Origin of the sequence: Streptomyces pseudovenezuelae (assembly GCF_001513955.1) — a bacterium.
Lineage (GTDB): Bacteria > Actinomycetota > Actinomycetes > Streptomycetales > Streptomycetaceae > Streptomyces > Streptomyces pseudovenezuelae.
Genome location: NZ_KQ948144.1, coordinates 1423220 through 1480542, shown reverse-complemented (window position 1 = coordinate 1480542; position 57323 = coordinate 1423220). Strand labels below are relative to the sequence as shown.

Sequence of the window (57323 nt, the reverse complement as noted above, 5' to 3'; positions counted from 1 at the left end):
GACCACGCACTCGTCGCCGAGCGCGATGCCGACGCCCGCCTCGGCGCCGATCAGGCAGCGCTCGCCGATGGTGATCCGGACATTGCCGCCGCCGGAGAGGGTGCCCATGGTGGAGGCGCCGCCGCCGATGTCCGAGCCGTCGCCGACCACGACACCGGCGGAGATGCGGCCCTCGACCATCGAGGTGCCGAGCGTGCCCGCGTTGAAGTTGACGAAGCCCTCGTGCATCACGGTGGTGCCCGCGGCGAGGTGCGCGCCGAGGCGGACCCGGTCGGCGTCGGCGATGCGGACGCCCTTGGGGGCCACGTAGTCCGTCATGCGCGGGAACTTGTCGACGCTCGTCACGGCGAGGTGCAGGCCCTCGGCGCGGGCGTTGAGGCGCACCTTCTCGATGTCGTCGACGGCGACCGGGCCGAGCGAGGTCCAGGCGACGTTGGGCAGGAAGCCGAAGATGCCGTCCAGGCTCTGGCCGTGCGGCTGGACCAGCCGGTGCGAGAGCAGGTGCAGCCGTAGGTAGGTGTCATGCGTGTCGAGCGGCTTGTCGTCGAGGGAGGCGATGACCGTGCGGACCGCGATCACCTCGACGCCACGGCGGGCGTCCGGGCCGATCGCCTTGGCGGCGCCTTCGCCGAGCAGTGCCACGGCCCGCTCGGCGGAGAGCCGCTCGGTGCCGGCCGGACCGGGTTCGGCGGAGAGCTCGGGAGCGGGGAACCAGGTGTCGAGAACGGTGCCGTCGGCAGCGACGGTGGCGAGGCCTGCGGCGATGGCGCCGGTGGTGCGCGGAGCAGTCGTGTCGGTCATGAGGGAAACCTAACCGGCGCGGGGCGCGGGACGCGAACCCGTGCGCGGGGCGTCTCGGGTGCTGGGCGGCCCCCCTGCGCTGCGGGCCGCCTGTCCGTGTCCTCGACCCAGGACTCGCTCCAGGACGCGGCGACCGGATCCTGACGAGGTGCGGGCAAGGGCCCTCAGTGCCCGCACCTCGGAGCGGCGCTGCCTGCCGATGAGGTTGCCCGCGATGCCGTACAGCCAGGAGCGGGCAAGGTCGTATCGGGGGCGGATGCGGAACGCGATGAGGAAGGTGCCCGCGTGGCGGTCGTAGAGCCGCGCGAACAGCTCGGTGTGTGCGTGACACCCCCTGTTGCCCGCTGGACGGCAAAGAGTTCACGGACGGCGCGAGGACCTCAGCACCTCACCTGCTCCCCGGCGGGATCACCCGCGCCAGCACCTCCCGCGCATACCCCTCGTCGTAGGGCGCCCCCGTCAGCAGCACCTGGAGGCAGATCCCGTCCATCAGCGCGACCAGTGCCCGTGCAGTGACCGGGTCCGTGCGGCGGGCGAGGCGTTCGGCGAGGTCGTCGGCCCATTCGGCGGCGACGGGGCGCAGGGCGGGGCGGCGCAGCGCGGCGAGGTAGAGCTCGTACTCCAGCTCGACGCCGGTGCGGTCGCCGCCGAGCCAGTCGCCGAGGACGCGGGCGAGGCCGGCGGCCAGGTCGCCGCCGGCCTCGTCCAGGGCGCCGTGCGCGGCGACCGCCTTGGCGAAGCCCTCGCTGGCCTGGCGCAGCGCGGCGACCATCAGCTCGTCGAGGCTCTTGAAGTGGTACGTCGTCGATCCGAGCGGTACGTCGGCCTCGGCGGCGGCGCTGCGGTGGCTGAGTCCCGCGAGCCCCTTGCGCCCCACCACCCGGATGGCCGCGTCGATGATCCGCTGCCGGCGTTCGGGGTCGTGGCGCCGGGGCATCAGTGCGTCCCGCCCAGGTTCAGGACCACGACGCCCACGATGATCAGCGCGATCCCGGCGGCCTTGGTGACCGTCATCCCCTCTCCGAGGAAGACCATCCCGATGGTGGCGATGGCCGCGGTGCCCGCGCCGGCCCAGATCGCGTAGGCGGTGCCGACCGACACCGTCTTCAGCGTCTGGGCGAGCAGCACGAAGGAGAGGACGTAGCCGAGCACGGTCAGCGACGAGGGCCCCAACCGGCTGAAGCCCTCGGTGTACTTCATGGCCGTGGTCGCTCCGACCTCGGCGGCGATGGCTGCGGCGAGCAGCAGGTATCCCATGTGTACGAGCGTACATAACGATGGGCCCCGACAGCCGCCACCGGCGCCGGATCCCGTAGCCGCGTCAGGCGGTCGAGGGCGCGCCGCTCGGCGTCGGCGGCGACCTTGCGGATAGCGAGTTCGGCGGGATCGGGCCGCACGGCGCCGCTGAGTTCGTAGCCGTGGCCCAGCAGCCGTTCTCCCAGCACGGCCTCGCACAGCCGTATCCGGTGTCGGTGGTCAGCCAACGCTGCCGGCTGCCCGCGCGGGTGGCGTCCAGGGCGCCGCGGGTCCGCAGGTGCCGGCTCTTGCGGGCGGGGACGGCCCGCCCGGCCTCACGGCGGGGCTCGGTCATCGCGGGCGCGTACTCCTCCCCCAAGCAGGCGCAGAGTTCCCGGGGTCGGGGTTCGGGGCGACGGCCTCGTGGAAGCCGCGGTGCCACCAGGGCATCTCCAGCAGCGAGGCCTACGCCGGCCGCTTGTCGCCCCAGCGGACCTTGCCGTGCCGTTCGGCGTACGCCCCGAGCGAGATCCCGAGGGCCGAGCCGAGCGTGGGCGGACCGCCCTCGACGCGCTCGGCGACCAGGCCCGCGTCCGGGCCGAGTTCATGGAACCGGGTCTCCGGCGGCAGGGCGATTCCCGGGGGCGCGTGCGGCGTCAACTGGAGCAGCGTGGTGCCCGAGCGGGGGCAGCCGAGGACGAAGACGGGCCGTACGGGACAAGGGGGTGCAGAGGTGACCACGCCGCCACGCCGCCGTCCCCCGCTGAGGCGCGGCTGGGAGCCCGCTGAGCGGGGAATGTGGAAACCGGCCGGTTCAAAGGGCTGCTCGGGACCGCCGGTAACCACTAGTGTTCCCCCGGAACCACTTGTGTTTCACCATTCACATACCGCGCCACCACAGCAGCGGCACGTCGCCTCGCGCCGCGCCGGAGGAACAGCGCATGCCCGTAGACAAGTCCCGGCCGCCCCAGGACCGCCCCTGGGAGAACGGCTGGACGTTGGACACCTCCCGCACGCCCGGCACCCGACGGCTCTATCTCGCCGGGGCGTTGGCGGTGGCCACGATCATCGCCTGTGTGGCGGCGATAGCCGCCACGGACAACAAAGCTGACGATCCGTCAAAGACCGCTCGGGACGAGGGGGGCCTGATCTCCTTCTCCTCCCAGCCCGCGACGACCGAGGCCCCTCCGGGCGACAGCGGCCTCTCGTCGGTGTCCCCCACTCCCCGGGGCCCCCGGCAGCAGGGCATCGAGCCCACCGTCACGGTCACGGAGACCCCGAAGCCGCCCAAGCCCACGGCTTCCAAGGGCAGTTCGCCCAAGCCGAAGCCCTCCGTGACCTACCGTTCGGTGCGTTCGGTCAACTTCCCCGACCGCTTCTGGCACGTGGACGACGGCTATGTGGGCGTGGACCCGGTCAGCGGTGCGCAGTCCCGCGAGGACGCCACCTTCAAGCAGGTCAAGGGCCTGGCGAATGCCTCCTGTTACTCCTTCGCCACCCAGGACGGAAAGTACCTGCGGCACCGCTCCTTCGTCCTGCGCGCCGACCGCGACGACGGCTCGTCCCTGTTCGAGCAGGACGCCACGTTCTGTCCCCGGGAAGCCGCCTACACCAGCGCGACGATGCTGGAGTCGGTGAACTACCCCGGCTACTTCCTCCGCCACAAGAACTTCGTGGTCCGTCTGGAACGCTTCGAGTACAGCTCGCAGTATCTGTCGGACTCGTCGTTCCAGCTGGTGGGCGGCCTGGCCTGACCCGCACCCTGGCACACGGAAGCGGCGGCACCTTGAAGGTGCCGCCGCTTTCCGATGGACGCGTCCGTCAGACGTTGAATCAGACGTTGAACCCGAGCGCCCGGAGCTGCTCGCGTCCGTCGTCCGTGATCTTGTCCGGCCCCCACGGCGGCATCCACACCCAGTTGATGCGGAGTTCGCTCACGAGGCCGTCCGTGGCGGACTTGGCCTGGTCCTCGATGACGTCCGTCAGCGGACAGGCCGCCGAGGTCAGGGTCATGTCGAGGGTCGCGATGTTCGCGTCGTCGATGTGGATGCCGTAGATCAGGCCGAGGTTGACGACGTCGATGCCCAGCTCGGGGTCGACGACGTCGTACAGCGCCTCGCGGACCTCTTCCTCCGAGGCCGGCTTCATTTCAACGGTCTCGCTCATGCCGTCTTCCTTTCGGCGTCGGCTCCGGCGTCCAGCGCCTGGGCCGTCGCGTCCTTCCACGCCATCCAGCTGAGGAGGGCGCACTTGACCCGGGCCGGGTACTTGGAGACACCGGCGAACGCGACCGCGTCCTCCAGCACCTCCTCCATCGCGTCGTCGGGCTCGATCCTGCCCTTCGACTGCATCAGCTCCAGGAAGGTCTCCTGGATCCGCTGCGCGTCCGCCAGGTCCTTGCCCACCAGCAGATCGTTCAGCACGGACGCGCTGGCCTGGCTGATCGAGCAGCCCTGGCCCTCGTAGGAGACGTCCTCGATCCTCGTGCCGTCGTACTTCACGCGGAGGGTGATCTCGTCCCCGCACGTCGGGTTCACGTGGTGCACCTCGGCGTCGCCATCCCTGAGACCACGCCCGTGCGGGTGCTTGTAGTGGTCCAGGATGACTTCCTGGTACATCGAGTCCAGCTTCATGCGATAGCCCGTTCCCGTCAGCCGAAGAAGTTCCGTACGTGCTCCAGGCCCTCGACCAGTGCGTCGATCTCGGCCGGAGTGGAGTACAGATAGAACGACGCTCGCGTGGTCGCGGGAATTCCGTACCGCAGGCAGACCGGCCGCGCGCAGTGGTGGCCGACCCGGACCGCGATGCCCTGCTCGTCGAGGACCTGGCCCACGTCGTGCGGGTGGATGTCACCGAGCGTGAAGGAGATGGCCGCGCCCCGGTCCTCGGCCGTGGTCGGGCCGATGATCCTCAGGTCCGGTACCTCCGCCAGGCGCTGGACCGCGTACTCGGTCAGCGCGTGCTCGTGGGCGAGGATCTTGTCCATGCCGATCGACTGCAGATAGTCGATGGCCGCGCCCAGACCGACCGCCTGCGCGATCGGGGGGGTGCCCGCCTCGAACTTGTGCGGCGCCGGGGCGTACGTCGACGAGTGCATCGACACGGTCTCGATCATCTCGCCGCCGCCGAGGAACGGGGGCAGGTCCTCCAGGAGCTCCTGGCGGCCCCACAGCACGCCGATACCGGTCGGACCGCACATCTTGTGGCCGGTGAAGGCCACGAAGTCGGCCTGGAGCGCCTGCACGTCCACCGGCATGTGCGGGGCGGCCTGGGAGGCGTCGATGCAGACCAGCGCGCCGACCTCCTGCGCGCGGCGGACGATCGCCTCGACCGGGTTGACCGTGCCCAGGATGTTGGAGACCAGCACGAAGGAGACGATCTTCGTCTTCTCGGTGATGACCTCGTCGATGTTGGACAGGTCGAGACGGCCGTCGTCGGTCAGCCCGAACCACTTCAGCTTCGCGCCGGTGCGCTGCGCGAGCAGCTGCCACGGCACGATGTTGGAGTGGTGCTCCATCTCCGTGATGACGATCTCGGTCTCGGAGTCCACGCGGTAGGGCTCGTCGGCCCAGCCCAGCATGTTCGCCACGAGGTTGAGCGACTCGGAGGCGTTCTTGGTGAAGATCACCTCGTTGCGCGAGGGGGCGTTGATGAACTCGGCGACCTTGTCGCGCGCGCCCTCGTACAGCGCCGTGGCCTCCTCCGCGAGCACATGCACACCGCGGTGGACGTTGGCGTTGTAGCGCTCGTAGTACTCGCTCAGGGCGTCCAGTACCTGGCGCGGCTTCTGCGAGGTCGCCGCGTTGTCCAGGTAGACGAGCTTCCGGTCGTCGTGGACCAGGCGGTCCAGGATCGGGAAGTCCTTGCGGATCGCCTCGCCAAGAAGATTGGACTCAGTGAGGAGGCCCGGCAGCTGTGTCACGCGGATACGCCACCCTTCGTGTATGCCTCGTAGCCCTCGTTCTCCAGCTTGTCGGCGAGCTCGGCGCCGCCGGACTCGACGATCCGGCCGCCGGAGAAGACGTGGACGAAGTCGGGCTTGATGTAGCGCAGGATGCGCGTGTAGTGCGTGATCAGCAGGGTGCCGACCTCGCCGGTCTCGCGGACACGGTTGACGCCCTCGGAGACGATGCGAAGGGCGTCGACGTCGAGACCGGAGTCGGTCTCGTCGAGGATCGCGACCTTCGGCTTCAGCAGTTCGAGCTGGAGGATCTCGTGGCGCTTCTTCTCACCGCCGGAGAAGCCCTCGTTGACGTTGCGCTCGGCGAAGGAGGAGTCCATGTTGAGGCGCTCCATGGCCTCCTTGACCTCCTTGACCCAGGTGCGCAGCTTGGGGGCCTCGCCGCGGATGGCGGTGGCGGAGGTGCGGAGGAAGTTCGACACGGAGACACCGGGGACCTCGACCGGGTACTGCATCGCGAGGAACAGGCCGGCGCGGGCGCGCTCGTCGACCGCCATATCCAGGACGTCCTCGCCGTCGAGGGTGACGGTGCCGCCGGTGATCGTGTACTTCGGGTGACCCGCGAGGGAGTAGGCGAGCGTCGACTTGCCGGAGCCGTTGGGGCCCATGATGGCGTGCGTCTCGCCCTGCTTCACGGTCAGGTCGACACCCTTGAGGATCTCCTTCGTGGCGTTGTCGGCCTCGACGGTGACGTGCAGGTCTCGGATTTCAAGCGTTGCCATGGGTGCCTCAGGACTCCTGGGTGAGGGAGACGAGCACGTCGTCCCCTTCGATCTTTACGGGGTATACGGGGACGGGGCGCGTCGCGGGAAGGCCGGACGGTTTACCGGTGCGCAGGTCGAAGCTGGAGCCGTGCAGCCAGCACTCGATCTGGCAGTCCTCCACCTCGCCCTCGGAGAGCGAGACGTTGGCGTGGGAGCAGATGTCGTGGATGGCGAACACCTCTCCCTCGGTCTGCACGACCGAGACCGGCGTGCCGTCGAGTTCCACCCGCTTCGGGGTGTCCTCCTCCAGCTCGCTCAGCCCGCAGGCGCGTACGAAAGCCATCAGACGGTGGCCTCCAGCTCCTCGTCGATCTTCGCGAGCAGGCGCTCCTCGATGTCGTCGACACCGATCTGCTGGACCAGCTCGGCGAAGAAGCCGCGGACGACCAGGCGCCGGGCCTCGTCGGCCGGGATGCCTCGGGCCATCAGGTAGAAGAGCTGCTCGTCGTCGAAGCGGCCGGTGGCCGAGGCGTGACCGGCTCCGACGATCTCGCCGGTCTCGATCTCCAGGTTCGGCACCGAGTCGACCCGCGCGCCGTCGGTGAGGACGAGGTTGCGGTTCATCTCGTAGGTGTCGGTGCCCTCGGCCTTGGCCTCGATGAGCACGTCACCGATCCACACCGCGTGGGCGCCCTCGCCCTGGAGCGCGCCCTTGTAGGCGACGTTCGACTTGCAGTGCGGGGTGTTGTGGTCGACGAGGAGGCGGTGCTCCTGGTGCTGGCCGGCGTCGGTGAAGTACAGACCGAACAGCTCGGCCTCGCCGCCGGGACCGGCGTAGGCGACGCGCGGGTGCAGCCGGACGAGGTCGCCGCCGAAGGTGACCACGAACGACTTGAAGGTGGCGTCCCGGCCGATCAGCGCGTTGTGCTGGGCCACGTGCACGGCCTTGTCGTCCCAGTCCTGGACGGAGACGACGGTCAGCTTGGCGCCGTCGCCCAGGACGTAGTCGACGTTGGAGGCGAGCACGGCGTCACCGGTGTGGTCGATGACGACGACGGCCTCGGCGAAGGCGCCCAGCTCGATCACCTGGTGGCCGAAGCGGGTGCCGCCCTCGCCGTGCACGGCGATCCGGATCGGCTCGGTGAGGACCGTCTCCTTGGGGACGGTGATCACGCCGGCCTTCTCGAACGCGGAGTACGCCTGGGCGGCGATGCGGTCCACCGGGGTGCCGGCCCTGCCGATCCGGGCGTCGTCGCGGCCGACGGTCTCGACGGAGACGCCCTCGGGGGCCTGCACGTCGACCTTCACGCCGGCGCCGGTGGCGACCGCGGTGCCGTCGTGCAGCCCGCGCAGGCGCTCCAGCGGGGTGAACCGCCACTCCTCCTCGCGGCCGTGCGGGACCGGGAAGTCCGCGACGTCGAAGGACGGGGGCGCGCTCATGCGCGTGGCGACGGTCGACTCGGCGGCCACCGCGATCTGGCCGGCGGTGGTGGATCCCACCGGAATGTTCTGAGCCTCAGCCATGGCTGTCGGTCTGCTCTCTTCCTACGTCAGGTTCGCTAGCTGCTTCTCGGGAGGCGGTCTTAACCGACCGCGCCTTCCATCTGCAGCTCGATCAGCCGGTTGAGCTCAAGGGCGTACTCCATGGGCAGCTCCTTCGCGATCGGCTCGACGAAGCCGCGCACGATCATCGCCATCGCCTCGAACTCGGAGAGGCCACGGCTCATCAGGTAGAAGAGCTGGTCCTCGGAGACCTTGGAGACGGTCGCCTCGTGGCCCATGGACACGTCGTCCTCGCGGACGTCCACGTACGGGTACGTGTCGGAGCGGGAGATGGTGTCGACGAGCAGCGCGTCGCACAGCACGTTGGACTTGGAGCCGTGGGCGCCCTCGCCGATCTCGACGAGACCGCGGTAGGACGTACGACCGCCACCGCGCGCCACCGACTTGGAGACGATGTTGGAGGAGGTGTTCGGCGCCATGTGGACCATCTTGGAGCCGGCGTCCTGGTGCTGGCCCTCGCCCGCGAAGGCGATGGACAGGGTCTCGCCCTTGGCGTGCTCGCCCATCAGGTAGACGGCCGGGTACTTCATCGTCACCTTGGAACCGATGTTGCCGTCGATCCACTCCATGGTCGCGCCCTCGTACGCCACGGCGCGCTTGGTGACCAGGTTGTAGACGTTGTTCGACCAGTTCTGGATGGTCGTGTAACGGCAGCGGGCGTTCTTCTTGACGATGATCTCGACGACCGCGGAGTGCAGCGAGTCGCTCTTGTAGATCGGGGCCGTACAACCCTCGACGTAGTGCACGTAGGCACCCTCGTCGACGATGATCAGGGTCCGCTCGAACTGGCCCATGTTCTCCGTGTTGATACGGAAGTAGGCCTGGAGCGGGATCTCCACGTGCACGCCCTTCGGCACGTAGATGAAGGAACCGCCGGACCACACCGCGGTGTTCAGCGACGCGAACTTGTTGTCGCCGACCGGGATGACGGTGCCGAAGTACTCCTTGAAGAGCTCCGGGTGCTCCTTCAGCGCGGTGTCGGTGTCCAGGAAGATGACGCCCTGCTCCTCCAGGTCCTCACGGATCTGGTGGTAGACGACCTCGGACTCGTACTGCGCCGCGACACCGGCGACGAGGCGCTGCTTCTCCGCCTCGGGGATGCCGAGCTTGTCGTACGTGTTCTTGATGTCCTCGGGCAGGTCCTCCCAGGACTCCGCCTGCTTCTCCGTGGAGCGCACGAAGTACTTGATGTTGTCGAAGTCGATGCCGGAGAGGTCCGAGCCCCAGTTCGGCATGGGCTTCTTGTCGAAGAGGCGCAACCCCTTGAGGCGGAGCTTGGTCATCCACTCCGGCTCGCTCTTCTTCGCGGAGATGTCGCGGACGACGTCCTCGTTGATGCCGCGCTTCGCAGAGGCGCCGGCCGTGTCGGAGTCGGCCCAGCCGTATTCGTACTTACCCAGGCCCTCGAGTTCGGGGTGGGCAGTCTCCGTGGGGAGAGTCATGCGGGGTTCCTCCCGGCCGTGCTTGCAGATGCGATATCGGTGGTGTGGGAAATCTTGGGGATGAACGTCGTGCAGACGCCGTCGCCGTGCGCGATGGTCGCCAGTCGCTGGACATGGGTTCCCAGCAGCTGGGAGAAGATCTCGGTCTCCGCCTCACAGAGCTGGGGGAACTTCTCCGCGACATGGGCCACCGGGCAGTGGTGCTGGCAGAGCTGCTCGCCGACCGGTGCGCTGCGCGCCGTAGCAGCGTACCCGTCCGCGCTCAGGGCCTTGGCCAGGGCTTCGGTGCGCTCCTCGGGGGCGGCGGCCTCGACGACCTTGCGGTATTCCTCGGCCTGCGCGGCGATCCTCGCGCGTGCGAAGGCGACGACCGCCTCGTCCCCGCCGAACCGCTCCTGGATCCAGCGCAGGGCGTCCGCGGCGAGCTTGTCGTACGACTGGTCGAAGGCGTCCCGGCCGCAGTCGGTGAGCGCGAAGACCTTGGCGGGACGGCCACGCGTCCGCGCGCCGTACACCCGCTGCTCCCGCGCCTCCACGACGTCGTCGGCCACCAGCGCGTCCAGATGACGCCGTACGGCCGCGGGGGTGAGCCCCAGTCGTCCGGCCAGCTCGGTGACGGTCGACGGGCCGTGGTCCAGGATGGATCGCGCGACGCGGTTGCGGGTGGACCGCTCACCGGTCGCGAGCTCCTCCTGAGGGGCCCCCGTGGGGGTCTCCCGAACCTCGCCGACGTTTTTCACAACGCCATTGTTGCGTAATTCCTCAGGACCGGGCAAGCCGCGTCCGCTCCACGGACGGTGCCCTGCATCACTTAGGCATCCCTAACCTGACCTGGGGAAACGATCACTGATCGATCAAACCGGTGGCGTCCGGCGGCCCCGTCGGGGAAACTCCCGAACCATGCCGATACCACCTCCCACCGGCCCACTTGTCACTCGCGACACCCTCGCGGGACAGCTGCGCGAGCTCGGTGTCAGAAGCGGCGAGATCCTGCTCGTGCACTCCTCGCTCAGCTCCCTCGGCTGGGTCTGCGGAGGCCCGGTCGCGGTGGTACAGGGACTTCTGGACGCCCTCGGCCCGGGCGGCACCCTGGTGGTCCCCACCCAGACCGGCGACCTCTCGGACCCGGCGGTGTGGAGCAACCCCCCGGTGCCCGAGGAGTGGTGGGACACGATCCGGGCGACCATGCCCGCCTACGACCCCGTCGTGACGCCCTCGCGCGGGGTCGGCGTGATCCCGGAGACCGTGCGCACCTGGCCCGGCGCCCTGCGCAGCGCCCACCCGCAGACCTCCTTCGCGGCGATCGGCCCCCGCGCGCGGGACGTCCTGGACGGCCACGCCCCCGACTGCCGCCTGGGCGAGCGCAGCCCGCTGGCGCGCCTGGAGGACCTCCACGCGCGCGTGCTGCTCCTCGGCGCGGGCTACGACACCTGCACGAGCTTCCACCTCGCCGAGTACCGCGTCCCGACCCCGCTGGTGAAGGTCGGCCGCCCGGGACCGGACGGGTGGGAGGTGGTCACAGAGGTCTCGATCACCTCGGACCGCTTCGACGAACTGGGCCACGACTTCGAGCGGGACACCGGCGTCGTCGTCCGGGGAAGGACGGGCGCGGCCGACACCCGGCTGTTCCCCGTCGCGGCCGCGGTGGCGTACGCCGAACGCTGGCTCCCCCTGCACCGCTCACGCGAGGAGGAAGTACCACTCACGGCGCGCGAGACACCCGGGCACCCCCGGACCGACCTCGGCACCCACCGATCCGCACTCGACGCCCCCGGCCCGGTTCGAAAGACCCCAGAGCCGATCCCGAAGACCCCCGGGGCGGTTCGGAGGCCCCCCGGAACCGGTCTGGAAGAGTCCTGAGCCGGGCACGAATCCCGGCCCGGTTCGGAGGACCCCCGGGCCGATCCCGAAAACCCCCGAGCTGTCACGAAGCCCCCTCCCCCAGGCCAGTCCTGAAGCCCCCCGAGCCGGTTCGAAAGACCCCCCGGGCCGACCCGAAGACGCCTGGCCCGGCTCGGAGGGCCCTCGGAACCGATCCAGAAGACTCCTGAGCCGGCACGAAAGACCTCCCAGGCCGACCCCGAAAATCCCCGGCCCGGCTCGGAGGACCCCCGGGAGCGATCCCGAAAACTCCCCAGCCGGCACGAAGACCCCCGGCCCAGTCCCGAAGCCCCAGGCCCGACCCCGAAAACCCCGGCCCGGCCCGGAGGGCACCCAGGCCGACCCCGAGAACTCCCCAGCCGGCACGAAGACCCCCGGGCCGGTCCCGAAGCCCCAGGCCGACCCCGAAAACCCCGGCCCGGCTCGGAGGGCACCCAGGCCGACCCCGAGAACTCCCCAGCCGGCACGAAGACCCCCGGGCCGGTCCCGAAGCCCCGGCCCGACTCGAAAGACCCCCGGGCCGACCCCGAAAACCCCCGGCCCGGCTCGGAGGACCCCCAGGCCAGTCCCTTAAGACCCGCGAGCCGGTTCGAAAGATCCCCGGGCCAGCGTCCAGCCCCCCGACCCAGCCGCTGAAACCCCCTGACGACCCCGCTGAAATCCCACGGCGGCACGGGAAATCCTCCCGGCGGTGGAGATCTCGTACCCGAGCGACCGCGGTGCGGGCCGCGAACCTAGACTCGGGCCCATGCGAAGTGAGCCCGTGGTCCAGGTCCACGCCCTGGTGAAGCGGTACGGCACGAAGACCGCCGTGGACGGCCTCGACCTGGTGACCCGGGCGGGCGTGACCGCCGTACTCGGGCCCAACGGCGCGGGCAAGACGACGACGGTGGAGACCTGCGAGGGCTACCGGAAGCCGGACTCCGGCACGGTACGGGTCCTGGGCCTCGACCCGGTGCGGCAGGCCCGTGAGCTGCACCCGAGGATCGGCGTGATGCTCCAGTCCGGCGGCGTGTACTCGGGCGCCCGGGCCGACGAGATGCTGCGGCACATGGCGAGACTGCACGCGCACCCGCTCGACGTGGACGCGCTGATCGAGCGGCTGGGCCTGGAGAGCTGCGGCAGGACGACGTACCGCAGGCTGTCGGGCGGCCAGCAGCAGCGCCTGGCGCTCGCCATGGCGGTCGTGGGCCGTCCGGAACTGGTGTTCCTGGACGAGCCGACCGCCGGACTCGACCCGCAGGCCCGCCGCGCGACCTGGGACCTGGTCCGCGACCTGCGCGCGGACGGCGTGTCGGTCGTCCTCACCACGCACTACATGGACGAGGCCGAGCAGCTCGCCGACGACGTGGCGATCATCGACGGCGGCAAGGTCATCGCCCAGGGCACCCCGGAGGAGCTGTGCCGGGGCGGCGCCGAGAACACCCTGCGCTTCACCGGCCGCCCCGGGCTCGACGTGGGGTCCCTCCTGAAGGCCCTGCCCGCCGACTGCTCGGCGGCGGAGCTGACCCCGGGCTCCTACCGGGTGATCGGCAAGGTCAACCCCCAGCTGCTGGCGACGGTGACGTCCTGGTGCGCCCAGCACGGCGTGATGCCGGAGAAGATCTCGGTGGAACGGCACACTCTGGAAGACGTCTTCCTGGAACTGACGGGCAAGGAGCTCCGCGCGTGACGGCCACCGGCATGTACACCCCGAAGCCGGGTGCGGCACCCCTGGGACGCATGATCGCGACCCAGGCGGTCCTGGAGACGAAGATGCTCCTGCGCAACGGCGAGCAGCTCCTGCTGACGGTGGTGATCCCGACCCTCGTGCTGGTCCTGTTCAGCTCGGTGGACATCATCGACACCGGCGAGGGCAAGGCGGTGGACTTCCTCGCCCCCGGCGTCCTGGCCCTCGCGGTCATGTCGACGGCCTTCACCGGCCAGGCGATCGCGACCGGCTTCGAGCGCCGCTACGGCGTCCTGAAGCGCCTGGCCTCCTCCCCGCTCCCCCGCTGGGGCCTGATGACGGCGAAGACGGCGTCGGTCCTGGTGACGGAGATCCTCCAGGTGATCCTTCTGACGGTGATCGCCTTCGCCCTGGGCTGGTCCCCGCACGGCAACCCCTTCGCCGTGCTCCTGCTCCTGCTCCTCGGCACGGCGGCCTTCTCGGGGCTGGGCCTCCTCATGGCCGGCACTCTCAAGGCGGAAGCCACCCTGGCCGCGGCCAACCTGGTCTTCCTGCTCCTCCTGGTCGGCGGCGGAGTCATCGTCCCCCTGGACCGGTTCTCCCAGAGCACTCAGGACGTCCTGAGCCTGCTCCCGATCACGGCCCTGTCGGACGGGCTGCGGGACGTACTGCAGCACGGGGCCGCGATGCCCTGGGGCGACCTGGGCGTCCTGGCGGTGTGGGCCGTCGCGGGCCTGGCCCTGGCGGGGCGCTTCTTCCGCTGGGAGTAGGGGCCCTCGTGAACGCGTGCACAAGCGGCCCCCTACGATGGAACGCGTGCCGAACCTGACCCGCGCCGACGCCGTAGAGGCCGTCCGCAACCCGCTCGCCTTCATCGCCGCACGCTGGACCCCGACCCCCCGGACGGTTCAGCGGGCGGCTCTGTCCGCTCTCGTCATGGCGGTGGTCATCGTGGTCACCGGCGGGGCGGTGCGGCTGACCGGGTCGGGACTCGGGTGCCCGACCTGGCCCAAGTGCACGGACGACTCGCTGACGGCGACCAGCGCGATGGGCTTCCACGGTGCCATCGAGTTCGGCAACCGGATGCTCACCTACGTGCTGTGCGCCGCCGTCGGCTGGGCCATCATCGCCGCGCGCTCCGAGAAGCCGTACCGGCGCAGCCTGACCCGGCTGGGCTGGGCGCAGTTCTGGATCGTGATGAGCAACGCGATCCTCGGCGGCATCGTCGTCCTCGTGGGGCTGAACCCGTACACCGTCGCGGCCCACTTCGTGGCGACGACGGCCCTGATCACGGTCGCCGCGGTGATGTGGCAGCGCACCCGCGAGGGGGACACGGCACCCCGCCCGCTGGTCGGCAAGCCGGTGCAGCAGCTGGTGTGGTTCATGGTCGCGGCCGCCGCCCTGCTGATCCTCGTCGGCACGGTGGTGACCGGGGCCGGACCGCACGCCGGTGACTCCAGCGAGGTCGAGCGGATGCCGCTGGACTGGGAGACCGTGAGCAAGGTGCACGCGGTCCTGGCCTGGATCGTGGTGTCGCTGACCTTCGCCCTGTGGTTCATCCTCAAGGCGGTCGACGCCCCCGCGGGCCCCCTGCACCGCACCCGCGACCTCTTCCTGGTCCTCCTGTCCCAGGGCGTCATCGGCTACGTCCAGTACTTCACCGACCTGCCCGAGTTCCTGGTCGGCCTGCACATGCTCGGCTCGGCCCTGGTGTGGATCGGGGTCCTGCGCGTCCTGCTGGCCCTGCGGGAGCGGTCCGAGGGCGAGTCGCCCGGGGTGCCCGCCCAGTCGTACGCCGCCACCGGCTCGTCGGTCACCGGGCCCAGCTAGCCGCGGGTCGGCGCCGCCCCGCTCCCGACGGCGCGTCCCCCGAAGAGTCGGCCTCGCGCAGGCTCACTCCAGCCCGTACACCCGGCGCGCGTTCCCCGACGCGATCAGCCCCGCCACCCGCTGTGCGTCCGCCAGCGACCACGCCCCCTCGGTGACCCAGCCGCCCAGCACCCGGGTCAGCGCCTCGCGGAACAGACGGGCGCCCACCACATGCAGTTCGGGCAGGCTGTGGGCCCCGCTGGAGAAGACGATCTTGCCGAAGGGGGCCAGTTCGAGGATCTCCGCGAGGACGGTCGCCGCGCGGGCCCCGGTGCGGACGAGGGCGGCGCCGGAGTCGGCGTAGACGTGCGGGAAGACACCGGCCAGATGGGCGGCGTGCCGGTGGTAGGGGTAGCTGTGCAGCAGGACGAGGTCGGTGCCCAGGCCCGCGGTGGCCCGGACGAAGTCGGTGAGCAGGACGGGGTCCGTGCGGTCGATGCGCAGGCCCGGCTCGCCGAGCCCGGCGTGCAGTTGGAGCGGCAGGCCGGAGGCGGCCGCGATCCACAGCAGGTGCCGCAGGAGCACCGGATCGGACAGTTCGCCGCCCACCCGGCGGCCCGCCAGCCAGCGGCCGGCCGCGCCCCGCACCTCTCCGGGCCCGGGTGGCTCGGGCGCGAGCGCGAGTCCGTGCCGTACGCCCGCCACCGAGGTGAAGGCGACCGCGGTCGCGGCGGCGCCGTGCACCGACTCGGCGAGGTTGGCGAGGAAGGACTCCACGGTGCCCGAGGTGTCGGCGACCTGTTCGGCGAGGAGTTCCAGGCGCACGATCTCGCGGGCCTCGGCGGCCGCGGCGGAGGCCAGCTCGGGGGGCCCGGTCAGGTCGCCGGGCAGCCCGGTGTCGACCAGATAGGTCGTGATCCCGCTGCCCCGCAGCAGCCTGCGGCCCGCTTCCAGTACGCCCAGTTCACGGCGCCTGGCCAGATAGCGGGCGGGCGGACAGTGCGCTTCCAGGCCGAGCAGGGGCGGGCACCATCGCCGTACGGCGAAACCCGTCTGGGTGTCGAACAGCGTCGTCCCGGGGGCGGGCGGGCCCTCGGTGCGGGCCAGCTGGGCCTCGAAGGTGCCGAGGCCCAGCTCCGTTCTCAGTACGCCGTGGCAGTACTGGTCCACGAGGGACGGCGTTTCGATCATCCGGGCTCCCCGTGCTTGGACCGTGTCGCTGCTCACAGGTCCTAACGGGTGAACCGGGCATCAGGTGTTGGTGTCGCACACCCCATGTGAATGGGCCGCGGATCTCAGCCGTTCGAGGGACCGCCGACCTGGATGCCCGCCATCCGGCTCCACTCGTACGGCCCCGTCCGCACCTTCGCGGCGAACTCGCCGTCGAACTCCTCGTGCACGGTGATGCCGGACTTCTCGACGGCCTTGCGGGCCGTCTCGTGCGAGGGGGCCACCAGGTCGCCCCAACCGCCGTCCTCGCCGACGAGGACGATCCGGGTGCCGCGCTCGCCGATGTTGGCCAGCTGGCCCTCGGCGCCGCCGTGCTTGCTGGAGAAGGCGCTGATCTGCTTGGCGAGCCGGGCGACCGTGCGCTCGGCCTTCGCGTCAACCTGCTGCGTGTCTGCCATGACCAGGATGCTACCGACGAGTAGAGGGGGCGGCGACGTGACCCTTGCCTCAGGCCCTACCTCAGGAAGGGGTCCACCGCCACCGCGAGGAAGAGGATCGACACATAGGTGATCGACCAGTGGAACAGCCGCATCTCCTTGAGCTTCGCGCCCGTCACCTCGGCCTTGGCGCGGTTCTGCAGGCCGTGCGCCTCCCAGAGCCAGAAGCCGCCCGCGAGCAGCGCGACCGCCGTGTAGAACCAGCCGGTGTAGCCGAGCGGGGTGAGCAGCAGCGAGACGCCGACCATCACCCAGCTGTAGATGACGATCTGCTTGGCGACCACCTTGTTGGAGGCGACCACGGGCAGCATCGGGACGCCCACGCGCGCGTAGTCCTCGCGCACCTTCATGGACAGCGGCCAGTAGTGCGGCGGCGTCCAGAAGAACATGACGAGGAAGAGGACGACCGGCGCCCACGACATGGAGTTCGTGACCGCCGACCAGCCGATCAGGACCGGCAGGCAGCCCGCGATGCCGCCCCACACGATGTTCTGCGAGGTACGGCGCTTGAGGATCATCGTGTAGACGACGACGTAGAAGAGGAGCGCGCCGAGGGAGAGCCAGGCGCTCAGCCAGTTGACGGTGAGGCCGAACAGCAGCGTCGAGACGACCGCCAGCGTGATGCCGAAGGCCAGGCACTCGCGCGGCGACACCATGCCGGTGACCAGGGGCCGCTGCGAGGTGCGGTCCATGAGCGCGTCGATGTCGCGGTCGATGTACATGTTGAGCGCGTTGGCCCCGCCCGCGGACAGGTATCCGCCGAGGCAGGTGAGCAGCACCAGCTTCAGGTCGGGCACGCCCTGCTGCGCCAGGAACATCACCGGAACGGTGGTGATGAGCAGCAGCTCGATGATCCGGGGCTTGGTCAGCGCCACGAATGCCTTGACACGGGCCCCGAACGGCCGGTGACTCGAGCTCTTGCTCTCCCCCAGCACTCCGGCTGGACGGGATTCGACGGCCGTCACGCACACCCCTACAGAGACATCCCAGCAAGCCCAGCCGTGTGAAGTCCCGGTAAAGGCTCGCGCGTACCACGCCACTGTAGACGTTGCCCATACCCCGACATTCGCGGGGGTCGGGTCGTGTCCGGGGACGCCCCCGCAAGAGCTCGGTCCCACTCGGTTGAGCACTCGGACGAGCGGCTGCGTATTCAGTTGCCAAGTGCGGTCCGGGCCAGTCGGGAGGCGGATCCCCGCGTGGCCCGGCAGTCTGGAATGACTCGAAAAAACGCACGTACTTGCGGGGGTAGGCTCGACAACGGCCGGGCGTCCCGTGCACCGGCATTTCGACATGCGTGACATGTGGAGAGGAGCCCTGACCCAGGGTGAGCACCAAGCCGACCACCACAGACCTCGAGTGGACCGAGTTGGACCAGCGGGCCGTCGACACCGCCCGCGTCCTGGCCGCCGACGCCGTACAGAAGGTCGGCAACGGCCATCCCGGTACGGCGATGAGCCTGGCTCCCGCCGCCTACACCCTCTTCCAGAAGGTGATGCGGCACGACCCGGCCGACCCCGACTGGGTCGGGCGCGACCGCTTCGTGCTGTCCGCCGGCCACTCGTCCCTGACCCTCTACACCCAGCTGTACCTGGCCGGTTTCGGCCTGGAGCTGGACGACCTCAAGTCGTTCCGCACCTGGGGCTCCAAGACCCCGGGTCACCCGGAGTACGGCCACACCAAGGGCGTGGAGACCACCACCGGCCCGCTCGGCCAGGGTGTCGCCAACGCGGTCGGCATGGCGATGGCCGCCCGCTACGAGCGCGGTCTGTTCGACCCGGAGGCCCCCGAGGGCACCTCCCCCTTCGACCACTTCGTCTTCGCCATCGCCGGTGACGGCTGCCTCCAGGAGGGCATCTCCGCCGAGGCGTCCTCGATGGCCGGCCACCAGCAGCTCGGCAACCTGATCCTGCTGTGGGACGACAACCACATCTCGATCGAGGGCGACACCGAGACGGCCGTGTCCGAGGACACCGTCAAGCGGTACGAGGCGTACGGCTGGCACGTCCAGCGGGTCGAGCCGCAGGCCAACGGCGACCTCGACCCGGTCGCGATCTTCGAGGCGATCCAGAAGGCCAAGGCGGTCACCGACAAGCCGTCCTTCATCGCGATGCGCTCGATCATCGCCTGGCCCGCCCCGAACGCCCAGAACACCGAGGCCGCGCACGGCTCGGCGCTCGGCGACGACGAGGTCGCGGCCACCAAGCGGGTGCTGGGCTTCGACCCGGAGCAGTCCTTCGAGGTCTCCGACGAGGTCATCGGCCACACCCGCGGCGCGCTGGAGCGCGGCCGGCAGGCCCGCGCCGAGTGGGAGAAGTCCTTCCAGGAGTGGCGCAACAACAACCCCGAGCGCGCGGCCGAGTTCGAGCGGATCGCCGCGGGTGAGCTGCCCAAGGACTGGGAGTCGGCGATCCCGGTCTTCGAGCCCGGCAAGGGCGTCGCCACGCGTGCCGCGTCCGGCAAGGTCCTCCAGGCTCTCGGCGCCGTGATCCCCGAGCTGTGGGGCGGCTCCGCCGACCTCGCGGGCTCGAACAACACGACGATCGACAAGAACAGCTCCTTCCTCCCGGCGGACAACCCGCTCCCGGAGGCGGACCCGTACGGCCGCACGATCCACTTCGGTATCCGCGAGCACTCCATGGCCGCGGAGATGAACGGCATCGCGCTGCACGGAAACACGCGTATCTACGGCGGTACGTTCCTCGTCTTCTCCGACTACATGCGCAACGCCGTCCGGCTCTCGGCGTTGATGCACCTGCCGGTGACGTACGTGTGGACGCACGACTCCATCGGTCTGGGCGAGGACGGCCCGACGCACCAGCCGGTCGAGCACATCGCCTCGCTGCGCGCGATCCCCGGTCTGAACGTGGTCCGCCCGGCGGACGCCAACGAGACCGCGATCGCCTGGCGCGAGATCCTGGGTCGCTGGACCAAGGAGTTCGGCAAGGGTGCCCCGCACGGTCTGGCGCTGACCCGTCAGGGCGTGCCGACGTACGAGGGCAACGAGGACGCGGTCAAGGGCGGTTACGTCCTGTTCGAGGCCGAAGGGCCCGAAGGGCAGAGCGCCGCGCCGCAGGTCATCCTGATCGCCACCGGTTCCGAGGTGCACGTGGCCGTCGAGGCGCGTGAGCAGCTCCAGGCCGACGGGGTGCCGACCCGCGTCGTCTCCATGCCGTGCGTGGAGTGGTTCGAGGAGCAGGACCAGGGGTACCGGGACAGCGTCCTGCCCCCGTCCGTGAGGGCCCGGGTCGCGGTCGAGGCGGGTATCGGTCTCACCTGGCACAAGTACGTGGGGGACGCCGGTCGCATCGTTTCCCTGGAGCACTTCGGTGCTTCCGCGGACGGCAAGGTCCTCTTCCAGGAGTTCGGCTTCACTGGCGAGAACGTGGCCGCCAAGGCACGGGAATCTCTCGCCGCCGCCCAGCGCTGACGCTCACATACGACACGTAGGAGATGTAATTCCATGACAGACGCACTCAAGCGCCTCTCCGAGGAAGGCGTGGCGATCTGGCTGGACGACCTGTCGCGCAAGCGGATCACGTCCGGCAACCTCGCCGAGCTGATCGACCAGCAGCACGTCGTGGGCGTCACCACCAACCCCTCGATCTTCCAGAAGGCGATCTCCGAGGGCGACGGCTACGACCAGCAGCTGTCCGACCTCGCCGCCCGCAAGGTCACGGTCGAAGAGGCCATCCGCATGATCACCACGGCGGACGTCCGCGACGCCGCCGACATCCTGCGCCCGGTCTTCGACGCCACCGGCGGTCAGGACGGCCGCGTGTCGATCGAGGTCGACCCGCGCCTGGCGCACAACGAGAAGGCGACCGTCGCCGAGGCCAAGCAGCTCGCCTGGCTCGTCGACCGTCCCAACACCCTCATCAAGATCCCGGCCACCCGCGCGGGCATCCCGGCGATCACCGACGTCATCGGCCTCGGGATCAGCGTCAACGTCACGCTGATCTTCTCGCTGGAGCGCTACCGCGAGGTCATGGACGCCTACCTGGCCGGCCTGGAGAAGGCCAAGGAGCGGGGTCTGGACCTGTCGAAGATCCACTCCGTGGCGTCCTTCTTCGTGTCCCGCGTGGACACCGAGATCGACAAGCGCATCGACGCGCTCGGCACCGACGAGGCCAAGGCCGCCCGCGGCAAGGCCGGCGTCGCCAACGCCCGCCTCGCCTACCAGGCGTACGAGGAGGTCTTCTCGGGCGAGCGCTGGTCGAAGCTGGAGAACGCCGGCGCGAACAAGCAGCGTCCGCTGTGGGCCTCGACCGGCGTCAAGGACAAGGCCTACAAGGCGACCCTGTACGTCGACGAACTGGTGGCGCCCAACACGGTGAACACCATGCCGGAGGCCACGCTCCAGGCGACCGAGGAGAGCGGCCAGATCCGCGGTAACGCGATCGCCGGCACGTACGAGCAGGCCCGCGCGGAACTCGACGCCGTCGAGAAGCTCGGGATCTCCTACGACGAGGTCGTGCAGCTCCTTGAGGACGAGGGCGTCGAGAAGTTCGAGGCCTCCTGGAACGACCTGCTCAAGTCGACCGAGGCGGAGCTCCAGCGCCTCGCCCCCTCGGAGGGCTGAAATCTTGTCGAGCAGCAATCCGCTGCGTGACCCTGCCGACCGACGGCTCCCGCGTATCGCGGGGCCGTCGGGCCTGGTCATCTTCGGCGTCACGGGCGATTTGTCACGAAAGAAGCTCATGCCCGCCGTGTACGACCTCGCGAACCGGGGTCTGTTGCCGCCGGGCTTCTCGCTGGTCGGCTTCGCACGGCGGGACTGGGAGAACGAGGACTTCGCGGAGGTCGTCCACGACGCCGTCAAGGAGCACGCCAGGACACCGTTCCGCGAGGAGGTCTGGCAGCAGCTCATCCAGGGGATGCGCTTCGTCCAGGGCACCTTCGACGACGACGACTCGTTCGAGCGGCTGCGCGACACCATCGACGAACTCGACAAGGCACAGGGCACCGGCGGCAACTTCGCCTTCTACCTGTCCGTGCCGCCGTCCGCCTTCCCCGTGGTCATCCAGCAGCTGAAGAAGCACCGGCTGGCCGACCAGTCGAGCGGCTCCTGGCGCCGCGCGGTCATCGAGAAGCCCTTCGGCCACAACCTCAAGTCGGCCGAGGAGCTCAACGCGACCGTCGAGGAGGTCTTCGCCCCGGACCAGGTCTTCCGCATCGACCACTACCTGGGCAAGGAGACCGTCCAGAACATCCTGGCGCTGCGCTTCGCCAACACGATGTTCGAACCGATCTGGAACCGGTCCTTCGTGGACCACGTGCAGATCACCATGGCCGAGGACATCGGCATCGGCGGCCGGGCCGGCTACTACGACGGCATCGGCGCCGCCCGTGACGTCATCCAGAACCACCTGCTCCAGCTCATGGCCCTCACCGCCATGGAGGAGCCGGCCTCCTTCGACGCGGACGCGCTGGCCGCGGAGAAGACCAAGGTGCTCGGCGCGGTGAAGCTGCCGAAGGACCTGGGCCGGAACACCGTGCGCGGACAGTACGCGGCGGGCTGGCAGGGCGGCGAGAAGGCGGTCGGCTACCTCCAGGAAGACGGCATCGACCCGCAGTCCAAGACCGACACCTACGCGGCCATCAAGGTGGAGATCGACAACCGCCGCTGGGCCGGGGTGCCGTTCTATCTGCGCACCGGCAAACGCCTCGGCCGCCGGGTCACCGAGATCGCGGTGGTCTTCCAGCGGGCGCCGCACTCCCCCTTCGACACGACGGCCACCGAGGAGCTCGGCTCCAACGCGATCGTCATCCGCGTCCAGCCCGACGAGGGCGTCACCGTCCGCTTCGGCTCCAAGGTGCCGGGCACCTCGATGGAGATCCGGGACGTGTCCATGGACTTCGCCTACGGCGAGTCGTTCACGGAGTCCTCGCCCGAGGCGTACGAGCGCCTGATCCTCGACGTGCTGCTCGGCGACTCCAACCTCTTCCCCCGCACGGAGGAGGTCGAGCTGTCCTGGAAGATCCTCGACCCGATCGAGGAGTACTGGGACACGCACGGCAAGCCCGCCCAGTACCCCTCCGGTACCTGGGGCCCGGTCGAGGCCGACGAAATGCTCGCACGAGAGGGACGGAGCTGGCGCCGGCCATGAAGACAGACCTCACCGACACCACCGCCAGCAAGATCAACAAGGCGCTGGTCAAGGCGCGCCGGGCCATCGGCACACCGGCCGTCGGCATGGTGCTCACGCTGGTCATCGTCACGGACGAGGAGAACGCCTACGACGCCCTCAAGGCCGCCAACGACGCGTCCCGCGAGCACCCCTCGCGCACGCTGGTGGTCATCAAGCGGGTGTCGCGCAGTGCCCGTGACCGCACCCAGTCCCGCCTCGACGCCGAGGTGCGGGTGGGCGCGGAGGCGGGCACCGGTGAGACGGTGGTGCTGCGGCTGTACGGCGAGATCGTGGACCACGCCCAGTCGGTGGTCCTTCCGCTGCTGCTGCCGGACGCGCCCGTCGTCGTCTGGTGGCCGGTGGACGCGCCGCTCGACCCGGCCGGGGACCCGCTCGGGGCGCTCGCCCAGCGTCGGGTCACCGACACGTACTCCTCCGAGCAGCCGGTGCGCGAGCTGACGGCGCGCGCGGACACCTACACGCCGGGCGACACCGACCTGTCCTGGACCCGCATCACGCCCTGGCGCTCGATGCTGGCCGCCGCGCTCGACCAGGTCACCTGCGAGGTGGCGGCCGTCGAGGTGGAGGGCGAGGAGTTCAACCCGAGCTGTGAGCTGCTGGCGATGTGGCTGGCGGACCGGCTGGACGTGCCGGTGAAGCGGTCGCTGTCGAGCGGTCCCGGCCTCACGGCGGTGCGGATGCACACGGACAGCGGTCCGATCGTGCTGGACCGTGCGGACGGCTCGCTCGCCACGCTCTCCATCCAGGGGCAGCCGGACCGTGCGGTGGCGCTCAAGCGCCGGGACACGGCCGAGCTGATCGCGGAGGAGCTGCGCAGGCTGGACCCCGACGACACGTACGCCTCAGCGCTGCGGTTCGGGGTGCACCGGCTGAACGTGTCGAACGGGCCCGCGGAGGCTGCGGAGAAGCAGGAGCAGCCGGTCGCGCCTCCCGTGGAAGCTGCCCCGGAGGGACCGGCGGCCAAAGGAGAACCGGCCGTCGGCGAGGCTCCTGCGAAAGCTTCCGCACCGGAGGCGGCGAAGCCGCCGGCACTGAAGCCGGTCCCCTCCGGCCTGTCCGGTGGCGGGAAGGCGGCGAAGTGAGCACCCCGCAACTGGTCGTGCACCACGACAAGGAACTGATGGCCCAGGCCGCCGCGGCCCGTCTGATCACCAAGATCGTGGACGCCCAGGCCTCCCGGGGCTCGGCGTCGGTGGTCCTCACGGGCGGCCGCAACGGCAACGGCCTGCTGGCCGCCCTGGCCGCGGCGCCCGCCCGGGACGCCGTCGACTGGGGCCGCCTGGAGCTGTGGTGGGGCGACGAGCGCTACCTGCCCGAGGGCGACCCGGAACGCAATGACACACAGGCCCGCGAGGCCCTGCTCGACGCCGTCCCCCTGGACCCGAAGCGCGTGCACACCATGCCCGTGTCGGACGGCCCCCACGGGGACGACGTCGAGGCCGCGGCGGCGGCCTACGCCGAGGAGCTGGCCCGTGCGGCCGCTCCCGAGAACCACGGCGCGGTCCCGACCTTCGACGTCCTGATGCTGGGCGTCGGCCCGGACACCCACGTGGCGTCCCTGTTCCCGGAACACCCCGCGGTACGGGAGACCGAGCGCACGGTCGTCGGTGTGCACGGGGCCCCGAAGCCCCCGCCCACCCGGGTGTCGTTGACCCTGCCCGCGATCCGCGCGGCTCGCGAGGTCTGGCTCCTCGCGGCCGGTGAGGACAAGGCGGAGGCCGCGGCGATCGCCCTGTCCGGGGCGGGCGAGATCCAGGCCCCGGCGGCGGGGGCCCGTGGCCGGGCCCGCACCCTGTGGCTGCTGGACTCGGCGGCGGCCTCCCAGCTGCCACGCTCGCTGTACCCGCCGGCCTCGTCGTAACGCCGGTCCCCTGCACCGCAGTCGATGCCGGGTCTCTCTCAGGAGAGGCCCGGCATCCCTGTGACGTCTGGGAAGACGTACGCTCCCCACTCCCCCGGCGCCTCGCGGATCTGCCGGAGCAGGTTCGCGAACACCGGAGCGTCGAAGAGCACCCCGTTGTAGTCGGCCGGGATCCGCACGGTGTTGATCACCACGGTCGGAGTACCCGGACCCCCCGGTGCCGCACTGCCGCCGGCCTCCTCATAGGCCTTCTCGGACGCCTGCACGAAGACCCTGTACTTCATGTCCTTCACCGCCGAGTCGAAGGCCGGCCCCCGCAACCCATCGACCTGCTCGGCCAGTTCGAGCAGGCGCTCGTCGGTGAAGCCGTCCTCTGACTCCTCGGGCTGGTGGCGGTAGAGCACCTGGTGGTACTCCGCGAACCGGCCCTCAGCCAGCGCCGCCCGCAGGGCGTTGACCGCCTTCTTCGAGCCGCTGCCGCCGAGCCTGTCGTCCAGGAAGGACGCCAGGGTGTACTCGGTCTTCGCCTCGCCCCGCACGGTCGCGTCCTTCAGCTCCGGGCCGCCGCCGGTGGACTCGAACTCCTCGCACACCGGGCACCTCGGATCCTCGTAGAGGTGCACCGTCACCGTGGCGTGCGGGTTCCCGACGGTGATCGTCGTGCCGTCGGGGTCGAGCTTCTCCGGAACGCTCCCCAGAGCGCTGTACGCGCCCTCGGGAGGCGCGCCCCGCTGCCCGCATCCCGCGAGCACCGCCCCCACCAGGGCCGCCGTGAGTGCCACGGCGACCCGTCCCCCCTGCTTCATCCGTACCTCGCGTCTCCCCAGGTTCAGCGTGACCCTAGGGCATGGGCACAGAAAACGCACAGGAGTTCCCGCCGGGGGTGTTCTACTGCCTGCCGCGCAGCTCCCGGTACGTCGCCACCAGCGCCTTCGTGGACGCGTCCAGGCCCGGTACCTCGGCGCCCTCGGTGAGCGCCGGTTCGACGCGCCGGGCGAGGACCTTGCCGAGTTCGACGCCCCACTGGTCGAAGGAGTCGATGTTCCAGACGGCGCCCTGGACGAACACCTTGTGCTCGTAGAGGGCGATGAGCTGGCCGAGGACGGACGGGGTGAGTTCCTTCGCGAGGATCGTCGTCGTCGGGTGGTTGCCCCGGAACGTCTTGTGCGGGACCAGCTCCTCGGCCACCCCCTCCGCACGCACCTCGTCCGGGGTCTTGCCGAAGGCCAGCGCCTGGGTCTGGGCGAAGAAGTTCGCCATGAGCAGGTCGTGCTGGGCCTTGAGCCCGTCGGAGAGCTCGGCGACCGGCTCGGCGAAGCCGATGAAGTCCGCCGGGATCAGCTTGGTGCCCTGGTGGATCAACTGGTAGTAGGCGTGCTGCCCGTTGGTGCCGGGGGTTCCCCACACCACCGGGCCGGTCTGCCACTCCACCGGGTTGCCGTCCCGGTCCACCGACTTGCCGTTGGACTCCATGTCCAGCTGCTGCAGGTAGGCGGCGAACCTGGACAGGTAGTGGCTGTACGGCAGCACGGCGTGGGACTGGGCGTCGTGGAAGTTGCCGTACCAGACGCCCAACAGGCCCAGCAGCAAAGGCACGTTGGAATCGGCCGGGGCGGTGCGGAAGTGCTCGTCGACGAGGTGGAAGCCGTCGAGCATCTCCCGGAAGCGGTCGGGGCCGATGGCGATCATCAGGGAGAGGCCGATTGCCGAGTCGTAGGAGTAGCGGCCGCCGACCCAGTCCCAGAACTCGAACATGTTGTCCGGGTCGATACCGAAGTCCGACACCTTCCCGGCGTTGGTCGACAGGGCCACGAAGTGCCGGGCGACGGCTTCCTGGCCGGCCTTCAGCTCGCTGAGCAGCCACGCGCGGGCCGAGGTGGCGTTGGTGATCGTCTCGATGGTGGTGAAGGTCTTGGAGGCGATGACGAACAGCGTCTCGGCGGCGTCCAGGTCGCGGACGGCCTCGTGCAGGTCGGCGCCGTCGACGTTGGACACGAAGCGGACGGTGAGGTCGCGGTCGGTGAAGCCGCGCAGCACCTCGTACGCCATCGCGGGGCCCAGGTCGGAGCCGCCGATGCCGATGTTGACGACGTTCTTGATCCGCCTGCCGGTGTGGCCGGTCCGCTCGCCGGAGCGGACCCGGTTCGCGAAGTCGCTCATCTTGTCGAGGACGGCGTGCACGCCCGGGACGACGTTCTCCCCGTCCACCTCGATCACGGCGTCGCGCGGGGCGCGCAGCGCGGTGTGCAGCACCGCCCGGTCCTCGGTCGTGTTGATTCTCTCGCCGCGGAACATGGCGTCCCGCAGCCCGAAGACGTCGGTCGCGGCGGCGAGTTCACGCAGGAGTCGCAGTGTCTCGTCGGTGACCAGGTGCTTGGAGTAGTCGACGTACAGGTCGCCGACCCGCAGGGTGTATCCGGTACCGCGCCCGGGATCGGCGGCGAACAGCTCCCTGAGCCGCACCTCGCCGAGCTCCTCGCGGTGCTCGGCCAGCGCGGTCCACTCGGGCGTCCGGTTGAGCCTGGTACGGCCGTCTGCGTTCATGTCCGACTTCAGCCTTCTCTCGTGCCTGTCCCAGCTGTGCCCATCCAGTTGATCATCGCGGGACGTCCGCCGCGGTGGCGTGGGCGTCCGGCGCAACCACAGGTACGTGCGCGTGGGGCACGGGTATCAGCGAAACGACGGGCAGCACGAAGAAGGCGGCCGCGAACCCGGCCGGGGTATGGAGGTCCGGGCGCTCGGGACTGGTTGCCGGCGCACACCCGCCCGCGGTCTCGACCGACGTCACGGCTCCCCCTCCCGGTCCTCGCATCACTCACCGATGCGTCAACCGTAGAGGCCGCCACTGACAATCGGCCGGGTACCGAGGGGGTACCTGGCCGGCGGTCGGAACTAGATCTCGCCCCGCAGTTTGGCGAGCGCCTCGGCGAGGATCGCCTCGCCGTCCGCGTCGCTGCGCCGCTCCCGTACGTACGCGAGGTGCGTCTTGTACGGCTCGGTGCGCGGCGGGTCCGGCGGGTTGTCCCGGTCCTGTCCGGCGGGGAAGCCGCAGCGCGGACAGTCCCAGGTGTCGGGGACCTGCGCGTCGCTGGCGAAGCTGGGCTGCGTCTCATGCCCGTTGGAGCACCAGAAGGAGATGCGCAGCCGGGGCGCGGACTCGCCCCGCTCGGCCTCGCCCATCGGCCCCGCCCCGACCCGGCTACCACGGATCGCGTTGCCACTTGCCACGGTCGTAACTCCCTGCGTGATGGTGCCGCGAAGCGAGTCGGCGTTGTCGCTTCGTTGCGAGCGCCTCAGTCTACGTAAGGCCCAACGCGCGTCCAGTGATGGGAGTTACAGCCCCCACATCCAGACGCAAGCCCCATGATAGGCCGCGCTCAGGTGCGCGTACCGAACATGGGGCCTTACGTGCGGAATGTAGTGCTGTGCGGGGCGTGGCCGGTCAGCTGTTCGTCTTCATGAGGAGACCGAGCACGATGATGCACGCGAACCACAGCAGACCGACCACGATGGTGATCCGGTCGAGGTTGCGCTCGGCGACCGAAGAGCCGCCGACGGAGGACTGCATACCGCCACCGAACATGTCGGAGAGGCCGCCGCCCTTGCCCTTGTGCATGAGCACCAGCAGCATCATCAGGCCGCTGAAGATGATCAGGGCGATCGAGAACCCCATAACCACGGCTGGACCAACTCTCTCGGATTCGGATGAACGACGGGGGCACGGCCTTCAGGGCCATGCCCCCGCAAGGGTACGACGGATCGCCGCCAGGGCCTACTTACTGGTCCCGGAAGCGCACGATCTTGACGAACTCGTCGGCGTCCAGCGAGGCACCGCCGACCAGGGCGCCGTCGATGTCGGCCTGCGCCATGATCTCGGCGACATTGCCGGCCTTGACGGAGCCGCCGTACTGGATGCGGACCTGGTCGGCCAGCTCCTGCGAGTACAGCTCGGCGATCTTGCCGCGGATGGCGGCGCAGACCTCCTGGGCGTCCTCGGCGCCGCAGACCTTGCCGGTGCCGATGGCCCACACGGGCTCGTAGGCGATGACGACGGACTCGGCCTGCTCGGCCGGGAGGTCCTTGAGGCCGCCCTCGACCTGGGTGAGGGTGTGGGTGACGTGGTTGCCCGCCTCGCGGACGTCCAGCTCCTCGCCGACGCACAGGATCGGGGTCAGGCCGTGCTTGTAGGCGGCCTTGACCTTGGCGTTGACGATCTCGTCGGTCTCCGCGTGGTACTGGCGGCGCTCGGAGTGGCCGATGGCCACGTACGTGCACTTCAGCTTGGCCAGCATGGCGCCGGAGATCTCGCCGGTGTAGGCGCCGGAGTCGTGCGCCGAGAGGTCCTGGGCGCCGTACTTGATCTTGAGCTTGTCGCCGTCGACCAGGGTCTGCACGGAGCGCAGGTCGGTGAAGGGCGGCAGGACGGCGACCTCGACGGCCTCGTAGTCCTTGTCGGCGAGGGCGAAGGCGAGCTTCTGGACGTGCGCGATGGCCTCAAGGTGGTTGAGGTTCATCTTCCAGTTGCCCGCCATGATCGGCGTGCGAGTGGTCATGCGGGGTCAGTCCTCCAGTGCGGCGAGGCCGGGGAGCGTCTTGCCCTCAAGGTATTCGAGGGAGGCGCCGCCACCGGTCGAGATGTGTCCGAACGCGTTCTCGTCGAAGCCCAGGATGCGGACGGCCGCGGCGGAGTCGCCACCGCCGACCACGGTGAAGGCCTGGGAGTCGAGGAGAGACTGGGCGACCGCCTTGGTGCCCTCGGCGAACTCGGGGTGCTCGAAGACGCCCATCGGGCCGTTCCAGAAGACGGTGGCGGCGTCGGTGATCTTCGAGGCGTACAGCTTGCCGGACGCCGGGCCGATGTCCAGGCCCATCCGGTCGGCCGGGATGGCGTCGGCGGCGACGGTGGTGGCGTCGGCCGGGGCCTTGGTCTTCAGGTCCGGGAACGCGGGGGCGACCACCGCGTCGACCGGCAGGACCAGCTCGACGCCGGTCTTCTCGGCGCGCTCGATGTACTCCAGGACCGCCGGGATCTGGTCCTCCTGGAGGAGGGAGGCGCCGACCTCGTGGCCCTTGGCCTTGAGGAAGGTGAAGGCCATGCCGCCGCCGATGAGGATGCGGTCGGCCTTGCCGAGCAGCTCGTCGATGACGGCGAGCTTGTCGGAGACCTTGGCGCCGCCGAGCACGACCACGTAGGGGCGCTTGACGTCGTCGGTGAGCTTCTTCAGGACGCCGACCTCGGTGGCGATGAGGTAGCCGGCGTAGTGCGGCAGCCGGGCCGGCAGGTCGAAGACCGAGGCGTGCTTGCGGTGCACCGCGCCGAAGCCGTCACCGACGTAGACGTCGGCGAGGGCGGCCAGCTGGTCCGCGAACTCGCCGCGCTCGGTGTCGTCCTTGGAGGTCTCGCCGGCGTTGAAGCGCAGGTTCTCGATGACCGCGACCTGGCCGGGCTGCAGGCCGTTCACCGCGTCGTGCGCGGCGGGGCCGACCGTGTCCTGGGCGAAGGCCACGGAGCCACCCAGGAGTTCGCCGAGCCGCTCGGCGGCCGGAAGCAGGGAGAAGGCAGGGTCCGGGGCGCCCTTGGGGCGGCCCAGGTGCGAGGCCACGACCACCTTGGCGCCCGCGTCCGCGAGGGCCTTGACGGTGGGCAGCACGGCGCGGATGCGGCCGTCGTCGGTGATGCGGCCGTCGGCGAGCGGCACGTTGAGGTCGGCGCGGACGAAGACCCGCTTGCCGTCCACGCCTTCGGCGAGAAGTTCGTCGATCGTCTTCATGAAAGAACTCCTGGTGAGGGTGCTCTGATCGTACGAGAGCTGATCTGCACGTGAGTCAGGGCCCGGACGGCGCGTCCCTGCGCCGCCCGGGCCCTGCTCTCATGACAAGGTGCCTGCTCTGTGGATCAGAGCTGGTTGCCGACGAAGACCGTGAGGTCGACGAGGCGGTTGGAGTAGCCCCACTCGTTGTCGTACCAGCCGAGGATCTTCACCGACTTGCCCTCCTGGACCATGGTCAGGGAGGAGTCGAAGGTGCAGGACGACGGGTCGCCGACGATGTCGGAGGACACGATCGGGTCCTCCGTGTAGGACAGGTAGCCCTGGAGCTCGCCCTCGGAGGCCTTCTTGAACGCGGCGTTGACCTCGTCCTTGGTGACCTCGCGCTCCAGCTCCACGACCAGGTCGGTGGCGGAACCGGTGGGGACCGGGACGCGCATCGCGATGCCGTCGAGCTTGCCCTTGAGCTTCGGGAGGACCAGCGCGGTGGCCTTGGCGGCACCCGTGGTGGTCGGGATGATGTTCTCCGCGGCGGCGCGGGCGCGGCGCAGGTCGGAGTGCGGGAAGTCCAGGATGCGCTGGTCGTTGGTGTAGGCGTGGACCGTGGTCATCAGGCCCTTGACGATGCCGAAGTTCTCGTCGAGAACCTTCGCCATCGGCGCCACACAGTTGGTGGTGCAGGAGGCGTTCGAGATGACGTGGTGGTTGGCCGCGTCGTACTTGTTCTCGTTGACGCCCATCACGATGGTGATGTCCTCGTCCTTGGCCGGAGCCGAGATGAGGACCTTCTTGGCACCGCCGGCGATGTGCTTCTCGGCGTCGGCCTTCTTCGTGAAGATGCCGGTCGACTCGATGACGATGTCGACGCCCAGCTCACCCCACGGGATGTCGGCCGGGTTGCGCTCGGACAGCACCTTGATGGTGTGACCGTCGACGGTGATCGTGTCGGCGGTGTGCGACACCTCGGCCTTGAGGCGGCCCAGGATGGTGTCGTACTTCAGCAGGTGCGCGGTGGTCGCGGTGTCACCCAGGTCGTTGACAGCCACGATCTCGATGTCAGCACCCTGCTCCAGCAGCGCGCGGAAGTAGTTACGACCGATGCGGCCAAAGCCGTTGATGCCTACGCGGATCGTCACGAACCGATCTCCTCGTTGGTACGCCGGTTGTGAGACCGGCGAGCTGTATGGGATGTCCCCGACCACCCCCGACCCTACCTCCCTGAGGCACCCGGAGTGACATCGAGATGCCGCATACACGGGCAGGCGGTCCGTACCCGCCAGTAGGGGTACGGACCGCCCCGGATCGAAAGCTCCGGTCACCCGGAATGACTACACCGGGTCACGCCGGGTTCACCCGCCGATGGCGGCGAGCGCCTTCTTCAGGAGGGCCGTGCGGTCGGCCGCCGCGGTGACGTGCTCCAGGCCGAAGCCCAGCAGCACGGTGTCGTCCGTGGTGACCGCGCCGTACGTCTTGAACAGCTCTCCGGTACGCGCCCAGTCCGTCACGACCGCGGGGCTGCCCGCGGGCGGCCCGGGTACGGTCCACGCGCCGAGCGAGCTCTCGAAGCCCTCGGTCTCCACGGCCTGGCCGCCGACGACGACGGAGGTGTTGTCGAGCAGCACACCGCGACCGCCGGACCCGGGGTCGGTGATGTAGCTGAAGGACACCTCGACCTTCTTGCCGGCGTACGCGGAGAGGTCGAAGGAGACCTCCTGCCAGCCGGCCGACGCACCGGTGAGGCTGTTCCACTGGCCGCTGGTGCCGGAGGCCGTGCAGCCGGCGGCGCCCTGGGTCAGATACCGCTTGAGCGCGGGATGGGCCGCGATGAAGAACCCGGCCTCGCACTCGGCGGGCACGGCGTTGCTGGTGGCGCCGTTCTTGTCGGGGAGCGTGGTCCAGTCGTCGGCCCCGGCGGTGTGCGCCTCCAGGACGGCGTGGTCGTAGCCCTCCTCGGTGTCCCACAGCATCCGCGTGCGCAGGGTGGGTGCCTGCGCGGCGGTGACCTGGGTGAGGTCGATGGTGCGGGCCAGGCGGTTCCAGGCGTAGTCGCTGTGCGTGACGGCAGCCATGGAGGCGCCCTCGTACGGTCCGTACGGGTTGGGCGTCCCGGGGTAGGTGCCGGCTCCCGCGCTCGCGAACTGCGGGAAGGTCGCCGCGGGCAGGTTGTCCGAGGTGACGCTGAAGGACCCGGCGGCGTCCAGCGGGTTGCCGGGGGCGGCACCGAGGGCTCCGGAGGCCCCGGACAGCTTGCCGGTGCCCTGGAAGGCCGTGGCGCCCGGCAGGGTCGTACGGGTGTAGGCGCCCAGGTAGTACTGGCTGAAGTCGTTCGACAGGGTGCCGCCGCCCAGGTCGACGCTGCCGCCGGCCCGCTCGCCCGCCTCGATCAGCTTGCCGCCCTCGTTGAGGAAGGCGCGCAGCTGGAGCTGGGTGGCATTGCCCGGGACGGTCGCGCCCGTGTAGTGGACGACCGACCTGAAGTGGTCCAGCACCCCGAGCGCGTCGGGCGCGCCCTGTGCGGCGACGTTCCAGACGATCGCCTTGCGGCCGGCCGCCTTGAGCGCGTCGACGTAGGTCTGGGCCTGTGTGGCGGTCGCGCCCTCCTCGGCGACCACGAGCACGTCCGCGCGCGGCCGCTCGGCCACGGTGTACGTGAAGTGGGTGCTGGACGTGGGCTTTCCGCTCTTCGCCCGGCCGGTGAACCAGACCTCGACCTTGTCGCCCGGGTCGGCGTCCTCGACCTTGGCCCGGTACTCGTCGAAGTAGAGGTTGTCCTCACCGCCGTAGGTCTCGCCGCCCTTCCAGGCCCTGAGGTCCCGGTCGTGGGTACGGCCGCCGTTGACGCGGTACTTGAGCTCCTTGTCGCGCACCGCCCTGCGTGCGACGACGGAGACCTCCTGGTCGGCGCCGCGCGCGTAGGAGGTGGTGAACGGCTTCGGGGTGAAGTCGGCGGCCTTCAGGCCGAGCGAGGACTTCGGCTGGTCGGGCTGGGCCGCGGACTCGGCGACGGAGAGCGCGAACGGGATGTTCTTCTCGAACTCCTGCTGGATCAGCTTCTCGTCGTCCGGGAAGTTGAAGACCGACTGGCAGTCGGCCGCGTTCCACTGGTCATTGGGGTCGATGCCCGAGGCGGTCTGGCAGGTCGACATCTCGGGGGTGAACATCGCCAGGCCGTTGACGTTCGACGCGTGGCCGTCCGCCTCGCCGTTGGTGGTGTACAGCTCCGAGGAGACCTGCGGCCGGTAGCCGGGGATCGCCGAGTTGTCCGGGGTGCCGGCGAGCGTCTTGTACATGACGTCGTCGGGCGTGTCGGTGGCCACCTGCCAGCCGACCCCGTAGAGGAGGAGTTCGGCGGCGGAGTGGTAGTTGATGCCGTACGTGAAGCCGATGCGCTTCTCGAAGGCGTCCAGGGCCTTGGTCTCGGGCTCGGAGGACGGGGCCGGGCCGCGGTAGGTCTCACTGGTGGGGGTGGGGGACGAACCCTCGTTGTCGTAGCCCCACTTGTAGGAGAAGTTGCGGTTCAGGTCGACGCCGTCGCCGACACCGATGGTGCCGTCGCCGTTGTTGTCGCGCAGGTTCTTGCGCCACAGGCGGTTGTCGGCGTTCTGGAAGGTGTAGTCGTAGCCGTCGGGGTTGGCCGACAGGACGAACCACAGCTCGGTGGTGTCGACGATCTTCTTGATGCGCTTGTCGCTCTTGTAGTGGTCGACGTAGTGGTGGAGCAGCCGGCGGGTCATCTCCGGCGTGATCCACTCGCGCGCGTGCTGGTTGGACATGTAGAGGACGGAGGGCTTGGCGCCGTCCTTGGACTTCTTCGCGTCCTTGGTCAGCTTGAGCGCGAGGATGTCCTTGCCGTTCACGGTCTTGCCGATGGAGACGACCTTGGTGAGGCCGGGGTTGGCCCGGGCCGTCGCGAGGATCTCCTCCTGGAGGCCGCCGCTTCCGCTGTACGGCCGGAACACCCCCTCGGCCGCCTTGTCCACGCGTGCCTCGGCCTTGGCGGTCAGAGTGTGCTCGGTGAGTTCGACACCTTGTTTCTCGAGCTTCTGAGCCTCCTGGTCGGTCAGGTAGACCTCGACGGTCGCGGTGCCCTTTGCGGGCACCTGCTCGCTCAGTTCGTGGCCGTCCTGCCCGGCCGCCAGCAGCAGGGGTACCTGCCCGCTGGTGACCTCGGCGCGGAAGACCTTGACTTCGTTCGGATCAGGAGAACCTGCGCTCTGCGCGGCATGGGCCACGGGTGCGATACCCGCGCCGCCGAGCAGGAGTGCGCCAACAGCGAGGATCGGTCTCGCTCTTCGTCTCATGAGCCCCCCTTGCGGTGGTCCGCCACAGCAGCGAACAGATGCCAGGCTCATGACAGTTCATGATCCAGTCAAGGGTGCCTCACGGATCTGCAAACGCCGGTGCCGACTGCCCAAGTGGGCGTCGGCACCGGCGTGGTGAGGGACGGTCAGCCGACCAGGTTGTCGGCCATCTCCTCCGTGATGCTGGATTCCGTGCCCGGGATGCCGAGGTCGGAGGCGCGCTTGTCGGCCATGGCGAGCAGTCGGCGGATACGGCCGGCGACGGCGTCCTTGGTCAGCGGCGGGTCGGCGAGCGCGCCCAGTTCCTCCAGGGAGGCCTGCTTGTGCTCCATGCGCAGCCGCCCGGCGGCGGCGAGATGCTCGGGCACGTCGTCGGCGAGGATCTCCAGGGCCCGCTGGACCCGCGCTCCGGCGGCGACGGCCGCGCGCGCGGAGCGGCGCAGGTTGGCGTCGTCGAAGTTGGCGAGACGGTTCGCCGTGGCCCGCACCTCGCGGCGCATCCGGCGCTCCTCCCAGGCGAGCACCGACTCGTGGGCACCCAGACGGGTGAGCAGGGCACCGATCGCGTCACCGTCCCGGACGACCACGCGGTCCACGCCGCGGACCTCGCGCGCCTTGGCGGCGATCGACAGGCGTCGGGCCGCGCCGACCAGCGCGAGCGCGGCCTCCGGGCCCGGGCAGGTCACCTCCAGGGAGGAGGAGCGGCCGGGCTCGGTGAGCGAGCCGTGCGCCAGGAACGCCCCGCGCCAGGCGGCCTCGGCATCGCAGGTGGCACCGGAGACGACCTGCGGGGGCAGACCCCGGATCGGCCGGCCCCGGCCGTCGACCAGGCCGGTCTGCCGGGCCAGCTGGTCACCACCCGCGACGACCCGGACGACGTAACGCGAACCGCGGCGCAGTCCGCCCGGTGCCATCACGATCAGTTCGGAACTGTGGCCGAAGATCTCCAAGATGTCCCGCTTGAGTCTGCGGGCCGCCATCGCGGTGTCCAGCTCCGCCTCGATCACAATGCGCCCGCTCACCAGGTGGAGGCCGCCGGCGAACCGCAGAATGGCGGAGACCTCCGCCTTTCTGCAGCAGGTACGGGTGACGGGGAGCCGGGAGATCTCGTCCTTCACCGCTGCCGTCATCGCCATGGGCCGATCCTTCCATGCATCCGAAAAATACGGTCGTACGCGGCGGCCAACAGCTCCGGGTCGTGCCTCGGGGTTCCGTCGGGCCGGGCCACCGGCGCCAGCTCGACCGCGGCGCCGAACCGCTTGGCGGCATCGGTCAGCGAATCGCGGTCGGGCACGGCGGCCTGGTCGGCCAGCACCACGTCCAGGGCGAGTTTAGGGGCGTGTCGTCCCAAAACCTCCAAATGACGCTGCGGGGAGAAGCCATCGGTTTCTCCCGGCTGCGGTGCGAGGTTCAGGGAGAGTACCCGGCGCGCCTTCGTCTGGATGAGCGCGTCCAGCAGTTCGGGCACCAGCAGGTGCGGGATGACCGAGGAGAACCAGGAGCCGGGGCCGAGGACGACCCAGTCCGCGTCCCGGACGGCCTCGACCGCCTCGGGGACCGCGGGCGGGTCGTGCGGCACCACGTGCACCGACTGCACCTCGCCCGGGGTCAGGGCCACGGTCGCCTGGCCCCGCACGGTGTCCACGTCCTCGGGCCGCTCCGGGTCGTGCCCCTTGACCAGGGCCTGGAGCTCCAGGGGTACGGCGGACATGGGCAGCACGCGTCCGTGCGCGCCGAGGAGTCTGCCGACCAGGTCGAGGGCCTGGACATGGTCGCCGAGCTGCTCCCACAGGGCGACGATCAGCAGATTGCCGACCGCGTGTTCGTGCAGGTCGCCCTTGGACTGGAAGCGGTGCTGGATGACGCGGGCCCAGGTCTGGCCCCAGTCGTCGTCGCCGCACAGCGCGGCCAGCGCCTTGCGCAGGTCACCGGGCGGCAGCACACCCAGTTCGTCGCGCAGGCGCCCGCTGGAGCCGCCGTCGTCGGCCACGGTGACGACGGCGGTGAGGTCACCGGTGATCCGGCGCAGGGCGGCGAGCGAGGCGGACAGGCCCATGCCGCCGCCGAGCGCGACCACCTTGGGCTGGGCGCCGCGTCGGCGGGGTCGTGCCCCGCGGGCCTCGACGGGCCGGGCCGCCCGCTCTTCGGGGACGACCCTGCGCAGCCTGCTCAGCCGCGGACTACGTGCGGTCATTCCCGTCCCATGTCCCGGTGTACGACCACCGTCTCCACACCCTCGGCCGCGAGGCGCGCGGCGAGCTTCTCCGACGTGGCGACCGAGCGGTGCTTGCCGCCGGTGCAGCCGATGGCGATGGTCACGTACCGCTTGCCCTCGCGGCGGTAACCGGCCGCGATGAGACGCAGCAGCTCGGCGTAGCGGTCGAGGAACTCCTTGGCGCCGGGCTGGTTGAAGACGTACGCCGACACCTCCTCGTTGAGGCCGGTGAAGGGGCGCAGCTCCGGGACCCAGTGCGGGTTGGGCAGGAACCGCATGTCCGCGACCAGGTCGGCGTCGACCGGGAGGCCGTACTTGAAGCCGAAGGACATGACGGTGGCCCTGAGCTCGGGCTCCTCCTCGCCGGCGAACTGGGCGTCCATCTTTGCGCGCAGTTCGTGGACGTTGAGGCTGGAGGTGTCGATGACCAGGTCGGCGTCGCCGCGCAGCTCGCGCAGGAGCTCGCGCTCGGCGTCGATGCCGTCGACGATCCGGCCGTCGCCCTGCAGGGGGTGCGGGCGGCGCACGGACTCGAAGCGGCGCACCAGGGCGTCGTCGGAGGACTCCAGGAAGACGATCCGCCGGGTGACGTGCTTGGACTCCAGGTCGGCGAGGGACTCGCGGAGGTTGTCGAAGAAGCGCCGGCCGCGGACGTCGACGACCACCGCGATCCGGGCCACATTGCCCTGGGAGCGGGCGCCGAGCTCCACCATGGTGGGGATCAGCGCGGGCGGGAGGTTGTCGACGACGAACCAGCCGAGGTCCTCCAGACACTTCGCGGCGGTCGAGCGGCCGGCGCCGGACATGCCGGAGATGATCACCAGTTCGGGGATGGCCGCTTCCGGGACTCCGCCCGCGTCGAGGGTCGCGCCCGGGCTCGCCTGCGCGTCGTCTCCGCCCTGGTCCTGTCGTTCTTCGTGCTCGTTCACATTCATGTCTCCTGCCCCCGTCGTTCGTCCGGGGCACCCGCCGTCACGGGGTCCCCACCGGAACCCGTGGTGCCGGGTTCCTCCTCATCCATGATCTCTCCAGTCGCCGTGTTGACGGCGGGCGCGGCCGGGGCCGCCTGGGCGAGGGCCACGGCGATCGTCTCGGCCGTCTTGCGGCCTATACCGGGGACCTCGCAGATCTGGTCGATGGTGGCGGATCGTAGTTTCTTCAAGGACCCGAAATGTTTCAGCAGGGCTTGCTTGCGCGTGTCCCCGAGGCCGGGGACGTCGTCGAGGGGGCTCGACCGGAAGCGCTGGCTCCGCTTGGTGCGCTGGTAGGTGATCGCGAAGCGGTGGGCCTCGTCACGGACCCGCTGGAGAAGGTACAGGCCTTCGCTGGTGCGGGGCAGCACGACCGGGTCCTCGTCGTCGGGCAGCCAGACCTCCTCCAGGCGCTTGGCGAGGCCGCAGACGGCGATGTCGTCGATGCCGAGCTCGTCCAGTGCCCTCTTGGCGGCGGCGACCTGGGGCTGTCCGCCGTCGACGACGACGAGCTGGGGCGGGTAGGCGAACTTCTTGGGGCGGCCGTCGTCGTTCTTGAGGCCGTTGTCACCGCTGCCCTGCGGGTCGGCCCCGGAGACGGCCGGGATGTCGTTGCCGGAGGCGTCCTTGAGGTCGGTCTGGGAGGCGTCGTCCACCCACTCGCCCGTCTTCTCCTTCTCGGCCAGGTACCGCTTGAACCGGCGGGAGATCACCTCGTGCATGGACCGGACGTCGTCCTGGCCGGCGAAGCCCTTGATCTGGAAGCGGCGGTACTCGCTCTTGCGCTGGAGCCCGTCCTCGAAGACGACCATGGAGGCGACCACGTCATCGCCCTGGAGGTGGGAGATGTCGTAGCACTCGATCCGGAGCGGGGCGCTGTCCAGGTCGAGGGCCTCGGCGATCTCCTCCAGGGCACGCGAGCGCGTGGTCAGGTCGGAGGCACGCTTGGTCTTGTGCAGGGCGAGCGCCTGGAGGGCGTTGCGCTGCACGGTCTCCATGAGGGCCTTCTTGTCGCCGCGCTGCGGGATGCGCAGGGAGACACCCGACCCGCGGCGCTCGGCGAGCCACTCCTGGACCGGCTCGACCGGCTCGGGCAGGGCGGGGACGAGGACCTCCTTGGGCACCGAGTCGCCCTTCTCCTCGCCGTAGAGCTGCTGGAGGGCGTGTTCGACGAGGGCGCCGGTGGTGATCTCCTCGACCTTGTCGGTGACCCAGCCGCGCTGGCCGCGCACGCGCCCGCCGCGCACGTGGAAGATCTGGACGGCGGCCTCCAGCTCGTCCTCGGCGACCGCGATCAGGTCGGCGTCGGTCGCGTCGGCGAGCACGACGGCGCTCTTCTCCATGGCCTTCTTCAGGGCCCCTATGTCGTCGCGCAGTCGGGCCGCCCGCTCGTACTCCATCTCCTCGGCCGCGTCCGTCATCTGCTTCTCCAGACGGCGGATGTAGGTGCCGGTGCGGCCGGCCATGAAGTCGCAGAACTCCTCGGCCAGATCGCGGTGTTCGTCGGCCGAGACGCGGTCGACGCAGGGTGCCGAGCACTTGCCGATGTAGCCGAGGAGGCAGGGGCGGCCGGTGCGGGTGGCGTTCTTGAAGACGCCGGCGGAGCAGGTGCGGACGGGGAAGACGCGCAGCAGGAGGTCGACGGTGTCGCGGATCGCCCACGCGTGCCCGTACGGCCCGAAGTACCGTACGCCCTTGCGTTTGTGGCCGCGCATCACCTGCACGCGCGGGAACTCCTCGTTCATCGTCACCGCGAGGTAGGGGTAGCTCTTGTCGTCGCGGTACTTGACGTTGAACCGGGGGTCGTACTCCTTGATCCAGGAGTACTCCAGTTGCAGGGCCTCGACCTCCGTGGACACCACCGTCCACTCCACGGACGCGGCCGTGGTCACCATGGTGCGGGTGCGGGGGTGCAGGCTCGCCAGGTCCTGGAAGTAGTTCGCCAGGCGCTGACGCAGGCTTTTCGCCTTTCCGACGTAGATCACCCGGCGGTGGTCGTCGCGGAACCTGTACACCCCGGGTGTGTCCGGGATCTCCCCTGGTTTGGGGCGGTAGCTGGAGGGGTCGGCCATGTCTCACACCCTACTGGCGTGGGCTGACAGTCCGGTGAGCCTGTGGACAACGGCCGGGGGCGGTCCGGCGGATCGGGGGCGGGGAGCGACGGTCGGACACAACCTGCCCACGATCTCACCGGCGGGGCGGGCGCCGGCCTCTCGGTCGACTCCGCCGCGATCCTGGCGAGCACCTTCCGCCGTCTGCGCCGCGCGGCTTCCTTCATCGCCGCGGGCCGTCGGGCGGCAACCGCCGACACTGCCCTGAACTCCTCGCTCCGCTCGGCCGCGGCGACCCGGCGGATCGTCCCGCGGTCCAGCCGCGCGCCCGCAGCCCGGCAGCGGACGGATGGGCGCGGGGTGCTCGCTGTCACCGCGCCGACGTGTTTCGCCGGTGCCGGTCGAACGGTCCGGCCCGAGCGGTTTTGGCCCGAGCGAGGCTCAGCGTCGCGGCCCGGCTCCCCGCTCGTCTCTGCCCGCCCCGTCCCCGTCCGCCTCGTCCCTGCCCGCGGAGACCACCGACGCACTCACCGGCTGTCCCACCCGCATCACCGGCACCGTCACGGTCTCCCGCCGGTGCCGCGCACCCCCGCCCGCCGGGAACAAGCCACCGGCCCTACCGGGACTCCAAGAACGTCAGCACCGCCAGCACCCGCCGGTGGTCCTCGGTGTCCTCGGTGAGGCCGAGTTTGCCGAGGATGCTGCGGACGTGTTTCTCGACGGTGCCCTCGGTGACCCACAGGCGGCGGCCGATGCCGGCGTTGGAGCGGCCCTCGGCCATCAGGGCCAGGACCTCACGCTCGCGGGCGCTCAGGTGGGCGAGGGGGTCGTCGCGGCGCTGGGCGGAGAACAGCTCCTGCACCAGTGAGGGGTCGACCACCGAGCCGCCCCGGTGGATGCGTTCCAGGGCCTCGATGAACTCGTCGACGACCGTGACCCGGCTCTTGAGCAGATAACCCACCTTGCGACCGCTCGCCAGCAGTTCCAGGGCGTCCTCGACCTCGACGAACGCCGACAGGACGAGGATGCCGGTGTCGGGGTGGCGCTCACGGATCGTGCGGGCCGCCTTGAGGCCCTCGGTCGAGTGGTCCGGGGGCATCCTGATGTCGACGATCGCCAGTTCGGGGCGTTCCTCGTCGACCAGTTCCAGGAGCCGGGACGCGTCACCGGCCTGGCCCGCGACCTGGTATCCGACGCGCTCGCACAGACTGGCCAGGCCCTCCCTGAGCAGGATGTCGTCGTCGGCGAGGACGACCCGTCCCCGCGCCGGCTGCTGTGCTGCGTCTGTCATGACCCCGGCCCCCTCGCCCGGCCCGCGCAGGTACGTCGTCCACGGCAGGAACTCCCGCGGACCCGCCTTCTGCCTGCGTCCCAACAGCCTGCCCCACCCATGGGGTTACGGCTAGCCGGAAGCGGGATTGGGGGCTTGCCGTGACGACTCGCGGACGGGTCCCGGCGATGCTCGAAGCAGTGCAGATGCGGTCCGACCGGCCGTCCCGGCGAGGGACGGACCCTCGCACGGCCGAAGGGTGCGGGACATGCGACGGACACGGATCGAGAAGCAGCGACGGCCGGCGCGTGCCCGCCGGTACCCGCAGGAGACGTACGGCCCGGTCGACGGCCTGGACCCCAGGGACCCGGAGATCGTGCGGGCCAAGCGTCTGCAGACCGCACAGCACGGCGGAACCCACCGCCCCTAGAGCCGGACGGATGCCTCTCCGTCCGACAGGACCGCCCGGAGCGTACGCGACGTCACCGAGTTCAGGCTCCCCCACCTGGACGACTCCCCGGCGTACGCCCCGGGCGGTCACCCGTCCGGCGAGGGCCGGCCAGCGGCAGCCGCACGTCCACGGTCGTGCCCTCGCCGGGCGGACTGCCCACGGCCAGCTTTCCGCCGGTCGCCTCGACCCGGTCGATGAGTCCGATCAGGCCCGAGCCGCGTCCCGGGTCGGCGCCTCCGACGCCGTCGTCGCGGACGGTCAGCTCCAGGACGTCGTCGCGGACCTGTGCCGTCACCTCCACCACGCGCGCGTGCGCGTGCTTCGCCGCGTTGGTGAGGCACTCGGAGGTCACGTAGTAGGCGGCCACCTCCAGTTGCTCCGGCAGCCGTGCCGCGGGCAGCCTCAGGTCGAGTGCGACGGGGACGGCGGAGCGGCGGGCCAGCGAGCGCAGGGCGGGGCCCAGACCGCCCTTGGACAGGATGGCCGGGTGGATGCCCCGGGCCACCTGGAGCAGGTCCTGGAAGGCGTCGTCGAGGCCCTTGCCGACGTGTGCCATCTGCTCGGCGAGTTCCGAGGAGGGATCGGTCACCAGCGTCTCGGCGAGCCGCAGGTCCAGTTGGAGGGCGACGAGCCGCTGCTGCACCCCGTCGTGCAGATCCCGCTCGATGCGCCGCCGGGAGGCGTCCCCGGCGGCCACCACGCGCGCGCGTGAGGCGGCCAGCTGGGCGCGGCTGTCGGCGTTGGCGATGGCGGTGGCGACGAGTTCGGTGAAGTCGGCAAGTCGCGACTCGGTGCCGGCGGGCAGCACGTCCAGCGGTGAGGCCGCGAGGACAAAGCCCCACAGCCGGTCGTCGACGACGATGGGCGCGCCCACGGCATGGCCGACGTGGGCGGCGCGACCGGTCCGGGTGACCTCTTCGATCGCCCGATGCCCCGCCTGCCTGCGCTCCTCGCGCGTGGTCTGTGCGAGTTCCTCCGGGACTCCGAGCACGGTCCCGAGGACCGTCCGGCTGCCGTCGGGCTCCTGCCGCAGCACCGCCGCGGTGGTGTCCAGCAGGTTCCCCACCTCCTCGGCCACCCGTGCGAACACCTCGGCGGGCGGGGCGCCGCGGGCCACCAGGGTGGCGACCCGGCGCAGCGCGGCCTGTTCCCGCGCGGTGCGGCGGCTCTCGGTGACGTCGCGGGCGGTGGCGTAGACGAGGCCCTGTTCCAGAACCGGCCGGGCGCTCCACTGCAGCCAGCACTCGGTGCCGTCCGCGCGCAGGTAGCGGTTCTCGAACTCGGCCACCTCGACGCCGCTCGCCAGCCGTGCGAGGGCCGCCCGGGTGGTGTCCCGGTCGTCCTCGTGCACGAACTCGATGAACGGCGTGGCCAGGATCGTCTCGCGCGGGTGGCCCAGGGTGCGCTCGAAGGCCGGGTTGACCCGCCTGAAGTAGCCGTCGACCCCGCTGACGCAGATCAGGTCCAGGGAGAGGTTGAAGATGCCCGCCAGTTCCTGCTCGGCCGTCTCGCGCCGCCCCTGGGCCGCGGCGAAGGAGGCCATGGTGTCGTTCATGCCGCCGAGCAACTGGCGCCAGGTGCCCTCGAAAGAGGCCTCGTCGGCGCGGTGTTCGAGATGGTTGTGGTCGATCGCGGCGTTCATGGCGCGGATCTCGGCGGCCAGCCGCTCGGTGGTCACCCGCAGTTCGCGGAAGGTGTCGGCGACCTCGCCCAGTTCGTCGCGGCCCGCGTAGCGGATGTCGTAGGAGAGATCGCCGTACGACAGCGCGCGGGCGCCCGCGGAGACCTGGCCGAGGGGGCGGGTGATCGACCGGCTGAGCGCGAGGGCGAGGAAGGTGACGAGGGCGAGCACGGCGAGGGAGGCGGTGAGGTCGCGTACCGTGCGGGCCTGCGCCTCGCGGCGGTCGTGGCCGGCCGTGGTGTCGAGTGCGCGGGCGGCCCGGTCCTGGATGCCGCGCAGGGCGTCGAGTCGGGCGCCGGAGTCGGCGAGCCAGCGCCCGTACGAGGGCCACCGGTCGCTCTCCGGACGGGCGGTGGCCAGCAGGTCGCGGACCCTGCGGACGGCCCGGCCGGGGTCCTGGAACTGGATGACGTAGAGCGCGGTCCGCAGGTCGGCCGAGGTGTTCTCGCGGAAGGCGTCGAGCTGGGCCGTCTCCAGGGCGGGCCAGCGTCCGGCGCCGGTGGGGCGGCCGGCGGGCCCGGCGAGCAGGGCGGCGACCTCGGCCTGTTCGCGTTCGGCCGCCTCGATGGCCCGCAGGAGCGCGAGGTGGGCGTCGGCGGCGCGGCCCGAGGCCCGGGTGGGGCGGCCGGACTCGAGCGCGGTCACGTGGTCGAGCAGGGCGTCCTCGACGTTGCCGTACTGCTCGGCGATGTCGGGGGCGGTGAGCGAGCCGGTGCCCGTCTGGGCGCGCAGGGAGTGCAGTTGACGGCCGAGGGCGTCGAGGTCGCCGGCGATGTCGGAGCCGGACCAGGAGGCGGCGCGGGCCACGGCGCGCTCCAGTGCCCGGTCGGTGGTCCTTTCGGCCGCCGTCCGTTCCGCCGGCGCTCCGGGCGCGGGGCGCAGCCGGGCCTTGACGGCGGCGAGCCGCTCGCGTGCGACGGCGTCGGTGACCTCGGTCGCCGCGAACGACACTCCGGCGCCGGTGTGGAAGTCGCGCAGGGTCCGCGCCTCCCGCCACTGGGCCACGGAGCTGAACGCGGTGAAGACCAGCATTCCGGTGACCGGCAGCAGGACCAGCAGCAGCAGCTTCCGGCCGACGCGCAGCCTGGCGAGCGGCGGGACGCCGTGCGGGGCCCGGGCCTGTCGTCCGAGTGGTGAGCGGCGCATGACAGGGCCTCAGGCGCTGCCGCTTCCGTATGTGGTGCCGTCGGGTTCCGTCATACGAATCACCCCTCTGTGGAGGGCACTTTCACGCGTCCGTGCGAAGAACGGTCGGTCGTGATCCGGCCCCTTCAGCATGCCCGTGAACGCCGCCGCCGTCCATGTCTCTTGAGGACCACGCGCCGTCGGGCGGCGGCGGCTCACGATCCCTTCTCCGGGTAACCGTCGTGGGCGGCCAGGTCCTTGTCGACGGCCTCGACCGCCTCGTCGAGCGTGGCCTTCACCGGAGCCCTGTCGATCATGATCTTCGGGAAGGCCCGGGAGAACGCCTCGGTGATCGCCGGATACGCGGGCGTCCGCGGCCTCGGCCGGGCCACGCCGTCCGTCAACTGCTCGATGAACAGGCGCTCGGCGCCGCCCTCGGCGTACCGCGGCGAGAGCTTCACCGCGCTGTGCGTGGCCGGGATCGCGCCGTTGGCCTCGCTCATCCGGTGGACCTGGTCCGGCTGCAGCAGATAGGCGAGGAAGCGCCACACGGCGTCCCCGTCGGCCCCGCCCGAGGTCAGGCCCCACTGCCAGGAACCCATCCCGGTCACGGTGCCCTCGCCGAAGTCGGGCAGCGGCACGATCGCCACGTCGCCGGGGAAGCGCCTGCTGTAGTCCGGGTACCACCAGTGGCCGCTCCAGGAGATGACACTGCGCCCCTGGCCGAACGCCTCCTCGGTCCTGCCGGGCTCCACGAGCCCCTCCTCGACCCAGTTCTGCAGGGTCGTGAGCGCCTCGACCGACTCGGGTCCGTTGAGAAAGCCGTCCGCGGTCCGGAAGGTCTCGGGGTCGATGGGGTCCCCGCCCGCCGACCACAGCGCGGGCGCGAAGCCGTACGTGTTCCACTCCTCGCCGGGCTTCGCGTAGGCCAGGCCCATGTCGAGCGGGTGCTCGTAGCCCGCCGTGCGCAGCGTCCGGAGGATCCGCGTGAACTCCCCGGCGGTCCAGGCGTCCTCGGCGCCCCGGGGGACGCGGATGCCGGCCTTCTTCAGGACCGACGGCCGCACATAGAGCCCGAGCCCCGAGTCGAAGGTGCCGATCCCGTACAGGCGCCCGGCATAGGTGCCCTGTTGGCGGATCGAGGGCAGCAGGTCCTCGCGCAGGCTCTCGGACAGACAGGAGTCGATGGGCTTGACCGTGCCGGACCAGGCGTAGCTGTAGAGCCGGGGTCCGTCGAAGTCGAGGAGGTCCGGCAGGTCGCCGCTGGCCGCGGCGGAGAGCACCAGTTCGTTGTACGGCCGCTGTTCGGGCAGGGTGACGGCCTCGACCCGCACCTGCCGCTGCGCCCTGTTGAAGTCCTGTACCTGGCGGCGCAGCGTGTTGTACTCGGCGCTCGGCCCCGCGTGGAACCACACCGTGACCTGGGCGGTGCCGTCGATCCTGCCGTCGCAGGTGGTGTCGGTGCGGGCCCGCTCGCTCCGGTCGCCGTCGCCTCCCCCGCCGCACGCGGCGAGCAGCAGCGCGGCTGCCAGCAGTCCCGGGGCCAGGGCGCGACGGCCCCGTGCGGTGTCTTTGAGCGGTGTCCTCATCACGCACCCCCACTCGACCGGACCTGCGCGGCCTCCCCAGGGCAGCCCACATGCTACCCCCCGTGACCTCTCGCTGCGCTGGGTGAGCGGCAACCGGCGGATTCGGCACAGGACTTGAGCACATACCAGGTGCCGGGAAGCAATCCGGCCCGAGTCTTTCCCGGTAGCCGGAAAGCGCGGTCACCGGCTGGTTGGGACCCTGTCCGCATGTCCATGCGCTGTCTTCTCGTCGATGACAGCATCCGGTTCCTGGAGGCCGCGCGCAGTCTGCTGGAACGCGACGGGATACCGGTCGTCGGCGTCGCACTGTCGGGTACCGAGGCTCTCGCACGGGCCGCGGCGCTGACCCCCGACATCGTCCTGGTCGATCTCGACCTCGACGGCGAGAGCGGCTTCGACGTGGCGGTGGAACTGGCCCGCAGTGTGTCCTGCGTCATCATCCTGATCTCCACGCACTCGCGGGAGGACCTGGAGGAACTGATCGCCGGCAGCCCGGCGCGGGGGTTCCTGCCCAAGTCGGCGCTGTCGGCGCGCGCGATCAGGGAGCTGCTGGACTGCGACGGACAGGCCTCCGCGACCTGAGCGGACAGGGGTGCCCACCGGCCGGGAGTGCACCGCGGTTCGGCGACAGGTGTTGTCGGGACTAGGTCAACACGCTTCAATGCGGGGGAACTCGGGGCCGGGAACGACGGCGTACGGATGTGAAGCCTCCCCCGGCACTGCCACGGACGGCCCCGACACCCTCACGAACGGCCTGACCAGCCGCCCGGACCTGTACAGAAAGGCCCCTGCATGCCGCACGCCACACAGCACGCGGACGTCGTGAGCGTCGCCGACGCGGAACTGGACTCGGCCCTGCGAGGCGGCCCCTTCCATGTCGCGCTGCGCGCGGCGATCGCCGCACGGGGGCTGCCGCTTCAGCGCGTCCAGCACCATCTGTCGCGCTACGGGGTCAAGGTCGGTGTCACCAGCCTGAGTTACTGGCAGCAGGGAGCCCGGCGCCCGCAGCGCCCCGAGTCCCTGCGGGCCGTACGGGCACTGGAGGAGATCCTTCAGCTGCCGGAGGAGTCACTGATCCGGCTGCTCGCCGAGGACGGCGACCGGTCGGCCGCCGAGCGGCCCGCGGCCCGCTCCTACCGCTCCCTGCTCGCCGCCTCGGACGTCCTCGGGCAGCTGCTGGGCGAGCTGGACGCGCCGCCCGACGGCGGGCTGCACACCCTCGGCCATCATGAGCGGATAGGCATCGGGGCGCGTCGCGAGCTGCGCAGCCGCGAGTCGCACCACATCGTGCGTGCCCAGCGCGAGGGCGTCGACCGCTTCATCGCCGTTCACCACGGCGACCCGGGGTGCGTGCCGGAGCTCATGACCGTGCACGCCCTGGAGAACTGCCGTACCGGACGCGTCCGTTCCCACCACGACACCGGGGTGCTCGTGGCCGAGCTGCTCCTCGACGCCCGGCTGCGCGCCGGGGACACCTTCCTGTTCCGGTACTGCGTCGAGGACGGTACGGGCGGGGTGTCCCGCGAGTACGTCCGCGGCTTCGGCTCTCCCGGCGGGCAGTACGCGCTCCAGGTCCGGTTCGACGAGAACGCCCTGCCGCTGCGCTGCCACCGCTTCGCCCAGCACTCCCCCGCCGCACCCCGCAGCGGCCGCCGGGAACTCGCCCTCACCGGCCACCACCACTCGGTGCACCTGGTCGAGCCGCGGGTGCGGTCGGGGGTGGTGGGGATCGGGTGGGACTGGGAGTGAGCGGTGCGACGGCACGGGGGTGATGTCACGGGGTGGCCGCACGGCGGTGGCCGGGCGACGGTGCCTGCACGGCGGTGACTGCACGTAAACGCTTGCGCAAGCGTTTACGTGGGCTGCTGAATGGGATACCTTCCGGCCGTGGGGCTGCCGTTCCGGTGGCCTGTGGGCGCCGTTCCGGGAGGGGAACCCGATGCCGACCATGGCCGACGTGGCACGCAGCGCGGGAGTGTCCGTGGCGACCGTCTCGCATGTCCTCAACGGCACCCGGCCGGTCCTGCCCCACACCCGCCAGGCCGTCCTGGACGCCGTCGACGAGCTCGGCTACACCCCCAACACCCTGGCCCGTTCCCTGGTGACCTCCCGCACCCGCTCCATCGGGCTCGCGGTGTCGGCGATCAGCAACCCGTATTTCACGGAGATCCTCCAGGGCGTCGAGGCGAGTGCGCTGGAACACGGCTACAGCCTGCTCATCGCCGATCCGCACGACGATCCCGAGCACGAGCGCAAGGTCGTCCAGCTGCTGCACGAGCGACGCGTGGACGGCATGATCGTCGCGCCCTCGGCGGACCCGCGCGAACTCGTCTCCTACCTCGGGCGCCACCAGGTCCCGACGGTGTTCCTCGACCGGGTGATCGACGGTGTGGGCGGGAGTCCGGCCGGTGCCCACGTGGACGGCCCTCAGCCCTTCGACCAGGTCTGCGCCGAGAACACCGAGCCGATGGCCGGGCTGGTCACCCATCTCGCCGGGCTCGGCCACCGGCGCATCGGATTGGTGGCCGGCCTGCCCGGACTGAGCACCACCGCCGAACGGATCACCGGATACCGGCAGGGCCTCACCTCCGCCCGCCTCCCCTACGACGATCACCTGGTCGTCCACGGCGACTCCGAGTCGGCCGGAGCCGAACGGGCCACCGCCGCCCTGCTCGCCCTCGCCGCGCCGCCCACCGCCCTCGTGACCGCCAACAACGCGATGACCATCGGCACCCTGCGCGCCCTGCGCCGGCACGGTCTCTCGGTACCGGACGACCTCGCCCTGTGCTGCTTCGACGACTTCGCCTGGGCCGACCTGTTCTCGCCCCGGCTCACCGCGATCGCCCAGCCCAGCAGGGAGATCGGCGCCCGGGCGGTACGAGTGCTCCTGGAACGTCTCGACAGCCCGGACCGGCCCGCCCGGACCGTACGCCTCGACTGCACGTTCATGCACCGCACCTCGTGCGGCTGCCCGGACCCCGGTTAGCGGGCGCTGTCCTCCGAGTCCTCCCCGCCCTCCGCTTCCTCCCAGCCCGCTCAGTCCCCGCAGTTCGAGAAAGGACCTGTTTCGTGATCGTCGTCGCCGGTGAGGCCCTGATCGATCTGGTGCCGCAGGGCAGGGGTGCCCTCGCGGGTCTCAAGCCCGCGCTCGGCGGCGGCCCCTACAACACCGCGGTCGCCCTCGGCCGGCTCGGCTCCCCCACCGCCTTCTGCTCCCGCACCTCGCGCGACGCCTTCGGCGAGGCGCTGCTCGACGGGCTCCGGGAGGCGGGGGTGGACGTGTCCGCCGTGCAGCGCGGTGCGGAACCCACCACGCTCGCCGTCGCCACGATCGACATCGACGGCTCGGCCGCCTACTCCTTCTACGTCGACGGCACCGCCGACCGCCTGTTCGCCGCCCCCGCCGAACTCCCGGCCGGCACGCGCGCGGTGTCCTTCGGCACCTGCTCGCTCGTCCTGGAACCAGGGGCGACCGCCTATGAGGAACTGCTGCGGGCCGCGGCCGCGCAGGGTGTGTTCACCGCGCTCGACCCGAACATCCGGGCCGGGCTGATCCCGGACGCGGACGCCTACCGGGCCCGGTTCAAGAGCTGGCTGCCGTCGGTGTCGCTGCTCAAACTCTCCGAGGAGGACGCGCTGTGGCTGGGCGGCACTCCGAGCGAGTGGCTGGCCGCGGGGCCCTCGGCCGTGGTGGTCACCCATGGCGGTGACGGGCTGACCGTGTTCACCCGGGGCGGGGCGGTGCTGCCGGTCCCGGGCGAGCAGGTCGACGTCGTGGACACGATCGGCGCGGGCGACACGGTGAACGCTGCCCTGCTGCACGGCCTCGCCCGCCTCGACGCACTGTCCCCTCAGGCACTCGACGCCCTGGGCACCGAGGACTGGACCCGGCTGCTGCGGTTCGCGGCACGCGCGGCGGCGATCACCTGCTCACGAGCCGGGGCGCAGCCGCCGTACGCGTCCGAGCTGGGCGAGCTGTAGGGGCGGGCCGGGAGAGGCCGGCGGCGAAGCGAGCGGTGCCCCGCGGGAGGTCCCGCGGGGCACCGCTCGCTCAAGTCGTTCCGGCTCAGGCCTTGCGAGCCCGGGTCGTCTTCTTGGCGGGCGTGGCCTTCTTGGTGGCTTCGGCGGCCTTCTTCGCCGCCGTGCCGGTGGTGGCCTTCTTGGCGGCCGTCGTCCTGGCCGTCGCCGTCTTCTTCGCCGGGGACTTGGCGGCGACCGTCTTCTTCGCCGCGGCCGTCTTCCGGGCCGGTGCCTTGCGCGGGGCCTTCACCGAGGTCCCGTCGCTGATCCGGTCGGCGCCGAGGATCTCCCTGAGGAACTTGCCGGTGTGGCTGGCCGGGACTCCGGCGACCTCCTCCGGGGTGCCCTCGGCGACGACGAGTCCGCCGCCCGCGCCGCCCTCGGGGCCCATGTCGACGATCCAGTCGGCCGTCTTGATCACATCGAGGTTGTGCTCGATGACGATCACGGTGTTGCCCTTGTCGACCAGACCCGACAGGACCTTCAGCAGCTTGCTGATGTCCTCGAAGTGCAGACCGGTGGTCGGCTCGTCCAGGACGTAGACCGTACGGCCGGTGGAGCGCTTCTGGAGCTCGCTGGCGAGCTTCACGCGCTGGGCCTCGCCGCCGGACAGGGTCGTCGCGGCCTGGCCGAGCCGGACGTAGCCGAGGCCCACGTCCTTGAGGGTGTTGAGGTGGCGGGCGATCGCGGGGACGGCGTCGAAGAACTCCGTCGCCTCCTCGATCGGCATGTTCAGGACGTCGGCGATGGACTTGCCCTTGTAGTGGACCTCCAGGGTCTCCCGGTTGTAGCGGGCACCGTGGCAGACCTCGCACGGGACGTAGACGTCCGGGAGGAAGTTCATCTCGATCTTGATGGTGCCGTCGCCCGCGCAGTTCTCGCAACGGCCGCCCTTGACGTTGAAGGAGAAGCGGCCGGGCATGTAGCCGCGGACCTTCGCCTCGGTGGTCTCGGCGAACAGCTTGCGGACGTGGTCGAAGACGCCGGTGTAGGTCGCCGGGTTCGATCGCGGCGTGCGGCCGATGGGCGACTGGTCGACGTGCACGACCTTGTCGACGAGGTCGTCGCCGTCCACGCGCGTGTGCCGGCCCGGGACACTCCTCGCGCCGTTGAGTTCGCGCGCCAGGTGGGTGTACAGGATGTCGTTGACCAGGGTCGACTTGCCGGAGCCCGAGACACCGGTGACCGCGGTGAACACGCCCAGCGGGAAGGACACGTCGATGTCCTGGAGGTTGTTCTCGCGGGCCCCGTGCACCGTGAGCTGCCGGGACGGGTCGAGGGGGCGGCGGATGTGGGGCAGCGGGATGGCCTTCTTGCCCGACAGGTACTGGCCCGTCTCCGACTCCGCGTTGACGAGCAGCTCCTTCAGGGAGCCGCTGTGCACGACCTTGCCACCGTGCTCGCCCGCGCCGGGACCGATGTCGACGATCCAGTCGGCGACCTTGATGGTGTCCTCGTCGTGCTCGACGACGATGAGCGTGTTGCCCATGTCGCGCAGCCGGACCAGGGTCTCGATCAGCCGGTGGTTGTCGCGCTGGTGCAGACCGATGGACGGCTCGTCGAGGACGTACAGGACGCCGACGAGTCCGGAGCCGATCTGGGTGGCCAGGCGGATGCGCTGGGCCTCGCCGCCGGAGAGGGTGCCGGCCGCGCGGTTCAGCGAGAGGTAGTCCAGGCCGACGTCGACCAGGAACTTCAGCCGCTCGTTGACCTCCTTGAGGACCCGCTCGGCGATCTTCTTGTCACGGGCGCTGAGCTTCAGCTCGCCCAGGAAGTCCGCGCAGTCGCTGATGGACATGCCGGAGACCTCGGCGATCGACCTGCCCATGACGGTGACCGCGAGCACGAGCGGCTTGAGGCGGGTGCCCTCACAGGTGGGGCAGGGCACCTCGCGCATGTAGCCCTCGAAGCGCTCGCGGCTGGCGTCGCTCTCGGACTCGCTGTGCCGGCGCTTGACGAAGGGGACGGCCCCCTCGAAGGGGGTCGTGTAGACCCGCTCGCGGCCGTACCGGTTGCGGTAGCGGACCTCGATCTGCGTCTTGTGGCCGTGGAGCAGGGCCTTCTTGGCGCGCTGCGGCAGGCCCGCGAAGGGGATGTCGGTCCGGAATCCGAGGGCGTCCGCGAGGGCGCCGATCAGACGGCCGAAGTAGTCCTTGGTGTGTCCGTGCGACCAGGGGTGGATGGCGCCCTCGTCGAGGGACTTGTCCTCGTCCGGGACGATCAGCTCCGGGTCGACCTCCATGCGCGTGCCGATGCCGGTGCACTCGGGGCAGGCGCCGAAGGGCGAGTTGAAGGAGAAGGAGCGGGGCTCCAGCTCCTCGAAGGACAGGTCGTCGTACGGGCAGTACAGGTGCTCCGAGAACATGCGCTCGCGCTCGGGGTCGTCCTCGGGGAGGTCGACGAAGTCGAGCACGACCATGCCGCCGGACAGGCCGAGGGCGGTCTCCACGGAGTCGGTGAGACGGCGCTTGGCGGAGTCCTTCACCGTGAGGCGGTCGATGACCACCTCGATGGTGTGCTTCTCCTGCTTCTTGAGCGTGGGCGGGTTGGAGAGCTGGACGGTCTCGCCGTCCACCCGCGCTCGGCTGTACCCCTTGGTCTGGAGGTCCGCGAAGAGGTCGACGAACTCTCCCTTGCGCTCGCGCACCAGCGGCGAGAGCACCTGGAAGCGGCTCCCCTCCGGCAGCTCCAGGACCCGGTCGACGATGGCCTGCGGCGACTGGCGCGAGATCGGGCGGCCGCACTCGGGGCAGTGCGGCTTGCCGATGCGCGCGAAGAGCAGACGCAGGTAGTCGTAGACCTCGGTGATGGTGCCGACCGTCGAGCGCGGGTTGCGCGAGGTCGACTTCTGGTCGATGGAGACCGCGGGCGAGAGGCCCTCGATGAAGTCGACGTCGGGCTTGTCCATCTGGCCGAGGAACTGGCGGGCGTACGAGGAGAGCGACTCCACGTAGCGCCGCTGGCCCTCGGCGAAGATGGTGTCGAAGGCCAGGGAGGACTTGCCCGACCCGGACAGGCCCGTGAAGACGATGAGCGAGTCGCGAGGCAGGTCGAGCGAGACGTTCTTCAGGTTGTGCTCGCGCGCGCCACGGACGATGAGACGGTCGGCCACGCCGGTCCGCACCTTTCTTGGCTTGAGAGGAGTGACAGGGGCGGGGCCCCCGTGCTTTCTCAGACTAGGGGGAGCCACTGACAACGCCGGTCGGATTCCCCGGAGGCATAACAATCCCGGACCATCCAGCATGCCCGACGCCGCACCCGACCATATAGCACGTGCTTTCGATTAACGGCACAGCTTCACCACCTTCACCCAAAGGTGTGGCGGAGCTAGGGTCAGCACCATGATTGATCACGCTCATGACCTGGAGTCTGTACGTGGTGCTACGGAGCGGCTGCTGACCGCAGCCGCCGAGATGGACAACGCGGCCGTGACCAAGTCGTCACGGCTGCCGGGCTGGAGTCGCGGTCATGTCCTCGCGCACCTCTCCCGCAACGCCGACGCCCTGGTGAACGTGTTGCGGGGCCGGCCCATGTATCCGTCCGGGGACGCGCGCGACGCCGACATCGAGCGCGACGCCCCGCGCCCCCTCGACGTCCAGCTCGCCGACCTCCGCGACAGTGCCGCCCGCTTCCAGGAGGAGGCGGCCGTACCGGCGGACTGGTCCCGCACCGTCGAGCTCCGCAACGGGGTCACCGACTCGGCGTCCCGGGTGCCGTTCCGGCGATGGGTCGAGGTGGAGCTGCACCATGTGGACCTCGGGATCGGGTACGAGCTGGAGGACCTCCCGGAGGATTTCACGCAGCGCGAGATCAACTTCCTGACGGCGCGGTTCCGGGGCCGTCCCGACGTACCCGCGCTCGTCGTCGAGCAGGAGGACGGCCGCCGGATCCCCACGGGAGGCGCCGGGGACCCCGCACTCGTCGTCACCGGCCGCCAGAGCGACCTGCTGGGCTGGCTCGCCGGCCGCCGCGACGGCTCGGCACTGACGGTCCACGGCGGCACTCTTCCCTCGCTGCCCCCGCTATAGGCTGCCGCCATGACGTACAGCGGAGAGGTGACGGTCGGCGGGTCCGCCGACGTGCACGAGCTCAAGGACCTGATGATCACCAAGATCGCGGTCGGCCCGATGAACAACAACGCCTATCTGCTGCGCTGCCGGGCCACCGACGAGCAACTGCTGATCGACGCCGCCAACGAGGCGGACACCCTGCTCGGCATGATCGGTGACGACGGCATCGCGTCCGTCGTCACCACGCATCAGCACGGCGACCACTGGCAGGCGCTCGCGGCGGTCGTCGCGGCCACGCGCGCGCGTACGTACGCCGGCCGGGACGACGCCGACGGCATCCCGGTCCCCACCGACGTGCCGGTCGACGACGGCGACGTCATCCGCGTGGGCCACGTCGAGTTGACCGCGCGCCACCTGGTCGGCCACACCCCCGGCTCGATCGCCCTCGTCTACGACGACCCGCACGGGCATCCCCATGTGTTCACCGGGGACTGCCTGTTCCCGGGGGGCCCTGGCCGGACGACACAGGCCTCGGAGTTCAACTCCCTGATGAACGGCCTGGAGACCAAGCTGTTCGACGTCCTTCCGGACGAGACCTGGATCTATCCCGGCCACGGCAACGACACCACCATCGGCACGGAGCGGCCCCACCTCGCGGAGTGGCGCGCACGAGGCTGGTGACCGTCCAACGCCGGCAGCGGTGACCGCCATGGTCAAGGACCGCTGTCACCAGAGGATCCGCGTGGCCGTGGACCACACCCGCGCCCGGCGGCGATCTAGCGAGTGGACCCGGTGTGCTCCCGCACCGTCGCCGCCTCGCTGTTCGCCGCCGTCCCGGCCCCCGGCTCGGCGTCCTTCTTCGCGAACCCGCGCCGGCCCGGCAGGACCGCGAGGACGATCAGTGTTCCGGCGGCCATGACGATCCCGCCGATGAGGCTGGTCTGGGCGACTCCGTGGGCGAAGGCCTGGTGGACGGCGTCCACGGCGGCCTGGGCCTGCTGGGGCCCGGCGGAGGGATCCTGCGCGACCCTCTGCGCGACGGCCAGGCCGGCGCCGACCGAGTCCTTTGCGGTCTCCATCGCCTCCACCGGGAGCCGGTTGCCCACCAGGTCGGTCAGCTCGTCCCGGTAGGCCGTGCCCAGCAGCGAGCCCAGTACCGCGATGCCCAGCGCCCCGCCCAGCTCCAGCGCGGTGTCGTTGACCCCGCCGCCGACGCCCAGCTCGGACTCGGGGAAGGAGCCCATGATCGTGTCGGTCGCCGGGGAGATGCTCAGTCCGAGCGCGAGGCCCAGCATCATCAGCGGCGCCAGGAAGTCCCCGTACGTCGACCCCTTGTCGATCTGGGTGAGCAGGAACATGCCCGCCGTGCCGACGGTCATCCCGGTCACGACCATCACCCTCACCCCCAGCTTCGGGGTGAGCATCCCGGTCAGCGCGGACCCGAGGAACACCGCGCCGCCCAGCGGCAACAGCCGTACACCCGTGTCCAGGGCGCCGTAGCCGAGGACGAACTGCAGGAACTGCGTCGCGTAGTAGATCACCGCGAACATACCGAAGAAGAAGAACATCACCGCGAGCATCGAGCCGGTGAAGGGCCGCAGCCCGAACTTCCGGACGTCCAGCATCGGGTGCGGGTGCCGCAGCTCCCAGGCGACGAAGGCGACCAGACCGGCACCGGCGACCACGGCGGCGGTGACGGGGCCGGCGCCCCAGCCGGCGTGCGGGCCCTCGATGGCGGCGTAGATCAGGGAGCCGACGGAGACGATCGACAGCAGACCACCGACGTAGTCGATCCGGCCCATGCCCTCAGCCTTGGACGGCGGTACCAGGGCGAGCGCGCCGAACACGGCGACGAGGGCGATCGGCACGTTGATCAGGAAGGTCGAGCCCCAGGCGTGGTCCTCCAGCAGCCAGCCGGAGACCAGCGGGCCGACGGCTACCGCCACCCCGGAGGTCGCGGCCCAGGCGGTGATGGCCTTGGCCCGCTCGCTGCGGGGGAAGGTCGCGACCACCAGGGACAGCGTGGCCGGCATCACGACCGCGGCACCGACACCCATGATCGCGCGGGCCACGATGACCAGCGGGGTCTCGTCGACCATGCTCCCCATCACCGAACCGCCGGCGAAGACCAGCAGGCCCAGCACCAGCGCGCCGCGCCGGCTGTACTTGTCGCCGATCGCGCCCAGCACCAGCATCAGCGCCGCGTACGGAACGGTGTAGCTGTCGACGACCCACTGCAGATCACTGCTGCTCAGGCCCAGGTCGGTGGTCATGTCGGGGGCGGCGACGATCAGCGACGTGTTCGCCATCACCGTGATCAGCAGGCTCAGGCACAGCACGAGCAGCGCCCACCAGCGCCGCGCGTAAGGGCCGGTCATTTTCTCCACGGGGGTATGTGCAAGGAAGGGCATCAGTAGCTCCTGAGAGGGCGGGGCGGACGAGCGGAATCACTTGCTCGCCCGTGAGGCGAGCGGGCGGCAGGCCGAGATCTCAGGGCTTCGAGATCATCGCGGCCGCTTCGGGGCTTGCCTCCGCGACGGCGCGGAGGGCCGCGTCGGTGTCCGCGATGGCCAGCGTGGTGTTGATGTCGGCGCCGGCCAGTGCGCCGGCCGCTGCGGAGGCTCCGACCTGGGCGACCAGATCGGTGACGTTGCCGGCCACCCACACACCCGGCACGTCGGTGGCGCCGGCCGTGCCGGAGGCGAATCCGCGGCCCTTCGGCAGGTCCTGCACCGGCAGGCCCAGACCTTCCAGACCCTGAGTGCGGGCCTGCATCGGCGCGGCGACCGCGACGACGCGGCGGGCCACGACCTGGCCGTCCGCCAGGCGCACCCCGGCGAGGGCACCGCCGGTGTCGTTGACGACCTCGGTGACCGGGGTGTCGATGACGCGGATGCCGCGGGCGGCGAAGCGGGCGCGGCTGTCCTGGTCCAGGTCGGTGCCGTGGGTGAAGTAGGTCAGGTCCTCGGTCAGCTGACGGAACAGATACGCGTGGCCGATGGAGGCCGGGCCGGTGGCGAGGACGCCGATGGGCTCGTCGCGCACCTCCCAGCCGTGGCAGTACGGGCAGTGCACCACACCGTGCCCCCAGTGCTCGGCGAGCCCGGGCACCTCAGGCAGCACATCGG

The 57323-nt window shown here is 70.6% G+C and carries 48 protein-coding genes and 3 pseudogenes (1 of these 51 cut by a window edge); 17 read left to right on the top strand and 34 right to left on the bottom strand.

Annotated elements, in window-relative coordinates:
* The 5 genes and pseudogenes from dapD to AQI94_RS45280 all read right to left on the bottom strand — a co-directional run.
* Positions 1-801, bottom strand: the 5' portion of a protein-coding gene (gene dapD / locus AQI94_RS06520; protein ID WP_031057570.1) for a 2,3,4,5-tetrahydropyridine-2,6-dicarboxylate N-succinyltransferase. It extends 189 nt beyond the left edge of the window; 801 of the gene's 990 nt are visible here — the first part of the coding sequence; its start codon is at positions 799-801; its stop codon lies off the left edge, out of view.
* 71 nt (positions 802-872) lie between these two features.
* Positions 873-1113, bottom strand: a pseudogene (locus AQI94_RS45500) (RNA polymerase subunit sigma-70); the annotation flags it as partial.
* Between the two features lie 76 nt (positions 1114-1189).
* A complete protein-coding gene (locus AQI94_RS06515) occupies positions 1190-1738 on the bottom strand; it encodes a TetR/AcrR family transcriptional regulator (protein WP_031057571.1) in 549 nt (182 codons plus the stop codon).
* Positions 1738-2058 (bottom strand): DMT family transporter, encoded by a 321-nt coding sequence (locus tag AQI94_RS06510; protein ID WP_031057572.1) that lies wholly within the window; start codon positions 2056-2058, stop codon positions 1738-1740. Before AQI94_RS06510 ends, AQI94_RS06515 begins: the two co-directional genes overlap by 1 nt.
* Positions 2059-2502: 444 nt before the next feature.
* On the bottom strand, positions 2503-2778 hold the full coding sequence (locus AQI94_RS45280) for a sulfotransferase (protein ID WP_031057573.1): 276 nt from the start codon (positions 2776-2778) through the stop codon (positions 2503-2505).
* A gap of 200 nt (positions 2779-2978) precedes the next feature.
* On the opposite strand from AQI94_RS45280, the gene AQI94_RS06500 reads away from it, so the two are divergent.
* Positions 2979-3791: an AbfB domain-containing protein gene (locus AQI94_RS06500; RefSeq protein WP_031057574.1), complete on the top strand. Its 813-nt coding sequence runs from the start codon at positions 2979-2981 to the stop codon at positions 3789-3791.
* Positions 3792-3870: 79 nt separating this feature from the next.
* On the opposite strand, the gene AQI94_RS06495 is transcribed toward AQI94_RS06500, so the two are convergent.
* From AQI94_RS06495 to AQI94_RS06460, 8 genes are read right to left on the bottom strand one after another with little or no spacing between them, the layout of a single operon-like run.
* Positions 3871-4203: a metal-sulfur cluster assembly factor gene (locus tag AQI94_RS06495; protein WP_028809645.1), complete on the bottom strand. Its 333-nt coding sequence runs from the start codon at positions 4201-4203 to the stop codon at positions 3871-3873.
* Entirely contained in the window at positions 4200-4670 is a 471-nt protein-coding gene (sufU, locus tag AQI94_RS06490) for a Fe-S cluster assembly sulfur transfer protein SufU (RefSeq protein ID WP_020121462.1), read from the bottom strand. Before sufU ends, AQI94_RS06495 begins: the two co-directional genes overlap by 4 nt.
* A 17-nt stretch (positions 4671-4687) precedes the next feature.
* Positions 4688-5959 (bottom strand): cysteine desulfurase, encoded by a 1272-nt coding sequence (locus AQI94_RS06485; RefSeq protein WP_031057576.1) that lies wholly within the window; start codon positions 5957-5959, stop codon positions 4688-4690.
* A complete protein-coding gene (gene sufC / locus AQI94_RS06480) occupies positions 5956-6720 on the bottom strand; it encodes a Fe-S cluster assembly ATPase SufC (protein ID WP_031057578.1) in 765 nt (254 codons plus the stop codon). Before sufC ends, AQI94_RS06485 begins: the two co-directional genes overlap by 4 nt.
* Before the next feature lie 7 nt (positions 6721-6727).
* Positions 6728-7045, bottom strand: a complete 318-nt coding sequence (locus AQI94_RS06475; protein WP_031057580.1) for a non-heme iron oxygenase ferredoxin subunit — start codon at positions 7043-7045, stop codon at positions 6728-6730.
* On the bottom strand, positions 7045-8226 hold the full coding sequence (sufD, locus tag AQI94_RS06470; RefSeq protein ID WP_031057582.1) for a Fe-S cluster assembly protein SufD: 1182 nt from the start codon (positions 8224-8226) through the stop codon (positions 7045-7047). Before sufD ends, AQI94_RS06475 begins: the two co-directional genes overlap by 1 nt.
* A gap of 59 nt (positions 8227-8285) precedes the next feature.
* A complete protein-coding gene (gene sufB / locus AQI94_RS06465) occupies positions 8286-9707 on the bottom strand; it encodes a Fe-S cluster assembly protein SufB (protein ID WP_031057584.1) in 1422 nt (473 codons plus the stop codon).
* Positions 9704-10447: a helix-turn-helix transcriptional regulator gene (locus AQI94_RS06460; RefSeq protein ID WP_031057586.1), complete on the bottom strand. Its 744-nt coding sequence runs from the start codon at positions 10445-10447 to the stop codon at positions 9704-9706. Before AQI94_RS06460 ends, sufB begins: the two co-directional genes overlap by 4 nt.
* Before the next feature lie 160 nt (positions 10448-10607).
* Here AQI94_RS06460 and AQI94_RS06455 point away from each other — a divergent pair.
* From AQI94_RS06455 to AQI94_RS06440, 4 genes and pseudogenes are all read left to right on the top strand, one after another.
* Positions 10608-11405, top strand: a pseudogene (locus AQI94_RS06455) (aminoglycoside N(3)-acetyltransferase); the annotation flags it as partial.
* 931 nt (positions 11406-12336) lie between these two features.
* Positions 12337-13260 carry an ABC transporter ATP-binding protein gene (locus tag AQI94_RS06450; protein WP_031057591.1) on the top strand — a complete coding sequence of 308 codons (924 nt, stop codon included), beginning with the start codon at positions 12337-12339 and terminating at the stop codon, positions 13258-13260.
* 11 nt (positions 13261-13271) lie between these two features.
* Positions 13272-14027, top strand: a complete 756-nt coding sequence (locus AQI94_RS06445; protein ID WP_037945122.1) for an ABC transporter permease — start codon at positions 13272-13274, stop codon at positions 14025-14027.
* Positions 14028-14064: 37 nt separating this feature from the next.
* The gene (locus AQI94_RS06440; protein ID WP_051832825.1) at positions 14065-15087 is read left to right on the top strand and encodes a COX15/CtaA family protein; all 1023 of its coding nucleotides are present in this window, start codon (positions 14065-14067) and stop codon (positions 15085-15087) included.
* A gap of 63 nt (positions 15088-15150) precedes the next feature.
* On the opposite strand, the gene AQI94_RS06435 is transcribed toward AQI94_RS06440, so the two are convergent.
* The 3 genes from AQI94_RS06435 to AQI94_RS06425 form a co-directional block, all read right to left on the bottom strand.
* Positions 15151-16257 (bottom strand): amidohydrolase family protein, encoded by a 1107-nt coding sequence (locus AQI94_RS06435; RefSeq protein ID WP_031057597.1) that lies wholly within the window; start codon positions 16255-16257, stop codon positions 15151-15153.
* Positions 16258-16361: 104 nt separating this feature from the next.
* A complete protein-coding gene (locus AQI94_RS06430) occupies positions 16362-16694 on the bottom strand; it encodes a hypothetical protein (RefSeq protein ID WP_031057599.1) in 333 nt (110 codons plus the stop codon).
* Between the two features lie 56 nt (positions 16695-16750).
* The gene (locus AQI94_RS06425) at positions 16751-17704 is read right to left on the bottom strand and encodes a heme o synthase (RefSeq protein WP_031057601.1); all 954 of its coding nucleotides are present in this window, start codon (positions 17702-17704) and stop codon (positions 16751-16753) included.
* Positions 17705-18057: 353 nt separating this feature from the next.
* On the opposite strand from AQI94_RS06425, the gene tkt reads away from it, so the two are divergent.
* Genes tkt through pgl form a run of 5 tightly spaced genes read left to right on the top strand, consistent with a single transcriptional unit; the run spans position 18058 to position 24743 of the window.
* A complete protein-coding gene (tkt, locus tag AQI94_RS06420) occupies positions 18058-20160 on the top strand; it encodes a transketolase (protein ID WP_031057603.1) in 2103 nt (700 codons plus the stop codon).
* 33 nt (positions 20161-20193) lie between these two features.
* The gene (gene tal, locus AQI94_RS06415) at positions 20194-21312 is read left to right on the top strand and encodes a transaldolase (protein ID WP_031057605.1); all 1119 of its coding nucleotides are present in this window, start codon (positions 20194-20196) and stop codon (positions 21310-21312) included.
* Position 21313: 1 nt separating this feature from the next.
* The gene (zwf, locus tag AQI94_RS06410) at positions 21314-22840 is read left to right on the top strand and encodes a glucose-6-phosphate dehydrogenase (protein WP_404817884.1); all 1527 of its coding nucleotides are present in this window, start codon (positions 21314-21316) and stop codon (positions 22838-22840) included.
* The gene (gene opcA / locus AQI94_RS06405) at positions 22837-23964 is read left to right on the top strand and encodes a glucose-6-phosphate dehydrogenase assembly protein OpcA (RefSeq protein WP_037945120.1); all 1128 of its coding nucleotides are present in this window, start codon (positions 22837-22839) and stop codon (positions 23962-23964) included. Before zwf ends, opcA begins: the two co-directional genes overlap by 4 nt.
* On the top strand, positions 23961-24743 hold the full coding sequence (pgl, locus tag AQI94_RS06400; RefSeq protein WP_031057617.1) for a 6-phosphogluconolactonase: 783 nt from the start codon (positions 23961-23963) through the stop codon (positions 24741-24743). The genes opcA and pgl overlap by 4 nt, the downstream gene beginning before the upstream one ends.
* A 38-nt stretch (positions 24744-24781) precedes the next feature.
* Here the strand turns inward: pgl and AQI94_RS06395 are convergent, their stop codons facing one another.
* The 13 genes from AQI94_RS06395 to AQI94_RS06330 all read right to left on the bottom strand — a co-directional run bounded on the left by AQI94_RS06395 (position 24782) and on the right by AQI94_RS06330 (position 41340).
* Entirely contained in the window at positions 24782-25549 is a 768-nt protein-coding gene (locus AQI94_RS06395) for a DsbA family protein (protein WP_051832827.1), read from the bottom strand.
* Positions 25550-25631: 82 nt separating this feature from the next.
* Entirely contained in the window at positions 25632-27287 is a 1656-nt protein-coding gene (pgi, locus tag AQI94_RS06390; protein WP_062229620.1) for a glucose-6-phosphate isomerase, read from the bottom strand.
* Positions 27288-27635: 348 nt separating this feature from the next.
* Positions 27636-27971, bottom strand: coding sequence for an RNA polymerase-binding protein RbpA (locus AQI94_RS06380; RefSeq protein WP_003957010.1), 336 nt, complete (start codon positions 27969-27971; stop codon positions 27636-27638).
* Between the two features lie 214 nt (positions 27972-28185).
* Positions 28186-28416, bottom strand: a complete 231-nt coding sequence (gene secG, locus AQI94_RS06375) for a preprotein translocase subunit SecG (RefSeq protein WP_031057628.1) — start codon at positions 28414-28416, stop codon at positions 28186-28188.
* 103 nt (positions 28417-28519) lie between these two features.
* Complete coding sequence (gene tpiA, locus AQI94_RS06370) at positions 28520-29296, bottom strand: triose-phosphate isomerase (RefSeq protein WP_031057632.1); 777 nt, start codon at positions 29294-29296, stop codon at positions 28520-28522.
* A gap of 6 nt (positions 29297-29302) precedes the next feature.
* The gene (locus AQI94_RS06365; protein WP_031057640.1) at positions 29303-30514 is read right to left on the bottom strand and encodes a phosphoglycerate kinase; all 1212 of its coding nucleotides are present in this window, start codon (positions 30512-30514) and stop codon (positions 29303-29305) included.
* Between the two features lie 125 nt (positions 30515-30639).
* Positions 30640-31647 carry a type I glyceraldehyde-3-phosphate dehydrogenase gene (gap, locus tag AQI94_RS06360; protein ID WP_031057642.1) on the bottom strand — a complete coding sequence of 336 codons (1008 nt, stop codon included), beginning with the start codon at positions 31645-31647 and terminating at the stop codon, positions 30640-30642.
* Positions 31648-31860: 213 nt separating this feature from the next.
* The gene (locus tag AQI94_RS06355; RefSeq protein WP_031057646.1) at positions 31861-34812 is read right to left on the bottom strand and encodes a M14 family metallopeptidase; all 2952 of its coding nucleotides are present in this window, start codon (positions 34810-34812) and stop codon (positions 31861-31863) included.
* Between the two features lie 146 nt (positions 34813-34958).
* Positions 34959-35948 carry a DNA-binding protein WhiA gene (gene whiA, locus AQI94_RS06350; RefSeq protein ID WP_031057649.1) on the bottom strand — a complete coding sequence of 330 codons (990 nt, stop codon included), beginning with the start codon at positions 35946-35948 and terminating at the stop codon, positions 34959-34961.
* On the bottom strand, positions 35939-37006 hold the full coding sequence (locus AQI94_RS06345; protein WP_031057654.1) for a gluconeogenesis factor YvcK family protein: 1068 nt from the start codon (positions 37004-37006) through the stop codon (positions 35939-35941). The genes whiA and AQI94_RS06345 overlap by 10 nt, the downstream gene beginning before the upstream one ends.
* Positions 37003-37962 carry an RNase adapter RapZ gene (rapZ, locus tag AQI94_RS06340; protein ID WP_031057656.1) on the bottom strand — a complete coding sequence of 320 codons (960 nt, stop codon included), beginning with the start codon at positions 37960-37962 and terminating at the stop codon, positions 37003-37005. The genes AQI94_RS06345 and rapZ overlap by 4 nt, the downstream gene beginning before the upstream one ends.
* The gene (gene uvrC / locus AQI94_RS06335; protein ID WP_031057659.1) at positions 37959-40070 is read right to left on the bottom strand and encodes an excinuclease ABC subunit UvrC; all 2112 of its coding nucleotides are present in this window, start codon (positions 40068-40070) and stop codon (positions 37959-37961) included. Before uvrC ends, rapZ begins: the two co-directional genes overlap by 4 nt.
* A 595-nt stretch (positions 40071-40665) precedes the next feature.
* Positions 40666-41340, bottom strand: coding sequence for a response regulator transcription factor (locus AQI94_RS06330; protein WP_031053128.1), 675 nt, complete (start codon positions 41338-41340; stop codon positions 40666-40668).
* Positions 41341-41587: 247 nt separating this feature from the next.
* Between AQI94_RS06330 and AQI94_RS44990 the strand changes: the two genes are divergently transcribed.
* Positions 41588-41749: a hypothetical protein gene (locus tag AQI94_RS44990; RefSeq protein ID WP_167364489.1), complete on the top strand. Its 162-nt coding sequence runs from the start codon at positions 41588-41590 to the stop codon at positions 41747-41749.
* A gap of 61 nt (positions 41750-41810) precedes the next feature.
* Here AQI94_RS44990 and AQI94_RS06325 read toward each other — a convergent pair whose 3' ends face one another.
* Positions 41811-44597 carry a nitrate- and nitrite sensing domain-containing protein gene (locus AQI94_RS06325; RefSeq protein WP_062229617.1) on the bottom strand — a complete coding sequence of 929 codons (2787 nt, stop codon included), beginning with the start codon at positions 44595-44597 and terminating at the stop codon, positions 41811-41813.
* Positions 44598-44791: 194 nt separating this feature from the next.
* Entirely contained in the window at positions 44792-46165 is a 1374-nt protein-coding gene (locus AQI94_RS06320; RefSeq protein ID WP_037945358.1) for an ABC transporter substrate-binding protein, read from the bottom strand.
* A gap of 207 nt (positions 46166-46372) precedes the next feature.
* Here AQI94_RS06320 and AQI94_RS06315 point away from each other — a divergent pair, with 207 nt between their 5' ends.
* The 4 genes from AQI94_RS06315 to AQI94_RS06300 all read left to right on the top strand — a co-directional run bounded on the left by AQI94_RS06315 (position 46373) and on the right by AQI94_RS06300 (position 50146).
* Positions 46373-46747 carry a response regulator gene (locus AQI94_RS06315; RefSeq protein WP_031060535.1) on the top strand — a complete coding sequence of 125 codons (375 nt, stop codon included), beginning with the start codon at positions 46373-46375 and terminating at the stop codon, positions 46745-46747.
* A gap of 210 nt (positions 46748-46957) precedes the next feature.
* Positions 46958-47914: a hypothetical protein gene (locus tag AQI94_RS06310; RefSeq protein ID WP_031060534.1), complete on the top strand. Its 957-nt coding sequence runs from the start codon at positions 46958-46960 to the stop codon at positions 47912-47914.
* A gap of 190 nt (positions 47915-48104) precedes the next feature.
* A complete protein-coding gene (locus AQI94_RS06305) occupies positions 48105-49151 on the top strand; it encodes a LacI family DNA-binding transcriptional regulator (RefSeq protein ID WP_031060533.1) in 1047 nt (348 codons plus the stop codon).
* 83 nt (positions 49152-49234) lie between these two features.
* Positions 49235-50146 (top strand): carbohydrate kinase family protein, encoded by a 912-nt coding sequence (locus tag AQI94_RS06300; RefSeq protein ID WP_031060531.1) that lies wholly within the window; start codon positions 49235-49237, stop codon positions 50144-50146.
* Positions 50147-50231: 85 nt separating this feature from the next.
* On the opposite strand, the gene uvrA is transcribed toward AQI94_RS06300, so the two are convergent.
* The gene (uvrA, locus tag AQI94_RS06295; protein WP_031060517.1) at positions 50232-53297 is read right to left on the bottom strand and encodes an excinuclease ABC subunit UvrA; all 3066 of its coding nucleotides are present in this window, start codon (positions 53295-53297) and stop codon (positions 50232-50234) included.
* A 229-nt stretch (positions 53298-53526) separates the two neighbouring features.
* Here uvrA and AQI94_RS06290 point away from each other — a divergent pair, with 229 nt between their 5' ends.
* Both AQI94_RS06290 and AQI94_RS06285 read left to right on the top strand, forming a co-directional pair.
* Positions 53527-54213 carry a maleylpyruvate isomerase family mycothiol-dependent enzyme gene (locus tag AQI94_RS06290; protein ID WP_031060515.1) on the top strand — a complete coding sequence of 229 codons (687 nt, stop codon included), beginning with the start codon at positions 53527-53529 and terminating at the stop codon, positions 54211-54213.
* A 9-nt stretch (positions 54214-54222) separates the two neighbouring features.
* Complete coding sequence (locus tag AQI94_RS06285) at positions 54223-54876, top strand: MBL fold metallo-hydrolase (protein WP_031060514.1); 654 nt, start codon at positions 54223-54225, stop codon at positions 54874-54876.
* Positions 54877-54971: 95 nt separating this feature from the next.
* On the opposite strand, the gene AQI94_RS06280 is transcribed toward AQI94_RS06285, so the two are convergent.
* Positions 54972-56606 (bottom strand): MFS transporter, encoded by a 1635-nt coding sequence (locus AQI94_RS06280; RefSeq protein ID WP_031060513.1) that lies wholly within the window; start codon positions 56604-56606, stop codon positions 54972-54974.
* A gap of 79 nt (positions 56607-56685) precedes the next feature.
* Positions 56686-57323, bottom strand: a pseudogene (locus tag AQI94_RS06275) (NAD(P)/FAD-dependent oxidoreductase); the annotation flags it as partial.

Excerpts from the sequence above, each read along its gene's own strand:
- AQI94_RS06515 (WP_031057571.1), bottom strand. The coding sequence starts at position 1,738 with ATGCCCCGGCGCCACGACCCCGAACGCCGGCAGCGGATCATCGACGCG.
- AQI94_RS06510 (WP_031057572.1), bottom strand. The coding sequence starts at position 2,058 with ATGGGATACCTGCTGCTCGCCGCAGCCATCGCCGCCGAGGTCGGAGCG.
- AQI94_RS06500 (WP_031057574.1), top strand. The coding sequence starts at position 2,979 with ATGCCCGTAGACAAGTCCCGGCCGCCCCAGGACCGCCCCTGGGAGAAC.
- AQI94_RS06495 (WP_028809645.1), bottom strand. The coding sequence starts at position 4,203 with ATGAGCGAGACCGTTGAAATGAAGCCGGCCTCGGAGGAAGAGGTCCGC.
- sufU (WP_020121462.1), bottom strand. The coding sequence starts at position 4,670 with ATGAAGCTGGACTCGATGTACCAGGAAGTCATCCTGGACCACTACAAG.
- sufC (WP_031057578.1), bottom strand. The coding sequence starts at position 6,720 with ATGGCAACGCTTGAAATCCGAGACCTGCACGTCACCGTCGAGGCCGAC.
- AQI94_RS06475 (WP_031057580.1), bottom strand. The coding sequence starts at position 7,045 with ATGGCTTTCGTACGCGCCTGCGGGCTGAGCGAGCTGGAGGAGGACACC.
- sufD (WP_031057582.1), bottom strand. The coding sequence starts at position 8,226 with ATGGCTGAGGCTCAGAACATTCCGGTGGGATCCACCACCGCCGGCCAG.
- sufB (WP_031057584.1), bottom strand. The coding sequence starts at position 9,707 with ATGACTCTCCCCACGGAGACTGCCCACCCCGAACTCGAGGGCCTGGGT.
- AQI94_RS06450 (WP_031057591.1), top strand. The coding sequence starts at position 12,337 with ATGCGAAGTGAGCCCGTGGTCCAGGTCCACGCCCTGGTGAAGCGGTAC.
- AQI94_RS06445 (WP_037945122.1), top strand. The coding sequence starts at position 13,272 with ATGTACACCCCGAAGCCGGGTGCGGCACCCCTGGGACGCATGATCGCG.
- AQI94_RS06440 (WP_051832825.1), top strand. The coding sequence starts at position 14,065 with ATGGAACGCGTGCCGAACCTGACCCGCGCCGACGCCGTAGAGGCCGTC.
- AQI94_RS06435 (WP_031057597.1), bottom strand. The coding sequence starts at position 16,257 with ATGATCGAAACGCCGTCCCTCGTGGACCAGTACTGCCACGGCGTACTG.
- AQI94_RS06430 (WP_031057599.1), bottom strand. The coding sequence starts at position 16,694 with ATGGCAGACACGCAGCAGGTTGACGCGAAGGCCGAGCGCACGGTCGCC.
- tal (WP_031057605.1), top strand. The coding sequence starts at position 20,194 with ATGACAGACGCACTCAAGCGCCTCTCCGAGGAAGGCGTGGCGATCTGG.
- opcA (WP_037945120.1), top strand. The coding sequence starts at position 22,837 with ATGAAGACAGACCTCACCGACACCACCGCCAGCAAGATCAACAAGGCG.
- AQI94_RS06395 (WP_051832827.1), bottom strand. The coding sequence starts at position 25,549 with ATGAAGCAGGGGGGACGGGTCGCCGTGGCACTCACGGCGGCCCTGGTG.
- pgi (WP_062229620.1), bottom strand. The coding sequence starts at position 27,287 with ATGAACGCAGACGGCCGTACCAGGCTCAACCGGACGCCCGAGTGGACC.
- secG (WP_031057628.1), bottom strand. The coding sequence starts at position 28,416 with ATGGGGTTCTCGATCGCCCTGATCATCTTCAGCGGCCTGATGATGCTG.
- tpiA (WP_031057632.1), bottom strand. The coding sequence starts at position 29,296 with ATGACCACTCGCACGCCGATCATGGCGGGCAACTGGAAGATGAACCTC.
- AQI94_RS06365 (WP_031057640.1), bottom strand. The coding sequence starts at position 30,514 with ATGAAGACGATCGACGAACTTCTCGCCGAAGGCGTGGACGGCAAGCGG.
- AQI94_RS06355 (WP_031057646.1), bottom strand. The coding sequence starts at position 34,812 with ATGAGACGAAGAGCGAGACCGATCCTCGCTGTTGGCGCACTCCTGCTC.
- whiA (WP_031057649.1), bottom strand. The coding sequence starts at position 35,948 with ATGGCGATGACGGCAGCGGTGAAGGACGAGATCTCCCGGCTCCCCGTC.
- AQI94_RS06345 (WP_031057654.1), bottom strand. The coding sequence starts at position 37,006 with ATGACCGCACGTAGTCCGCGGCTGAGCAGGCTGCGCAGGGTCGTCCCC.
- rapZ (WP_031057656.1), bottom strand. The coding sequence starts at position 37,962 with ATGAATGTGAACGAGCACGAAGAACGACAGGACCAGGGCGGAGACGAC.
- uvrC (WP_031057659.1), bottom strand. The coding sequence starts at position 40,070 with ATGGCCGACCCCTCCAGCTACCGCCCCAAACCAGGGGAGATCCCGGAC.
- AQI94_RS06330 (WP_031053128.1), bottom strand. The coding sequence starts at position 41,340 with ATGACAGACGCAGCACAGCAGCCGGCGCGGGGACGGGTCGTCCTCGCC.
- AQI94_RS44990 (WP_167364489.1), top strand. The coding sequence starts at position 41,588 with ATGCGACGGACACGGATCGAGAAGCAGCGACGGCCGGCGCGTGCCCGC.
- AQI94_RS06325 (WP_062229617.1), bottom strand. The coding sequence starts at position 44,597 with ATGCGCCGCTCACCACTCGGACGACAGGCCCGGGCCCCGCACGGCGTC.
- AQI94_RS06320 (WP_037945358.1), bottom strand. The coding sequence starts at position 46,165 with ATGAGGACACCGCTCAAAGACACCGCACGGGGCCGTCGCGCCCTGGCC.
- AQI94_RS06315 (WP_031060535.1), top strand. The coding sequence starts at position 46,373 with ATGTCCATGCGCTGTCTTCTCGTCGATGACAGCATCCGGTTCCTGGAG.
- AQI94_RS06310 (WP_031060534.1), top strand. The coding sequence starts at position 46,958 with ATGCCGCACGCCACACAGCACGCGGACGTCGTGAGCGTCGCCGACGCG.
- AQI94_RS06305 (WP_031060533.1), top strand. The coding sequence starts at position 48,105 with ATGCCGACCATGGCCGACGTGGCACGCAGCGCGGGAGTGTCCGTGGCG.
- AQI94_RS06290 (WP_031060515.1), top strand. The coding sequence starts at position 53,527 with ATGATTGATCACGCTCATGACCTGGAGTCTGTACGTGGTGCTACGGAG.
- AQI94_RS06285 (WP_031060514.1), top strand. The coding sequence starts at position 54,223 with ATGACGTACAGCGGAGAGGTGACGGTCGGCGGGTCCGCCGACGTGCAC.
- AQI94_RS06280 (WP_031060513.1), bottom strand. The coding sequence starts at position 56,606 with ATGCCCTTCCTTGCACATACCCCCGTGGAGAAAATGACCGGCCCTTAC.